This is a genomic window from Butyrivibrio proteoclasticus B316 (assembly GCF_000145035.1).
GTDB lineage: Bacteria > Bacillota > Clostridia > Lachnospirales > Lachnospiraceae > Butyrivibrio > Butyrivibrio proteoclasticus.
The window spans coordinates 2,578,085-2,635,755 of the sequence record NC_014387.1 but is presented as its reverse complement, the minus strand read 5'-3'; the positions used below and the strand labels follow the sequence as shown (position 1 = coordinate 2,635,755).

The window sequence follows — 57,671 nt, the reverse complement described above, 5'->3', positions numbered from 1 at the left end:
CCGGTTGACGAGGACTATTTTACGGATGCTCTTTTTATAGGAGATTCCAGAACAGTCGGCCTTTCAGAGTACTGTGAGCCGCTTGATGAGAGGGCAACTTTCTATGCTCAGGTTTCTCTGACAATCTACAAGGTGATGGATAAGCCTATTGCTAAATCGGGAAACGATAAGATAACTTTAGAGCAGGCGCTTACAGAGAATCAGTTTAATAAGATATACATAATGCTGGGCCTTAATGAGATAGGAACGGGAACAGCTGAGTCTTTTGCTGAGGAATACGCAAACGTGGTTAACAGGATCAGGGAACTTCAGCCTGATGCAATCATATTTATCCAGGGCATTATGCACGTTACTGAGCACAAGAGTTCAAATGACAAGTATTTTACTAATGATAATATCAACAGACGTAACGAGGAGCTTGCCAAGCTTGCAGATAACAAGACTATCTTTTATATGGATATGAATGAAGCTGTAGATGACGAGAATGGCAATCTGATCAAAGAGTTGTCTTTTGACGATGTGCACCTTAAGGCTTCTTCTTATGAAAGATGGTATCAATTCCTGCTGGGGCATGGTATTGTAAAAGAATGAAATTGGATAGAAGGTGATTTAGTTGGCAAGAGAGATGACTTTTAAAATGGAGAGGCCGGGGCTTCTTCATGAAGGAGATAAGATCACAGTTACAGAGGGTGTTCTTCCCAGTAACTATTATTACACGATTGATCCATCGCTTGCGATGTCTGGAAATTTCCCGTTTAGAGACAGAATGCTCGAGAGGGAAGGCGTTGTGACCAAAGTAGAAGAAAATGCAAGAGGCTTCTACGTTACAGCGGTGTTCGGACAAGAACAGAACACTTGACGAAATCTATTATAAATAAAACGCAGGAGGACAACATTATGGAGTACGTATCAACAAGCAAGGCACCGGCAGCAATCGGACCTTATTCACAGGCTATCAAGGCAGGAGATTTTCTTTATGCTTCAGGACAGATACCGATCAATCCTGAGAATGGCGAGATAGAGGCAACTACAATTGCTGATCAGGCAGACAGAGTTTGCAGAAACATTGGGGAAATCTTAAGCGCAGCCGGAACAGACTATGAGCACGTTGTTAAGACAACTTGTTTCCTTGCTGAAATGTCTGATTTTGGTGCATTTAATGCAGTCTATGAGAAGTATTTTGTTGGTAAGCCTGCCAGAAGCTGCGTAGCAGTTAAGCAGCTTCCAAGAGATGTTCTCTGTGAGGTAGAGGTAGTAGCTTATCTGGGAAACTAATAATGTTGGAGTGGGGATGAAGAAAAGAGTTGTTGCCGCTATTATGTGCATAGCTTTTGCCATTTCAGGCTGTGGAAGTCTGGCAGGCAGACATAATATCGATTCTGGATTTGCATATATTGAGAGCCGTGACTATGAAAACGCTCTTTCAAGCTTTGAGGCTGCCAGTGAAAAAGGTGAGGATGAATGCCTGATACACAGGGGAAAAGGCATAATAAATCTGAGGACAGGCAACTATCAGGGCGCTGTAGACGAGCTTTTGGCATCACTTGCCGCTGACGAAGGAATAGTTGATGACATGGACTTTGACACCAACTATTATCTTGCTGAAAGCTATTATCGTCTTGGGGATTATTCCAAGGCAAAAGAGGTGTATGATGCTATTATTGCGCTGCGCAGCAAGGACAGTAATGCATATTACCTGCGCGGAGTCTGCGAGCTTGCGGCATCAGGGCATGACAGCGCGTATTCAGATTTCACCAAGGCCATAACCCTTAATTCAAGGGATTATCAGATGATAATCCTGATCTACAAATCTCTTGCTCACTACGGTTACGAGGAAGAGGCCAGGAACATATTGCAGACAACTATGGAGAACGGCAGCTCTTTTATGACCAACTATGAGAAAGGGCAGATTGCCTATTACCTTGGCAATAATGCGGAAGCTCAAAGTTTCCTTGAGGCCGCCAGAAGTGAACGTGATCAGGAAAAAGAGCCGGTGGTTCTGATGCTCGGACAAACAGGCGAAAAACAAGGCGATTATAACTATGCTATAAGCGTTTATAAAACATATTTGAGTGAGAATCCGGCAAGCGCGATCGTGTTTAACCAGCTTGGAATGTGTCAGATCAAGCAGGGAGATTATGATGGTGCAGTCTCGTCTTTTGAAGCGGGGCTTAATGTCGATGATAAGGGTGTCAATCAGGCCCTTAGGCTCAATGAGATCACAGCCTATGAGTATAAGGGAGAGTTCAGTACAGCCCAGTCACTTATGACTTCTTACCTTCAGGATTATCCTGAAGATTCTGCAGCCATAAGAGAAAATATTTTTCTTTCAACAAGATGAGTAACAAAACCCGCATTTATTGCGGGTTTAATACTATAACGATAAGTATATTATTTGCATTTATAAATATAGTATTTCGGGGGCAGGTATGAAAATAAGTGTATATAATGAGTGGGACCATGTGGATAAAGCATTTTCTGAAGGCGGTGATAATGTGGTCCTTGCTTGGGATGGTGAATATAGAAAGGGCGATATTATTGAGTTTTCCGGCATGACACAGGGAAAGTATTACGTGGTCAAAGTGGATGCAGCTATTGACCCTGCCCTTGTGATGGTAGAACAGGAGTCAGTAATGTTTCCTGTTCCTTTTTATGAGAAAAAGACAAGCTATAATCCACTCGCATTCTGGGGAAACAGACATTATGTGAGCATCAGGAGTGCTGCTGACTACGAGATAAAAGGCTATAGAAATCTTGCGCTTAATCCCTTTGATCAGCATGAAGGAACCGGAGTTTATCCACATGCAAGTGCAAATGTTGAGACCAGGGGAGAAGCAGTTTTTGCTGCAAGAAATGCCATAGATGGATGCATAGCTACCCTTTCTCACGGCGAGTGGCCATATGAATCCTGGGGGATCAACAGGCAGGATGATGCGGAGTTTACTTTGGATTTTGGAACTGAAGTTGATTTTGATAAGATAGTTCTTTATACGAGAGCAGATTTTCCGCATGACAACTGGTGGGTGGAGGCTACATTTTCTTTTTCCGATGGAACAAGTGAGGTTGTCCATATGGACAAAAAAGTGGCCGAGCCTCATGTATTTGAAATTAAGAGAGAAGGGATCAGATGGCTTAAGCTTGGTAAACTTATAAAGGCTGATGATCCAAGCCCTTTCCCTGCACTTACGCAGATTGAAGTGTATGGTAAGAATCATAATTAGGGAGTTCGAGAATAAAGTATTGTTCTTTCATTGGCTAGATTTTTGATGAAGTAGATCAATTTATATATAAGTAAGTTGGTTTATTATGAATGAGTCATTACACTGGGGTGGTGCAAAATGGGAAGAGTAAAGAGAACGCTGACAAGCGATCATTTAGCTAAGACATCGCGCTATTTGGGGTATAACAGATACCCTGATATTTCAGACAGGAAGGCATGGGGGTCACTGTCTGATGAGCTGCAACGAAAACTGATCAAGGCTGGGGAAGAGGCTGTGGAAGAGCCTTGGACGCAGCTTCTTATTTCTGATTTTACTGAGTTTGGGAAATCAGGAAACAGAGTCCGCTTCGAGGACAAATATTTTCCAAGACGAAGAAAACTAAATAACCTTGTAATGGCTGAGTGCGTGGAGAATAAGGGAAGATTTATTGATGACATTTTAGACGGGCTCTACCTTATCCTCGATGAGACAACCTGGTGCCTTCCACCACACACAAGCTACGAAAGAGATGGAGCGCAGGAGAGAGTGCCTGATGTGACCAGGCAGATCATAGATCTTTTTCAGGCAGAGAGCGGGGCTGAGATTGCGTACACTGAATATCTGTTAAGACCTGTGTTTGCTGAAATCAGTCCGCACATTAGTATTTATGTAAATGAAAGGCTTAAAGAGCGCATTTTTGAGCCATATATGAATCAGTTTTTCTGGTGGATGGGTGATGGAATCCAGACTATGTGCAACTGGACCCCATGGATTGTACAGAATGTTCTGATCTGCGCGCTTACAAGGGAGAAAGGGACTTTTTCAGAGGAAGAGATCAAGAATTTTCTTCAAAAAGCTGCGGTTTCCTGTGATTATTTTCTCGATGAATACGGGGACGACGGAGGCTGCAACGAGGGAGCTCAGTACTATACTCATGCAGGCCTATGTCTCTTTGGCTGTCTTGAACTTATAGATGGTGCAACAAAAGAAGATAGTAGCAGATATGCTGAGATTGATGATGATGGACAGGTTATTGTTCATGATCCTGGCAGGAAAACTGCAGATCAGGCATGCTATGAAACCTTTGCAGGGATATATAATGAACCTCTTATACGCAACATTGCAAACTTTATAGTCAAGATGTACGTGGGCGGTGGCTACTACGTAAATTTTGCAGATTGCAGTGCTCTTGCAGGAGGACGGACAGCAAGGGAATTTCTGTTTGGAAAGGCTGTAGGAGATGAGACTCTTGCAAGCTTTGCTGCCGAGGATTTCAGAAGAGAAAGTGATAAAGAGCAGATAATAAGCAGTGAGATAAATCTCTTTTACCATGTGATGCAGGCCTTTGCCTATGATGAGATGATGGCCTATCCGGTATGCAATAATCTGGCGGAAGATTCCTGGTTTGAGAGTATGGGTTTGATGATTGCGAGAGATAAGACCTACACTCTTGCAGCCAAGGCAGGTGATAACGGAGACAGTCACAATCACAATGACGTTGGCTCTTTTACCCTGTATAAAGAGGGAAGGCCCTTTGTAATAGACCTTGGAGTTGGAACCTATACCAAGAAAACTTTTTCAGACAGACGCTACGAGCTGTGGACAATGCAGTCACAGTTCCACAATCTGCCTACATTTATTGATCGCAGTGCAGATGGTGGTGTGGATAAAGCCGGGGATTTATCTGATAGTCAAAGAAATGGCAGACTGGCATTTGAACTAGGCAATGACCCTGCTGCAGATGCGCACAATACTCATATTGTAATGCAAAAAGATGGTAAAAAATATGCGGCAAAGGACGTTCTGTGTTTGCTTGGAAATACAGGAAAAGAGCCTGAAAGCTGGCCGGAGAGAGCTTTACTTGAAATGGAGATTTCAGGGGCATATGCAGAGAAAAAAGTAAAGAGCTATAAGAGGAAAATTGCTTTGAATAAGGGTGATACGGTTTCGCCTGTGGTTATCAAAGACAATTATGAAGGCAGTATTCCCGCTTATATGAGCATCATGACTTATGAAAAGCCTGAAGTTGTAGGAAATGGTAACTCTAATGCGGCGGAAGGTTTAAGTAAAAACAGCTTCCAAAATGCTGATGGGCCATGCGTTATAAGAGTTGGAGATATTGGAACTATAACTGCGGTAAAAGGTGTGAAGAGTGTTCTGATTCGGGAGTTCGCCATTACTGATCAGAGGCTTATGAGTACCTGGAAGCACAGCGTCTACAGGATTTTGTTTGAAATGGATGAGCATGCAGGGGAGTATGAATTGGTGCTTAAGTAACTGGCATGCATACACGGTGTTTGAGTAATATGAGAGGATAAGGGTATGAATATAGCAGAAACAGACAAGAAATGGATAAAGGAAGCTTTGAATAAGTTTGCCTCCAAGATGGAAACTGTAGTAGAGCGCAATCAGGGGAAGATTCCTTATACTACAGATGATGAGGGCAGATTTGATGATCGCTCAGGAGAAAAAGATATCTGCTGGTGGACTAATGGTTTTTGGGGTGGCGAGCTCTGGCAGCTCTATAAGCTTACAGGAAAAGAGATATTCAGGCAGGAAGCCATCTCAACTGAAGATAAAATGGATGCTGCCTTTATGAATTACAACGGAATGGATCATGATGCGGGCTTTAGATGGCTGCCTACATCAGTAGTCAGATATAAGCTTGAAAAAAATGATAAGTCAAAAAACAGAGCTCTTCTTGCAGCGGCAAACCTTGCCGGACGCTTTAACTTAAACGGTAAATTCATCAGAGCATGGAATGACTGGGGAGATGACAGAGATACCACAGGATGGGCAATCATAGACTGCATGATGAATCTGCCTCTTTTGTACTGGGCATCTGAGGAGCTTGGGGATCCAAGATTTAAGGCTATTGCTGTTGCACACGCAGATACAGCCATGAAGAGCTTTATCAGAGAGGATGGATCTGTAAGACATATTGTTGGCTTTGACCCTGCATCAGGAGAGTATCTTAGAGATTACGGCGGACAGGGCTACGGCGAAGGCTCATCCTGGACAAGAGGTCAGAGCTGGGCACTTTATGGATTTGCCCTCAGCTACAAATATACAGGCGATAAAAAATATCTTGATACAGCAAGGAGAGTTGCAGACTACGTTATTTCAGAGCTTGACAGTAAGTTTCCTGAATACCTGGTTCCTGTGGATTACAGGCAGCCAAATGAGCCTTATTATGAGGATTCAACGGCAGCAGCTATTACAGCGGGCGGACTTATTGAGCTTGCAAAGTGCCTTGGTTATGCAGAAAGTACAGATGATCAGAATTCATCAGTAAATTGTAGTGCAGATCGGCAGAACTTATCAGATAAGTGTCAGAGAAATACTGAGTCTGATGACAAGTATCTCACAGCAGCAATTAAGCTTTTAAAGACTCTCCACGAGAAGAGATGTGGCTACAGCCTTGATAAGGACAATGTCCTTGAAAAGTGCACAGCTGCTTATCACGATGAGAAGCATGAGTTTGCAATCATCTACGGAGACTATTATTATCTCGAAGCTTTGATGAAGTTAGAGGGACTTGCATTGACAATATTCTGATCTATGAAAGAAAGTGAACGACCTATCATGACCTTTACACCTACAACTACAGATTTCAACTTAAGCCCATACACAGGTCTTACCAGACAGAGCTGGATTGAGGCAGCAGAGTATTTGCTGGGCGGAGTATTTGGAAATATTAAGAATATAGAAGATCCCGTTGTCATGCCAAGGTATGAAACAGAGGTAACCTATCCTTCTAAGGATGCCCCTGAGTGGCGCATTAAGGCGGAGATATTTGAGGGACTTTGCAGATCTTTTTTCATATCAGCTCCGCTGATACACATTGAGCCTGATCTTGAGCTTAATGGGATAAACGTAAGAGAATACTACAAGAAGCAGGTTCTCTACGCGGTTACAAAAGGTTCAGCCAATTATGTCCTGAACTACTCAGATATGAGAGCTATTGATAAGAGCAATAACCCGACAGCCTGCTATCAGCAGACTGTAGAGACAGCGGCTCTTGTAATATGCCTGTGGCTCTGCCATGAGGAAATCTGGGATACTTATACCAAAGAGGAAAAAGACCGCATAGCAGCCTTTCTGACAGACTTTGCCCATTCCAATACGGTTCCACAGAACTGGCGTCTTTTTAATATGCTGGACATGGCTTTCTTATATATGAACGGGTATCCGATTGATGAGGATATCATGCGTGATCATGCTCAGAATATTCTTCATTATTATGTTGGAAGCGGCTGGTACAGAGACGGACAGTCTTTTGATTACTATTCCTGCTGGGCTTTTAATATGTATACTGCCATCTGGAACAACTGGTATGGTTATGAAAAAGAGCCTTATATTGCCCGCAAATTCGAAGAAAACTCAAATGAACTTATGAAGACATATCCTATGTTTTTTGACAGGGATGGTTTTACAAATATGTGGGGCAGGAGCGGGATTTACAGAAATGCTGCTACAAGCCCCTTTGATGCTAACTTCATGCTCAGGGAAAATACGATGGACCCGGGACTTGCAAGGCGCATATGTTCAGGTTCTCTTCTTCAGTTCCTGCAAAGAGATGATTTCCTTTGGAACGGCGTTCCGACACTGGGCTTCTATGGCCCGTTTATTCCGCTTGTTCAGGGATACTCCTGCGCAGAATCTCCAATGTGGCTTGCAAAAGCTCTTTTATGCCTGCATCTTCCTGAGGATCATCCATTCTGGACCGCAAAAGAAAATAACGGCTTCTGGGAAACTATGTCTCATAACGAGACAAGAGTCACCACTCTTGACGGCCCGGCACTTTGCATGGCAAACCATGAGGCAAACGGGATTACAGAGCTTAGAACCGGCAAGATTGTCAAAGATAAATCGGATATTCATGGAATATGGAATTACGGAAAGCTTGTATTTAATACCAAGTTTCCGTGGGAATCAACACCACAGGGAAAGATTTTTGGCGTTAATTGGGATGCTGGAAATTCAGATAATAATGCAAACGGGCATGCAGATAGAAGTGCGGATATAAGTGTAGATGGAAATACAGCATTTCTTGAGGAAGATCAGTATTCAACAATTCGTCCTGAGTCACAGCAGTATGTTCTTCAGTACCTTGATGAGAATATAGATGCTGTTGCCAGCTTTACTCCTAATGCCACTTTCTGGCATGGAGAAAAAGAAGGCGTTCTCTACCGCAGACAGTTCTGGGAGTATGGGACTGATACGGAAACTCATTGGCGCACAGCTATTGATCTTGCTGACTTCGCCATGCCTTACGGAATAATGAGGGCTGATAAGATCAGACTCTTTAGAAGACCTATTCGCCTTACACTTGGCTCTTTTGGCTTCCCTGATAACGGGACAGATATCCAGATAAGAGAAAAGGACGGTTGCAAGGCTATTATCCTAAAGGGCAAGGATTACACAGGAAAGAATAAGCAGCTTGCGTTTACTATTATGGATGGCTGGAGCGATATTAAGCTTATAAAGAGCACGGACACTAACCCTGACAGTAAGAATTCAATTGTTGTTTATGCTGAGACTACCAGAAACAAACAGTATGGATATGAGCCATATTTCCTTATTTCTCAGACAATCACCAGGGAGGATCTGACTGACTTTTCAGATGAAGATCTTTTCCCGGTAAAAGAGATAGTCTATACAGATAAAGAGAAGTGCGGCGGCTATGGGCCTGTGACCATAAAGCTTAAAAATGGCCAGGTGAAGGTAATAGATTTCTATGGTATTGAAGGAAAACTATTGCTTTGATTGGGAAGTACACTCACAAAATTATTTTGAAAAAAAATAATGTTGTGGTAAAATCTACGGTATATATGCCAAGCTGGAAAAAGCGGTTTGCATATTATAGAAGCATTAGGTAAATAATATGATGTAGATGTCAAAAGTGAATTTTTACATATATATCATAGTATTATAAGAAGTTTTATTTATAAGGAGTACAGTATGTCAGAAGTATATAACCATCACGCAGTGGAACAGAAATGGCAGAAATACTGGAAAGAGAACGAGACCTTTAAGACTGATGTCTGGGATTTCTCCAAGCCCAAGTATTATGCACTTGATATGTTTCCTTATCCTTCAGGCGTAGGTCTTCATGCAGGTCATCCAGAAGGATATACAGCTACAGATATCATGTCACGTATGAAGCGTATGCAGGGATATAATGTCCTTCATCCAATGGGATACGATTCATTCGGACTTCCTGCTGAGCAGTATGCGGTTACAACAGGTAACCATCCTGCAGGATTTACAGAGAAGAATATTGAAACTTTCTCCAAGCAGCTTAGAGAACTTGGCTTTGACTATGACTGGTCCAAGATGATCGCAACAAGTGATCCTAAGTTTTATAAGTGGACACAGTGGATTTTCAAAAAGCTCTATGAGGCTGGCTATGCCAAGCATATTGACATGCCTGTTAACTGGTGTGAGGAGCTTGGAACAGTTCTTTCCAATGATGAGGTTATCGACGGTAAGAGTGAGCGTGGTGGATACCCTGTAGTCAAGAAGATGATGAAACAGTGGGTTATCGATCAGCAGGCTTTTGCTGAGGAACTTCTTGACGGGCTTAATGAAATTGACTGGCCTGAGTCTACCAAAGAGATCCAGCGTAACTGGATCGGCAAGTCTACAGGTGTTGAAGTAGACTTTGATATTGTAGGCGGAGGCAAGTTCTCCATTTTCACAACCTGTATCGAGACTATTTATGGTATTACATTCATGGTACTTGCTCCGGATGGAGAAATAGTTAAGAGCCTCATGGACCGTGTAGAGAATCCTGAGGAAGTACAGGCATATATTGATGAAACACTCAAGAAGAACGATCTTGATCGTACAGATCTGAACAAGACCAAGTCAGGCTGCCCACTTAAGGGAATCTATGCGATCAACCCTGTTAATGGCAAGGAAGTTCCTCTGTTTATGGGTGACTTCGTACTTGCAAGTTACGGAACAGGTGCTGTTATGGCTGTTCCTACACATGACCAGAGAGACTTTGAGTATGCACAGGTTCATAACCTTCCTCTTATTCAGGTTATTAACAACACTGAGGGAACAGTTGATGTTTCCGAGCATGCATTTGAGAAGCAGGATTATCTTGGCAAGGGCTGCATCCTTATGAATTCTGAGGAATTCAATGGCATGACAGTTGAAGAGGCCAAGAAGGGCATTACCAAGAAGCTTGTAGACATGGGTGTTGCAAGAGAGAAGGTCAACTACCACTTCCGTGAGTGGATCTTCGCAAGACAGCGTTACTGGGGTGAGCCTGTTCCTTGTGTTTACAAGGAAGATGGCAGCATTGTATTCCTTGATGACAGCGAGCTTCCTGTAGTTCTTCCTGAACTCGAGGATTATAAGGGACGTAATGGCAAGGCTCCTCTTGAGAATGCAACTGAGTGGAAAGCTTATGACAAGAACGGAATCAAGGGCACAAGAGAGACATCTACTATGCCTGGTTCAGCCGGATCATCCTGGTATTACATGAGATATATTGACCCTGATAACGACAATGAATTTGCTAATCAGGAACTTCTTAAGCATTGGATGCCTGTTGACCTGTACGTTGGCGGACCTGAGCACGCAGTAGGACACCTTCTGTACTCACGTATCTGGAACCGCTTCCTTTACAACAAGGGACTTTCTCCTGTAAAAGAGCCATTCAAGAAACTGGTTCATCAGGGAATGATCCTTGGAGAAAATGGTATCAAGATGGGTAAGCGTTTCCCTGAATTCGTTGTTAACCCAAGTGATATCGTAAGAGATTACGGTGCAGATACACTCCGTCTCTATGAGATGTTCATGGGACCTCTTGAAGTATCCAAGCCTTGGAACTCCAACAACGTAACCGGTGCCAGAAAGTTCATCAACCGTGTATATACATTCTTTACAGAGCCTGGAAATATCACTGATGAGAACAATGGTAACCTCGAGAAGATCTATCACCAGACTGTCAAGAAGGTTACAAACGACTTTGAGGTACTTGGCTTTAACACAGCTATTGCCCAGATGATGATCTTTGTAAATGCAGTTTACAAAGAGGGAAGCTGCCCAAGAGAATATGCAGAGAACTTTATCAAGATGTTGTCTTGCATCTGTCCACATGTTGGAGAGGAAATCTGGCAGATCCTTGGACATGACAACACAATTGCTTATGAGCCATGGCCAACTTATGACGAGTCTAAGTGCGTTGAGGATACAGTAGAAATTGCTGTTCAGATCAACGGTAAGGTTAAGGCTACTCTGAATATTGGCAAGGAAGACCCCAAGGATGAAGTAATTGCCAAGGGTAAAGAGCTAATTGCTGATAAGCTTGAAGGCAAGAATATTGTCAAAGAGATTTATGTACCCGGACGTATCGTAAATATTGTAGTTAAATAATCGCCATATTTTGACTTCTTATACGCAAAGATGAAAAATGTGCTTAAGAATTAATCTATGGATAATAAAAAGAGTGTCTGCTAAGTTAAAGCGGACACTCTTTCTTTATTGCCTTTTTATTCGCTTTCCACCCGTCGGTTAGTCGCTGTAGCTTACATCCATATTGGCGTAAACTGTATAATCCGGATACTTTTCTTTTATCTCTTCCAGAACCTGATTAAAGATAGCAGTTCTGTTAGGAACAAAATCCATTACAAGATCAAATCTGATCTCTTTTCTCTCGAAGTTAACAAAAAATCCGTGCATCTGAAGAACTTCATTGTGAAGTGATGCAATTCTTGATACTTCGGCTCTGAATGCAGCAACCTTGGAATCTTTGGTGTTTATAGAGTAGACACCGACTGAAACTATGGAGATATGATGCTCAACGTATACTTTCTGCGTGATGTCTCTTGTAATGACATCAATCTTGTCAGCGGTGTAAGTGTCAGGAATTTCAATGTGAACAGAAGCCAGCACTCTGTCAGGACCGTAATCACTGAAGAGAAGATCGTAAGCACCCTCGACACCTTCAACAGACAGAATGGTCTTTTTAACTGCCTGAGAAGTATCTGCGCTGATCCTTTCGCCAAGGATCTGGCTTACAGTATCTCTTAACATTTCAAAGCCGGATTTGATCAGCACCAGAGATATAATGGCGGCAAGCCAGGATTCGAGGGATATTCCCGAGAGGATGAAGATGAGAGCTGCAACTAAAGTGGCTACTGAAATAATTGCATCAAATCTTGCCTCTGTTCCTGATGCAACCAGGGATTCGGATGAAACCTTTTTACCGGTATTAATAAAAAACTGGCTGAGAGCGACCTTGAAGATTACGGCAACAGCCACAATAACCAGCATGACAGTACTGTAATCTGCGGGCTCAGGATTGATAATGGCCTTTACAGATTCCTGAAAAGAGGTGATACCTGCATAGAGGACAATGATTGAAATGACAATGGCACTCATGTATTCAATTCTGCCATAGCCAAGAGGATGTTTTTTGTCAGGGGCCTTACCTGCGAGGGCAGTACCGATGATTGTTATAACAGATGAAAGCGCATCACTTAAATTGTTGACTGCATCAAGCATAATGGCAATAGAACCGGATATGATCCCAACAACGAACTTAAAACCTGCCAGAAGTATGTTTACTACAATACCAATTATGCTGGTCCTGATAATGATTCGACCTCTGTCTGCAGCTGAAGCTGTAGCTGTATTTATTGATGAACCTTTTGATTTATCTGACATATTAGTCTCCTTTATAAAGATTTGTACACAATTGTATTTTAACATCACTTGCTCAATAAACATAATTAAAAAAAGATATAACTCAAAAAAATAAATTCAAAAATGAAACAAAATATATTGACAGTTCTTTTTACCTATGTATAATAATAAATATAAAAATGAAACAAAATAATCCGAGCACTGAACAGGGCTCAGATAGAAGGGAGATCAGAATGCTTTCAGAGTACAAACACCCATATGTGACAGTTGATCTTCTACTGTTTTCTGTAATTGATGGTCAGTTGGCAATCAATCTCACAGTAAGAGATGAAGAGCCGTTCAAGGATATGTACGCGTTGCCCGGTTCTTTTATCAGGGAGAATGAATCCGCTGAGGGAGCGGTTGAGAGGCTGTTATCTGACAAACTTGAATTGTCAGGACAGATATATACAGAACAGCTTATGACTTTCTCGGATGTTAACAGGGATCCTAGAGAAAGAGTCATCTCAATAGCTTACATAGGCATCATTCCGGACAAGGCTATGGTGAATGTGCCGTGGATGAAGTGGTTTACAATTCAGAGTTCTAATGTAGGCAGCTACAAACTTTGCCAGGTGGATGGTGATGAGAGCTTTATCTGTACATGTCTTGGATTTGACCATGACAAGATGCTGGAGATAGCGATAGACAGATTGAGGGGCAAGATAGACTATACAGACATTATTTTCAAATTCCTTAAGGACTCCAAGCAGTTCACAGCCGGGACACTCAGGGAGATATATCAGTCAGTGACTGGTCAGGAGATCAACAGAGGAAATTTTACCAAGTATCAGATGAATACTTACATGGAGCATGGACTGATCAAGAAGACAGGATCAATTTCAATAGGTAGGGGAAGACCTGCAGATACATATTCATACATAGGAGGAGACAGATTATGGATAAAATACTAGTTGTTGTAGACATGCAGAATGATTTTGTTACAGGTTCTTTGGGGAGTGCAGAGGCACAGCAGATAGTTCCTGCTGTTGTAGACAAGGTTAGGAATTTTGACGGAACAGTAGTTTTTACAAGGGATACACACCATGAGAATTACATGGAGACCCAGGAGGGCCACAATCTTCCGGTTCCTCACTGCTACGAGGGAACAGAAGGCTGGGAGATAATCCCTGAGCTCAAAGAGCTTTCTCAGGGCAGGAAAATTTTTGATAAGCCTACTTTTGGCAGCATTGAACTTGCAAGTTTTATCAGGGATGAGGCTGATAAGAGAAATGGTCAGCTTGAGGTTGAACTCATCGGCGTGTGCACTGATATCTGTGTTGTCAGCAATGCTCTTATGATCAAGGCATACAACATTGAGGTTCCTGTATCTGTTGATTCTAAGTGCTGCGCAGGAGTTACACCCGCTGCGCACGATGCAGCCCTTGCAACCATGAAGAGTTGTCAGGTCAAGGTTGCTTGATCACCGGATTTATCAGTACCGGTTTTATTAAAAGGTAACATGGAGGCACAAGAGATGCGAACAGGCCTTGTTTTTGGAACTTTCGCGCCGATGCATTTAGGCCATATGGACGTGATTGATATAGCAAAAGAGGAAATGGATAAAGTAATAGTTATCTGCTGCGGTCATGAGGGGGATCGAGGATATCCTACATTTCCTCTTGATAAGAGATATGAGCTTGCGGCAAAAGAATTTACTGATGACGAGAAGGTTTTTGTAACCAAGCTTGTTGATACAGATCCCAAGATCAAAGAGCACTGGGATCAGCAGCAGATTTGGAACTACTGGGTGGACAGGATACTACTCCATCTTTTCCAAAAAGAACTAATAACTGCAAGAGATGAACTGTGTTTTTACACATCAGAGGCAGATTACGCAGAGCTTATAACATCAACCCCTCAGCACATAAGAGTTCATCTGTGCCAGAGAAACAGACCTGTAAGCGGCACAATGATCCGCAGTGATCTTGAAGGAAACCTTGATAAAATAGTCAGCTCTTTTGCCGGGTATATAAGAGAACTTCGGAAATAACGATCATATTAAAGATAGCTACGATCCGCCAATATAGATTACGAACAGAGAATACTAATAATGAAAAGGGGAACATATATTATGGAACGTATTATTACATCACTTCTTGAAACAGACGCTTATAAATTTTCTATGGGACAGGCAATCTACCATCAGTTCAGCGACTATAAGACAACCTGGACATTTAAGTGCAGAAACAAGGATGTACACTTTACTAAAGAGATGGTTGAAGAAATCAAGAGACAGATCAAGGCTTATTGCGAGCTTAGATTTACAGAAGAGGAACTTGAATATCTTGAAAATATTGTCTGGATCAAGGGCTCTTACGTAGATTTCCTGAGACTCTGGCAGGCTAGATTTGATGACTTTACGATTGATGACAACGCTGAGTGCGGTCTTAATATTGAAACAAAGGGTACTTGGCTCAATACTTCAATGTACGAGATCCCGACACTTGCAATTGTCAATGAAGTATATTTCAGAATGCAGTATAACTATGATGAACTCTTTGAGAGCTTCAAGAAAAGACTTGCTCAGAAGGTCGAGAAGGTAAAAGACGGAACCTACAAGCTTGCAGTTTTCAGTGAGTTTGGACTTCGCAGAAGACTCTCAGCTGAGGCTCAGGACCTTGCAGTCAAGACTCTTGCTGAGGCAGATTTAAAGGATTCCAAATTCCTTGGAACATCTAACGTTTACCTTGCCAAGAAGTACAACGTAACTCCGGTTGGAACAATGGCTCACGAGTGGATCATGTGCTCAGGCCAGGGCAATCACAAACACAATCCGGCTTATTCTAACTGGTATGCCCTTGACGCATGGGTTAAGGAGTATGGAATCTTAAACGGAACAGCACTTACAGATACCATCACTACAGATTGCTTCCTCAAGGACTTCCAGCTCACATATGCCACACTCTTTAGCGGTGTTCGCCATGACTCAGGAGATCCTGTTGAATGGGGTGAGAAGATGATAAGACACTATGAGGGCCTTGGAATCGATCCTAAGACCAAGACACTTCTCTTTAGTGACAGTCTTGATTTTGAGAGAGCAGACAAGCTCTTTAGACATTTTAACGGAAAAGCCAGAGTTGGCTTTGGAATAGGTACTTACATTTCAAATGACACAGATGTTGAACCACTTAATATCGTAATGAAGACAACAAGATGTAATGGACAGGACGTAGCCAAGATTTCTGATGTTAAGGGCAAGGGAATGTGCAAGAATCCTGAATATGTTGACTATCTGCAGAGATGTATCGACTGGAGACTTACTCACGAGACCAAAATCTGATTTTTTCTAAAAAAAGGTAAGTTAACGCAGAAGCGTATGTTGCCAAATGACAGTAATATGCTATGAACAAAGAGGTGATGGCTATGGATTATTTACAGAATTTTGATGCAGCCAGGAAGATAGAGGAGATTACAGCCTGGATAAGAGAGTGGTTTGATGAGAACGGACCAAAAGCCAGTGCAGTTGTTGGAATTTCAGGTGGAAAGGACTCTACTATAGTTGCAGCTCTTTTGACAAGAGCTTTGGGAAAAGAGAGAGTTGTAGGAGTCTTAATGCCTGACGGAGAGCAGAAGGATATAGATGACTCCAAAAAGGTGGTAGAACTTCTGGGAATTAAAAATTATGTTGTTAACATTCATCCTGCAGTTGCAGGGCTGTACGAGGCTATTGGAAATGCCAAGGTTACAGACCCATTCTCCAGTGAAGATGAGAAGACCGGTGAGGACTCTAAAAATGCACTGTCCAAGGATTCAATGATCAACACCCCGCCCAGGATCCGCATGGCAACTCTATATGCAATAGCTCAGTCCCTTCCAAACGGAGGAAGAGTTGCAAATACCTGCAACAGATCTGAGGATTATGTTGGATATTCAACCAAATACGGAGACGCTGCGGGCGATTTCAGTCCATGTTCCGATTTTACAGTAACAGAGATGAGGCTGATTGGAGATGCGCTTGGACTTCCTGCAGAACTTATCCACAAGACACCATCGGATGGACTTTCAGGCATGTCGGATGAAGACAAGCTTGGATTTACCTACGATGAGCTGGATAGGTACATATTTACAGGCGTACTTGAGGATGAGGATAAGAAAAAGAAAATAGACCATCTTCATGCTATAAATCTTCATAAGCTCAGACTTATGCCGATGTATAAGAATAATTTAATATAAATATAATAAAATAGCCAAAGCTGTCATCGCGATAAATGGTATATAATATATAATAGTGATGGAATACCGTTACTTAGGAGCGATGAAATGTATGTATTTTCGGATGATCTGAGAAAAGCATATGAAGCTTTGGCTATTCCTATTATATTCATGGGAATAAAGGATGGGGAAATTGTGCCCATTTTGGTTTCTGATGGATTTCTAAAATTTCATTGTATTACCCGCGAGATGTTAGGTTCGGAATTTGAGGGCAATATTAATGGAAGTCTTTTTGAAAAGGTTCATCCCGATGAAGCTTCCAAGCTTAAAGCGATAAGTGATGATTTTGTTACCAAGCATCTGGACTATGATATTACCTTCAGGGCAAGGCGTGATGATGGATATCATATGCTTCATGCCGTGGGCTACTGGCAGACTATGCCGGATGGCAGTGAAATGGCTGTTATTGCCTATTCCGATATGCAACATTATGAAGACGTTGTAGGAAAAATAGCGCGTGACTATCAGCTGTACCAGAAGGATGATTTCTATACTGATGCTCTTACCAGTCTTCCAAATATCAATTATCTGAATAAATATGGTAGAGATAGGGCCAAGGAGTATTTTACAAATAAAAGCGTCCCAGCAGTTATCTATTTTGACGTGGATTCGATGCAGTCATATAACAACAGGTATGGCTTTGACAGAGGAGATGACTTGCTTAAGCTTGTGGCCAATGTTATTTCTAATGAGTTTGAGCATGGACTTGTTGTCAGAGGAGCCGATGATCATTTCATAGTTCTATGTAAATATACGGGTAAAAAAGATATAATTAACAAAATAGCAAAGATAAATGCTAGAATTAAGATGGAAGCTTATGGTACAACCACAGGTATTCATGCTGGCATTTATGTATGCAAGAGGGATATTAATACAGCAACAGCACTTGATCATGCCAAAAGAGCCAACAAGCTTCTTGGGGCTGATCTAAACATTAGCTACAGGTTTTATACATCAGAGGATGACAGACTATATAACTACCAGCGCTATATAATTGAGAATTTCTATAAGGCCATGAACCGTGGCTGGATAAAGGTATATTATCAATGTTTTCTAAGGCTTGAAAATGATAGCGGAGCTGGATTTGAAGCTTTGGCCAGATGGGATGACCCTCAGGATGGAATTATCGATCCCGCTGACTTTTTGCCTGCACTTGAGAAATACCATCTCATGCATGAGCTTGACCTATATATGTTTGAAAGAGTCTGCAGTGAGGTTAAGCCTCGCTTTGAAGCAGGCCTTCCGCTTTTGCCTGTTTCTATAAACTTTTCGAGGCAGGATTTTGATTACGTAGATGTAGTAAGTGAGATAAACAGGCTATTTGATAAATATCAGCTGGAACAATATGGTATTGATCGCAGCTACTTTATTATAGAAATAACTGAGCAGGATATGGCTACTGCCACCGAGGAATTTCATCATCAGTTGCAGCGAATAAGGGAAAGTGGCTATAAACTCTGGGTTGATGATTTTGGAAGTGGTTATTCTTCTCTTAATGTCTTTAGTAGTTTTGATATAGATCTTATCAAGTTTGATATGGATCTTTTGATGAATCTTGACAGACATGATGGCGCCAACAGAGTGGTATTAAAGGCCATGGTCAATGTTGCGCATAAGCTTGGGATCCACACTCTTTGTGAGGGCATGGAGACGGAAGAGCAAAAAGAGTTCCTAAAAGACATAGGGTGCGAGCTTGCTCAGGGCTTTTTGTATCACAGACCGGAAGGCCTGGATACAATCTTTGACAGACTTAATATAGGAATACCGATTCCTAAATGGGAGAGCAGTGAAGAGAGAATTGCCTTAGAAAAAAAATGGGCATATACAGACATCGAAGAGTTATAGGATACCGAATTTCATCAGAAATACGGCATCCTATAGCATTACACATGGGGGATGGGGAATGGCTTTTGATGTATCTAAGATCGCAACTGCGGTAAATAAGTATTTATATTCAATTTCAGATGTAAACAAGCTTACGTCGGAGGGCACAGGCTCTGATCTGCCGGGTATCTCCGGTATTTTCCCAAAGTACTTAAACGGTGCATTAAACAACATTGATGCAAGTAAACTTGATACAGAGTCGAGACAGGCTATTATTGATGCCATGAAAGTATCAGATAGCATGTCTCTTTATGGCATGAATGGTTCAAAAGATGATAACTCAGCATTAGATGCTCTTGGCTCTCTCAGCGATCTTAGCAGTCTTGGAAATATCAGCTCACTTAATCAATTAGGGACACTTGGAGAACTTGGTGTACTTAGTGAACTTCTGAAAGCGGGACTTACGGATTCTGAGGCAAAAGAATCACTTGATAAGGCTGCTTCTGAGGTAAAAGCTTCAGAGAATCAGAATACTTCAGGCTCATCTGATGTAGATCAGGCTTTCAAGGAAGTTAGTGCTGCGCATAGCAGAAATCTTAATCTTGAAGATGAGATAAAGGGAGCTTTTGCAGGGATGGATAACCTTGCAGAACAGATACAGGCAAGGATTGCCAATAGGGATATAACCGGAGAAGTAAATAAAAGCGTTGCAAATCTGGATATAAAGGGGGATATTATAAGGAGTATAGCAAATCACGATAGAAGTGATGAGATAAGCGAGTACAATAACTATAATGCATCAAGGATTGCTTCATATAAAAATGGTACGTCGAATACAAGCGTCTTTGGGGATTTTAAATTGTGAATAATGCTTTTGGGGAGATTTTATGACTGGAACAGTGCCGATATTATCAATTGTATTCATGGGGATATCAGGGATTTTATCTTTTATAATTCCGATAGGACTACTTCTTTATTTTCGCAAAAAGGGTGCAGAGATACTTCCTTTCTTTATTGGATGTGCAGTGTTTTTTATTTTTGCCCTTGTTCTTGAGCAGATATTTCATCAGATCGTTTTACTGTCACCAATAGGAAACAGTATTCAAAATAATATTTTGATATATGCAGTATATGGCGGGATTGCAGCCGGATTATTTGAGGAAACAGGTAGATTATTAGCCTTCAAGACTATAATGAAGCGCTATAGAGAAAAAGATGTAAACTCACTTATGTATGGAGCGGGACATGGCGGCTTTGAGGCAATTGCCATTCTTGGATATACCATGATAAATAATATCGTGATTTCTATCATGATCAATTCAGGTGCTTCAGTTCAGCTATTGACCAATATGCCGGCAGAAGCTGCAGAAACTCTTAGAATGCAGCTTGATTCTCTGACTACTGCGGCTTCGTGGCTGTTTCTTATCGGAATAATCGAGAGAATTCTGGCCATGATATCACATATAGTCTTTTCAGCTATAGTCTGGTTTGCCGTAAAGAATAATAAGATAGTTCTTTTCCTTCTTGCAATTCTAATGCATGCACTACTTGATGCTGTTACAGTCCTGGTTGCAAGGTCAGGTATTAATGGTGCTGAATATTTAGCTGAAGCAGTTGTTGCTATATTAGTGGCCGTATTTGTATTTGTGGCAAGGATCATATGGAAAAAAGAGACAAAATAATTAGAATAATAGAAATAAATGAAGACAACCACCGGCTGAGATTGGCCGGTGGTTGTTTTTATATCACTTCCTTTCTTTGACAGATAAGTGTCATAAAGATTTAATTATTTTTATGACTTGAATCGTGCTATAGTAGATACGTGATAAGACGTATTTGCGAATGGCTGTTCAAGCAGCAAGGAAATATATCACAAAATTAAATAGTATGCAATATAAATTTTAAAATGTGTTTTCGTTCCTTATAACAGTAAAAAAAATAGTTGAAAAATCGAAAGTGATAGTTTAAAATATAACAGTTGTTTGATGTGAAGTAATTTAGGAGGATTTTTTATGATTTCTGCAAGTGATTTCAGAAATGGTGTAACCATCGAAATCGATGGAAACGTATGTCAGATTATTGAATTTCAGCATGTTAAGCCTGGTAAGGGCGCTGCTTTCGTAAGAACTAAGCTCAAGGATATCATCAATGGCGGTGTTAAGGAGACAACATTCCGTCCTACTGAGAAGTTCCCAGCAGCTCGTATTGATAAGAAGGATATGCAGTATCTCTATCAGGATGGAGATATTTACAACTTTATGGATTCAGAGACTTATGAGCAGATCGGTCTTACATCAGATCAGATCGGCGATTCTCTCAAGTTTGTCAAGGAGAACGAGGTATGTAAGGTAATGTCTTACAACGGTAACGTATTTGCAGTTGAGCCACCTATGTTCGTTGAACTTGCAATTACAGAGACTGAGCCTGGATTCAAGGGCGACACAGCTACAGGCGCTACTAAGCCTGCAACAGTTGAGACTGGTGCTAATGTATCAGTTCCTCTCTTCGTTAACGAAGGAGATGTTATCAAGATTGATACTAGAACAGGTGAGTATCTTTCAAGAGTTTAATTGACTACGTAACCATATCTGACACGTATATTTAGTCATAATTTTTATAGAAAACTTAGTAAGGCAATAGAGAATCTTATTTTTGAAAAAGATTATCTATTGCCTTTTTTGTTGCACAAGAAAAATAAAAAATTAAAGGAAATATGTGTATGGGTATGAAAATAGAGGATTTGGGTAAATTATTAGTTGAGAAAATTAGTTTATTTTTAGGTTCAGAGTATAGTATTGAGTACAAAGAGGTTAGTAAGAATAACGGCGTGTTATATCACGCACTTATTATCAGAAAGGAAGGAGAAAGTGTTGCTCCTACTATTTATATTGATGGTTATTACGAATCCTATACTCATGGCAAGGAAGTACAAGATATTGCCATGAACGTTATAGATTTGTACAAGGAGAGTATGCCAAAGGAGAAATTTGATGCCGGATTTTTTACAGATTTTTCAAATGTTTGTGAGCATCTTACTTTTAAGGTGACTAATTATGATAAGAACAAAGATAATCTTACAGATGTTCCTTTCAGGAAAATGGCAGATTTAGCACTTGTGCCGATCTGTCTTGTTTCAAACCGTTTTATGGGAGAAGGAAGTATTACTATCAGAAACAGTCACTTAAACAGTTGGGAAGTGTCTTTTGACGAACTATGGGAAAATGTGTGGGAGAATGCTGAGAAAGCTCTGCCTGCGAGGATCAGGACAATGTCAGAAACGCTTGAACATATGGGCAATTCCTGCGAGGAATACATGTTTCTCCCTGACAATATATTTGTGGTTTCTAATGCTAAGAGTATGTTTGGCGCAGCGGCAGTTTTTTATCCGGGAGTAATGGAGAAGCTGGCCGAGAAGGTTGGAGGTAATCTTGTAGTTCTGCCTTCATCTGTGCATGAAGCAATTGTTATGCAAATGCCGGAAGAAGAAAAGGCACTTTTTACACTTGTGAATATAGTTAAAGAGGTAAATAGAACTGTAATTAGCAGTGAAGACTATCTTAGCGACAATGCTTATCTTTATTCCGTGGATGAGGGAGAAATCAGAGCTATTAATGCTTGATGTTCACAGGAGGCGTTGTGAGACTTTGCGTCTGCAGATTAACCAGGGAACAATTACTGCTTAGGGGCAGCAAGGAGCGAACTTTGGAAGCACTAGAAGCGGCGTGATATTGGACTTTCAGGGAGAATTATGTTATCATGGCTTGGTACGTTTATGCACCCGTAGTCTAACGGATAGAACGTAGGCCTCCGACGCCTTTGATGCAGGTTCGAATTCCTGTCGGGTGCATACTTTTATTGCATTTTTTGAGTTATATTTTCATAGATAGAGGTTTTTGATGAAAAAGAAGAATTATTCATTTAGAAATGATAGGAAGAATATTTTTGCCTTGCTAGGAGACAATAAGAAATATCTGATGCCAATATTGTTTGTTTTGGCTGTTATTCTCACTGTAGTTATTGCGCTGAATGCCAATAAGAGGACCAAGGAAATAGCCGCTTCAGTTGCAGATGCAAGTCTTGAATCAACGCTTGAGATAACTGAAGTTATCCCTATGGCAGAAAACGCATATGAAGATGTTAATTATCTGATCAATGAATATTATACGGCTTTAGCTAATGGCGATTCAGATACTATCAAATCAATATATAAGGGACTTGAGGATACACAGCTTCTCAAGGCTGTAGCAGCGTCTGACTACATAGAAGAGTTCAGAGTTGTTACTGTGTATACCAAACCCGGGCCTGTTGCAGGAAGCTATGTTGCATATGTTTACAATGAAGTTAAGCTTTTTGATTATGATAAGGCTGTTCCTGGACTTGAGTCATTATATATTTGCACAGATGATAATGGAAATCTCTATATAAATGGCGATATTGCCAATGCCAATGAAATCGAGTACCTCAAGCAGGTTAATTTACAGGAAGACGTTATAGATCTTAATAACAAGGTCGCTACGGAATACAACGAGATGGTTAATTCAGATGAGGCACTTGCTGAATTCCTTACCAAGATGAGAGCAGGACTTCAGGTATCAGTTGGTGAGGCACTTGCTTCTTCTGAGGCCAGCAGCGATTCTGCTACTGAAGAGACAAGCTCAGATGATTCAGCAAGTGAAGCTACTTCTGAAGCAGCTGTAGCTACAGTTACAACACATACTATCAGGGCTACTGACGTTATCAATATTCGAAGCTCTGACAGTGAGACAGCAGATGTCATTTCCAAGACTGCCAAGGGCGAAGAGTTCAAGCAGCTTGAGGCTCTTGCAAATGGCTGGAGCAAGATTGAGTATAAGGGCGGAATAGCTTACGTCAAGACAGAGTTCTTTGAGGTTGTAGGTGAGGAAACTACAGAAGTTGACAATTCAGAGAATGAGGATGGTGACCAGAATACTCAGTCGGCAGATGCATCACAGACTACGGTTAAATCTTCAGACACCGGTAAGATGCAGGTTAGCGATACAGTAAGACTTCGTAAGAGCCAGAGCACAGAGTCAGAGGTTCTTGAAATGATCTATTCAGGCAGTACTGTTAACGTTGTAGAACAGTATGCAAGCGGATGGGCCAAGGTAGAGTATAACAAGAAGACAGGATATATTAAGTCAGAGTTCCTGACCAAGGAATAACTATCAGTCATTCGGTGAAGTAAACTTTGCATTACCGATTTGCAGCATTCTTGAATCTTGCGTTCAAGAAGTTATAATAGAAATAAGAAGAAATTAGTAGCCAGCATTTTTTTGCTGGCTACTTGTGTAATATGAGAAGTTTACGTAGTAAATTAGCGGCTTTCGAATATTTGTAGAATTGCTGGGATTTTGCAGAAATGAAGAGGTTTTTACATCATATTATTACAAAATGGAGGTAACCATATATGTTTGGAAGGGTAAAAGTTGCTATCATGGGTGCCGGTAACATAGCAGGTGTAATGGCAGATACACTTAAGGCTACCAAGGGTGTCGAATGCTATGCAGTAGGATCCAGAAGCCTTGAGAAAGCACAGAAATTTGCCTCAGAGCATGGCGTCAAAAAGGCATACGGTTCATATGCTGAACTTGTAAGTGACCCTAAGGTTGAACTAGTTTATGTAGCCACACCACATTCTGAGCATTTCGAGAATGTTAAGCTTGCATTATCTGCCGGTAAAAATGTTATATGCGAGAAAGCATTTATGCTAAATAGAGCTCAGGCAGAAGAAGTGTTTAGAATTGCGGAGGAGAAGAAACTTTTGCTGACCGAAGCAATTTGGCCAAGATACATGCCTCTTAGAAGTAAGCTTGCAGAGGTTATTGCTAGCAATGTAATTGGTCAGCCTTATATGCTGACTGCAAATCTTGGATACAACATCGCAGGTGTAGATAGGATAAATCTTCCTGAACTTGGTGGCGGTGCACTTCTGGACCTTGGAGTATATGTGCTTAACTTTGCTTCTATGGCCTTTGGAAATGATGTCAGCGATATAGCTTCTATCTGTACTTTTAATAACCATGGAATGGATATGCAGGATAGTATCACACTCAGATACAAGGATGGCAGAATGGCAGTACTGAATGCTACTGCACTTGGAATCAGTGATAGAAGCGGCGTTATCTATGGACCAAAGGGCTACATAGTTGTGGATAACATTAATAATTTTGAAGCTATTCATGTTTATGATTCTTCATACAAGAAGACAGCCAGCTACAAGAGGCCAAAGCAGATTTCCGGGTATGAATATGAAATTGAATCCTGCGTGAAGGCTATGAAGGAAGGATGGCTTGAGTGCCCTGAAATGCCACATTCCGAAACTCTGAAAATGCTCGATATGATGGATTTTATTCGTAAGACCAACGGAATCAGATTTCCGGGAGAGGAAGATGCCGCTACTCAGTTTGAGAAAACATCAGCCCACAATGAGAGTTCTTACCAGGTGGAAAGATCTGACGAACAGAGTGCTGCTGACATAAGCCCGCGGGTTGAAACAGAACAGAAGCCTGAAGTAAATTCCCAGAGCGAAGAAAGCCAGGAATCTTAAAATAAAAAAACTCTTGCACTTTAACTTATTAAAGTTTATAATATCCAACAGGCAGTGATGTCTGCGCAATGGGGCGTATAGACCGTAGGTTTCTTACGCCCTTTTTGTATAACGTAAATTGCTCTGCATATTCTTTTACATGAAGACTTAGTTATGGATGCGCTGCTTTTAAATATTTGATTTAATTATAAGTTTTGCTGTGTACCAATGGTACGGGAAGGAGAAAAAATGTCATACGTTGACGAGATTTACGATTATGTTGTTGAGAAAAACCCAGCTCAGCCGGAATTCCATCAGGCAGTAAAAGAGGTACTTGAGTCACTCAGAGTTGTTATTGAGGCCAATGAAGATGAATATCGCAGAGATGCTCTTCTTGAGAGACTTGTTACTCCAGAGAGACAGATCCTTTTCAGAGTACCTTGGGTAGATGATAAGGGACAGGTTCAGGTTAACAATGGTTTCCGCGTACAGTTCAATTCAGCTATCGGACCATACAAGGGAGGACTTCGTTTCCATCCATCAGTAAACCTTGGAATCATCAAGTTCCTTGGATTTGAGCAGATTTTCAAGAATTCACTTACAAGCCTTCCAATCGGTGGTGGTAAGGGTGGTTCTGATTTTGACCCTAAGGGCAAATCAGACAGAGAGGTTATGGCATTCTGCCAGAGCTTCATGACAGAGCTTTACAGACACATTGGGGCAGATACAGACGTTCCAGCCGGTGATATTGGTGTTGGCGGACGTGAGATTGGTTATATGTATGGTCAGTACAAGAGGATCAGAGACGTATATGAAGGCGTTCTTACAGGTAAGGGCCTTACATACGGCGGATCACTTGCTCGTACACAGGCTACAGGTTATGGACTTTTGTACCTGACAGAAGAGCTTCTTAAGTGTAATGGCCATGACATCAAGGGTAAGACAGTCGTTGTTTCAGGTGCTGGTAATGTTGCTATCTATGCTATCGAAAAGGCTCAGCAGCTCGGCGCTAAGGTTGTTACATGTTCAGATTCTACAGGCTGGATTTATGATCCTGAAGGAATCGATGTTGCACTCCTCAAGGAAGTTAAAGAGGTTAAGAGAGCACGTCTTACAGAGTATGCTGCAGCCAGAAAGTCAGCTGAATACCATGAGGGCAGAGGCGTTTGGTCTATCAAGTGTGATGTTGCACTTCCTTGCGCTACACAGAATGAGCTCCTCATTGATGATGCCAAGCAGCTTGTTGCTAACGGCGTAACTGCTGTTTGCGAGGGCGCTAACATGCCTACAACAATCGAAGCTACTGAGTACCTTCAGAAGAATGGTGTCCTCTTCGTATGTGGTAAGGCTTCAAATGCAGGTGGTGTTGCTACATCAGCTCTTGAGATGAGTCAGAACAGCGAGAGACTTTCATGGACCTTTGAAGAGGTTGATGCTAAGCTCAAGCAGATCATGGTTAACATCTACCACAACATTGATGATGCTGCCAAGAAGTACGGAATGGAAGGCAACTACGTTGCCGGTGCTAACATTGCTGGCTTCCTTAAGGTTGCAGAAGCTATGAAGGCTCAGGGAATTGTATAATACATTTCAGTGGTTTTGAAATAATAAGCAGCAAGTGCAATCTTCTCCGTAAGAGATAAGGCATTTGCTGCTTTTTTTAGTGATCAATCTGCGTACTTTTTTCTTATTTCTTCTATTTCATCGTATCTGTCGATAAAATTATCTACAACTTTAGGCGAGAATTGATGACCTTTTTGGCGGATTATTTCTATTCTTGCTTCCAGTGGATCCCAGGGCTCTTTGTAAGAGCGCTTGCTAGTGAGTGCATCATAAACGTCAGCTACAGAAACAATCTGCGCATATATAGAGATTGAATCTCCTTTTAAACCTCTTGGGTATCCATGACCATCCCATCTCTCGTGGTGCTCATAGGCTATGGTCCTTGCTATGGTCATGATCTCGCCTTCGCTGTGAGATAGAAGGCTATCTCCAAATTCAGAGTGAGTCTTAACAGTCTCGTACTCTTCCGGAGAAAGTTTACCGGGCTTTTCAATGATTTCATTAGGAATCATCAGTTTTCCGATATCGTGCATCATGGAAGCAACCTTTATGTACATAATATCTGTTGAGTCTTTTATTATGCCTCTGGCTAGTATTGCGGTATATTCGGACACACGCCTGATGTGCTGACCTGTTTCCCCTGATTTTGCTTCAGAAATTGTCGCAAAGTCTCTGATGATATCAGTCTGATTCTCCTGAAACTTGCGCATATATCTGATTTTTTTCTCATTCTCTTTTGACACTATAACATTTAATTTGGAAAAAGCTGCTCCGGAAAAGGCGGCAAGGATAACAACTGTTGCAAGCCATATGGTCTGTATGTTTGGTGTATCTGAATCAAGAGCAGGGAAAATATAGTCTGCTCCATAGCAGATATCCATCAGAACATATAGAGCCAGATAATAGAAAAATACAGGTTTCCAGTTGATGAAGTCGTTATGATTGGAAATATATTCCAGGTCTTTTTTGTGGATAAGACCCAGAATTACCAGATCGATAATGTAAATGAAAAAGTATGAAAGGGCAGAAAAAGAGATAACTTGAGCAAATCTGTCCTGTAAAAGAAACTCAACATAAATAGTACCTGCAATGATGAGTCTTTCACCGAGTACTTTGTGGTAGATATAAATTGGGAGAATGAAGGTTAGTAAGTCAATTACAAGTAAAAAAATAGAATATACTGCCCTCGAGGTTTCAAAATCAAGTTTAAATAAAGGAATAAGATGTATTGCTATAGAATTTGAAATAAAGATTTCCACTATTATAGAGACTACTGGGCAAGAAATAAAGAAAAGGATAAGACAACTAATGAGCATATCTATACCCTGTTTTTTTCTGCTTATCATAAATGCAGAAGCGCCTACAAACAGTAATGCGACAAGTATTCTTGGCCAATAATATTGTAAGATTGGGATGAACATGATTTATATAAACCTCATTTAACAAAAGTCTATTCTATGAACAGATTATAAACGATTATTATCGGTTTGACGCTAATTAAATAATTCTTTATTAGATTTTATAGAAATTTAATTTGATGCAAAGATTGATAAATTGGAATTCGTAGAGCCTGTCTGAAATAATATAAAAACGGTCAGCAACAAGAAATTTCTTGCCTGAAGAGGAAAGTGATATAATTTAAAAGAAACGTAAAAACAAAGATTTTTATATACTATATGCGCATAAGAAAAATTAAAAGGACAACTAAATATACACTGCTTATCATAACACTTATGATACTGTTTAATTTGGCTTTTGGCGTGATCCTTTCTAAGGCTGCGCTGAAAGCTATGAGAGCGCAAATTGATGAGCGAATGCTTGATATCTCTAATACAGCAGCTGCCATGATAAATGGTGATGATCTGGCTAAAATGACAGCTGATGATCAGGGGTCTCCGGAGTATCAGAGAGTTATGGAGAATCTGACATATTTTCAGGATAATATTGAGCTTTCGTACATATATTGCATAATGCAGGTAGGTGAAAGAGAGTTTGTTTTCGGAGTTGATCCCACAATAGAGAATCCGGGAGAGTTCGGCTCGCCTATTGTTTATACTGATGCACTTTATAATGCCAGTAAGGGTAAGGCAGATGTTGATGATGAGCCTTATGAGGATGATTGGGGCAAGTTTTACAGTGCCTATTCTCCTGTATATGATTCAAACGGAGATGTGGCCGGAATTGTGGCTGTTGACTTTGAGGCCAGGTGGTATCAGAACAGAATTAAACAGCTTGGAACTATAACAATCGGCTTTACAGTATTAGCTTTTGTATTCAGCCTTGGGCTATCTGTTATAATTGCTACTCGCTTTAGAAAGAGCTTTATGCATTTATACAAAAAGATGAATGATCTGTCTGTTGGAATAGAGACTTTGGTCCATGAGGTGGCGCCTGAGTCAGAAACTGAGGATTATACTTCACTTGCAAGCATTGAGAGTAAAAATGGCTTTGGCGATGCTGTGGATCTTTTGGGCGACAAGATCAATGTCATGCAGGCAAGACTTGCCAAGCAGATAGAGGTTATCCGATCCCGTGCTTATGTTGATAGCCTTACAGGACTTAACAACAGAACTTCCTATGAAGAATATGTAAATCGTTTGGAAAAGAAATTGATAGATGGCCTCAGGATATCTTTTTCTGTAGTTGTTTTTGACATTAATCAGTTGAAAGCTGTGAACGATACTTTTGGCCATGAATATGGCGATATGGTCATTGTTTCTGTGGCAAAGGACATCAGCAGATTTTTTGAAGGACATAGAATATACCGTATCGGCGGCGATGAATTTGTTTGTATTCTGGAAGATGTTGATCCATCTGTAAACATTGAAAGAATCAGAGAAGAGGTTGATAAGAAAAATCTGGAATCACCGATATTGCATGATTCAAGCTTTGAAATCGGGGTTTCAATCGGGTGTGCAACATATGATCCGGCAGTAGATTATGGTTATATGGAGGTGTTTAATAGGGCAGATACAGCAATGTACGCTGACAAACGTGCTTTTTATCAGACGCATCAGGATAGGAGAAATAAAGAGTCTGAGCATAAATAGTATAAGATATAGAAAAAACTATACAGTTAGAAATAACAATCCCTTGTCATTCTGATAATGTAATGGCAAGGGAATTATTACTGTTCAGACAGAAATGTGCATTAAGCTGCACATTTTTTTGAGGGGTTGATACACTGGGGGTGTTTAATGCCGCATGGTTACTTGATTTGCATTGATAATGGAGGGTGTATGTGATAGGATAAATTCGTGTTTGTTATGACGTTTTAGGCGGAGAGAAATATGAAAAAAGACTTTGACAGCGATGATTTTGACTTTGAAGAAAAGGGAGGAATTGGTCCTATTGCTATTGGTGGCGCAGTAATACTGCTGGTATTAGTTATAGGCATCATAGTATTACTGATCCAAAAGCCGACTAAGCCTCGGGAAGAAAATGACAATTTGTTTGAAGAAGTAGAGTCAGGGATAGAAATCAGCACAGAGTTAGCTTCTGATGAGGGAACAGCTCTTTTGACTAGTGATGAGCCTACAGATAATAGTAGCCAGAGCGATAGCATTCATAATACAGAAGAAGCAGGAAGTGCTTCAAGTGTTGATGATAGCGATGGTGATCTGCAGGAATCTGTTAAGGCAGCTACAGGTGCTGAGATTGATATAACTCAGATTGTAAGCGCCAGTAGCGTTTCTGAGAATTCCAATATTACTAATGGAATAGATGTTTCCAGATTTCAGGGAACAATTGACTGGGGACAGGTTGCAGGAAGCGGCATTGATTTTGCAATGGTAAGAGTGGGCTACAGGGATTCCAAGACGGGCGAGATAAAGGCTGATACAAATGCCAAATTCAATATGCAGGAAGCGGAAAAAAATGGAATAAAAGTCGGAGCATACTTTTTTTCCACTGCTGTCAGTAATGCTGAGGCCATAGAGGAAGCTAACTGGGTGACCAATTATATAGCCAAATATTCTATAACATATCCTGTTGGCTATAACTGCGAAGGTTTTGAAAATGCAGCAAGCAGGCAGGTTAACCTGACACAGGATGAGAGGAGTGCTATCGCGCTGACTTTTTTGGATACCATATATAATGCGGGCTATACTCCAATCTTTTACGCTTCAAGAAGTGAACTTGCGGGCGACGCCAAATGGAACACCTCACAGATTCAGCAAAAATACAAGATATGGATGGCCTGGTATGATCAGGATACCCAAAATCTGGCAAAGGGTCCATCTTATGACGGACAGTGCGCTATGTGGCAGTATACCAGTATGGGCACAGTTCCCGGTATAAATGGTAAGGTTGATATAGATGTTGCTTATTTTGGCTACAATGGAACAGAAACTGCCAAAGACACATCTGAGAGGGAAACAGCTTCTGCAGATGTTGAGGCACTTATGAATTTCGATGCAGTCGATGAGACAGTAACTGCCAAGAATAGTACTAATCTTAGAAATAAGCCAAGCCAGGGAAGTGACAGTACTGTAATGGTGACTTTGGAAAATGGCCAGACAGCTCAGAGAACTGGTGTTAGTGCAAGCGGCTGGAGCAGAGTGATTTATGAAGGAAATACCTATTATGCTGTTTCAAGTTTCCTGACAACAGACTTAAGTGCGCCTAAGCAGGAGTCAGCTCCAGCAGTGCAGGAAACTTCAGGATTTAAGACTAAATTCACTGATTGTAGTGAGACAGTCACAGCCAAGGATGTAGTTAATCTGCGTAACAAACCAAGTGTAACAGATGAAGATTCTCAGGTCATTGCAAGCTTGTCATCCGGAGAGACTGCGCTTAGAACAGGCATAAATAACGAATATGGGTGGTCACGTGTTGAGTATAATGGACAGACATTATACTGCGTAAGCAGCTATTTGAGAGTAGTGGAATAGATAGGGCATTAGTAGATTATCTACATAAATATATGGATTTGAGGGAAGTTTTATTAAAATGGATAAAAAAGTTAGAAATTCAAATTTTGAGCTCTTAAGGATTCTTGCAATTGTTTTGATAGTTCTTTTCCACATTCAGTTGCATGGGCCTCAGACGAGAATAAATGATGGTGCTTTTGCTGATCCGGTATTTTTCAAGCAGCTCTTTCTCCTGGATGCCGGTAATACCTTCGGAATGATTGGAAATGCATTATTTATAATGATTTCCGGATACTTTTTGGTTGAAAATTTAGGTGTTGATCTTGGGAAGATTTCCGGGAAGCTTTTATTAGAGGTGGGCTTTGCAACAGTTCTTTTGACAATAGTATCAACAGTTATTGCTGGTAGAAGCAGTGACCTTTCAGCTCGTAATCTGGTTGGCTTCTACATTTTTAACGACGAATGGTGGTTCACCGGATATTACATCCTGGTTGTTGTGATTGGAAAAGTTTTTTTGAATAAGTTTTTATCAAGACTTGAAGCTAAGGAATATGCAGGCTTTTTGCTTGCTTTGTTCGCGATAGATCAGTTCCATTGGTCTTCCTACATTTTTGAGGGAATAGCAAACGGAATCAGAACTTTGATGATAGGTGTTTTCTTTTATGCACTTGGCGGATATATCAAGAAATATAATCCCTTTAGTCACATTCGACTTTACGTCTTGTTCCTTGTGATTGCTGTTACATACCTTCTTAGGTACATTTCCAATTACAATGTTACTTCAATGAATATTGCACAGTATCTTTCAAACGAAGAACAGTATGGCTTTATGCAGACAACTCCTCAATTTGCTAATCACGACATCACCGTTGTGATAGTCACTGTATGCTTATTTGAATTATTTAGGCGAATTCATATGCCAAATAGTAAAGTTATCAACTATCTGGGTAAATCAACGCTGATGATTTATTTCATGCATGAAAACGATCTTTTCATCAGCTTTTACAAGATGGATTCCTGGATTGGAACTCTGTCAGAGCATGTTGATCAGTTTGTTCTCAAGTGGTTTTGGTGGGCTCTTGTTGGTATAGTGATCGGTGTTTTGACCTATACATCGTATGTACTTTTGGGGATCACCTGCAAGAAGTGCAGATTTTTGGTGGTAAAAGAATAATAACTATCTTCCGAATTGTTGATTGGAATGTGATGGTCAGGTGGCAGTTTTATAACTGCCACTTTTTTTGGCTCTGAACATGTACCCGAAATTAAAGATTTTTGAAATTGCGGGCAATCAAACAATCAAAAGCAATAATTTATTTCGATTGTTTATAAAATGTTTACTGTAAAAACAAAAACAAATAAACGATAATATAGATAGGCGTTTGATGTAAAAGGGGATTTTGTGCCCAAAAATAGATAAAGATTCATGATTGTTCATTATAGTGGAATGAAAGGAGAATCAGCATGGAAGGCATGAGTACTCAGGATTTATTAAATGGACAGGATTTATCAACTGCGAATGTAGATGACCTCTTAGCTGCTATGAAGCAGGAAGAGCCAGTTGCAGAGCCTGCTCAGGCACCTGAAGAGGCACCTAAGCCTAAGAGAGGGCGCCCTAAAAAAGCTGAGGCAGAGCCTATAGCTGATTTACCTGATCTTGAGCAGATAAAGGCTGAAACAGTGTCTGATGAAGCTGTTATAGCGCCTGAACCTACTCCGGAGCCAGTTGCTGAACCTGCACCAGTAGATCCGGAAGCTATGCTTGCAGCGATGGCTTCAGCTGAAACGGCAGAAGATGTAGATGCAGCGATGGCAGCAATGGCAGCAGGAGAAGGAGCCCCGGCGGCAGAGACTCCGGTAGAGATACCTGTGGAAGCCCCAGCAGAGGCTGCAGTAGAAGCCCCGGTAGAAGCTCCAGTTGAAGTTCCTGTAGAGATGCCTGCAGATATACCAGTAGCAGAAGTAGCGCCAGCAGAGGAGGCGCCAGTAGATATGGAAGCGATGATGGCAGCAATGACAGCAGGAGAAGGAGCCCCAGTAGAGGCTGCAGTAGAAGCCCCGGTTGAAGTTCCTGTAGAGATGCCTGCAGATATACCAGTAGCAGAAGCAGCCCCAGCAGAGGAAGCCCCAGTAGATATGGAAGCGATGATGGCAGCAATGGCAGCAGGAGAGGCAGCACCGGCAGCAGAAACTACAGTAGAGATACCTGTGGAAGCCCCAGCGGCAGAAACTCCAGCAGAGATGCCTGTGGAAACGCCAGTAGAGGCAGCAGCAGAAATGCCTGTAGATATACCAGTAGAGGAAGTTCCTGTAGAAATGCCTGCAGATATACCAGTAGCAGAAGCAACTCCAGCAGAGGAGGCGCCGGTAGATATGGAAGCGATGATGGCAGCAATGACTGCAGGAGAAGGAGCTCCGGCGGCAGAAACTCCGGTAGAGATGCCTGCAGATATACCAGTAGCAGAAGCAACTCCAGCAGAGGAGGCGCCGGTAGATATGGAAGCGATGATGGCAGCAATGACTGCAGAAGAGGCAGCCCCAGCAGAGGAAATACCAGTAGTAGAACCTGCTCCTACAATACCGGCAGATGAGCAGGAGATTCTTGTTGTGATGCCTACGGAAGATGTGGCAGCTACGGAAGTACCAGCTGATGCAGATATCGATCCTGTGATGGCAGCCATGATAGCAGCAGGAGATGTACCTATGCCTGAAAATGCAGCGGGAGAAGCTTTACCAGAAGCGGAAGCATCTACAGAAGCACCTGCTGAAAGTCTTGATGAAATCCTCAGCGCAGAGGTTGATGCATTAAATGAATCAGTGCCGGTAGCAGAGGAAATCTCTGCAGAAGAGCCAGCAGACGTTGAACCAATTCCTGAAGATATGCTCGTATTAGAGGAGCCTTTGGTTACAGAGGATGCAATTACTGTAGAAGAGTCACCTACACCCGAGGACATTGCTCTCACGGAAGAACCTGTAATTTCAGAGGAACCGGTAATCCTCGAGGAACCATCAGCATCTGAGGATATTGTTCTCACAGAAGAGCCTGTAATCGCAGAAGAGCCTGCAGTTGCAGAAGAATCTGTAATCGCAGAAGAGCCTGCAGTTGCAGAAGAATCTGTAATGCTTGAAGAGCCAAAAGCAAGCGAACTTGAGGACCTTGCACTTACAGAAGAACCTGTAATCACAGAAGAACCTGTAATTGCAGAAGAGCCTGCTGCAATTTCAGAAACATCTATGATGGAAGAGATTCCGGCAATGGAAGAAACTGAGCAGATTCCGGTAGAACTGGATCTTTCACAGGCAGCAGATGCTTTGACAGGAGCAGTTGCAGATATCGAGGCATTCCTTGATGGCGAAGATTATGAGTACACCGATATTAAGACAGGGCAGAAGACTCTTGTTCTTATAAAGACGGCAGATGGAAATGCTATGGCAATAGTTTATGAGGATGATGAGTTTGAATCACTTGAATCTGCCTATGATAAGGATGGCAAGACAAGCTATGCTGATATTATGAATTGTTTTGTAAAAGAAGTAATTCAAACAGGTGAAAACATTGACATCAAGCGCCATAAAGGAACTAAAGTAGTTGCGCGATAAGAGCTTGACCAGACTAACATAATGTTTCATGAAAACTAATAATACAAACACAAGGAGAGTATGAATGCAATTATATTTTGGGGAAGGAATAAATATAATAGCGTTTCTTATGACAACGATCGGCTACTTGCTGATTTTTGGAAAGTGCGGGGTAAAAAGGTACTGGGCTCTCATTCCGGTTGCAAGAGAATACCATTTGGGAGTATGCGCTGACAAAGAAGAAGAGGGAAAACAATACTCAATTCTGGTAGCGATCATGGATGTGATCAGTATTGCGTATCTTTGGCTCGATGACACGGACATAAGGGCTATCGTGATACTGCTCGTATTCTTGTTTGCTTTTGCAATAGCCAAATACATATATCTTGCAAGAATTTACAATGGACTTGCAGGTGTTTTTGGAAAATCAAAAAAATGGGTTGCGCCACTAGTTTTTTTTGAGGCAATAATGATCTTGTATTGGGGAATTTCTCCAAAATTTATGCCAAAGAAAAAAGTTGACGACTTAACCCTTGCTAAACAGGCCAAAACTCTTGGAACGGATATTGAGAGCATTAAGGATGGACTTACCGTCAACATTACTGAGCGGGCAGTTATAGATTTTTTTAAAAAGAAAGTGCTTCTTAAGGACATTCATATGTGCATCCCCAAAGGACATATGGTCCTGTTACTTGGTGGATCCGGTGCCGGGAAGACCACATATCTGAATGCCATTACAGGTTACGAGAAGGCAGATGCTTCAATTAAGCTTGGAGACAACGATATTTATGAGGATTATGCCGGCATGATGTATGATATTGGCTTTGTTCCTCAGCAGGACCTTATGCGCGGCAATGATACCGTAGCCCTTACACTTTCTGACGCAGCCACATTGAGGTTGCCTGCAAGTGTTCCTTTTGCAGAAAGAAATAAACGAATTAACGAAGTGTTAGAGCAGTTCGGCTTGACAGCAGTTAAGAATAATCTTGTCGAAAAACTCTCCGGAGGACAGCGGAAAAGACTTTCAATCGCCATGGAGTTTATATCTGATCCATCTCTTTTCATACTTGATGAGCCGGATTCCGGCCTCGATGGAGTAGTGGCAAGAAGTCTTTTTGAGAAGCTTCGGGCAATCGCAGATGAAGGAAAGATTGTAGTTGTTATCACGCATACTCCTGACAGAGTCATAGATCTTTTTGATGATGTTATTGTCCTTGCCAAGGATAGCGCCAGAACCGGACGCCTTGCTTATTATGGTCAGGTAAAAGAGGCATATGAGTTCTTCGGAAAGTCGTCAATGGAGGAGATTCTTCTCTCAATCAATCAAAAAGAAGAAGGCGGCGAAGGCAGGGCTGACGAATTTGTTGAAAAATATGCCGATTATCTAAGAGAAATGGTGGGGTGACAGGGGATGAAAACAAACGAGAAAAGGCATAGAGGACGTATTTCGCAGACCTTTATCTATCTTGGTAAGCTATTTAGAATGTTTCTTTTCCAGAATGACTGGAAAGTTTTGCCAATGTCAGCGGTAATTGCAGGGCTTGTGGCCTTTGCGGTTGGAAGTAACATTTATAAGACAATGGAAGGAACGCTGACTGGGACCTTCGCTCTTACCTGCGTGTGCATTTGGAATGGCTTTTTTAATTCAATTCAGGTAATCTGCAGGGAAAGAGCTATTGTTAAAAGAGAACACAGATCTGGGCTGCATATAAGCTCATATATTTCTGCACACATGATATATCAGGCTATCCTGTGTATTTTGCAGGTTGTGATAATGATCTTTGTGTGCATGAACCTTGGCGTTGTCATGCCGGGAAAGAGTCTTGTTACCCCGTGGCCTATTGTAGATGTTGGAATTACGCTGTTTTTGGTTACTTATTGCGCAGATATGCTCGCACTTTTGGTATCAGCTTTTGCGAGGACAACCACTGCAGCTATGACTATCATGCCATTTCTTTTGATAGTTCAGCTCTTGTTTTCCGGTGGATTTTTTAACCTGCCCAAAGAGGCAATGCCTTTTACAAACCTTACGGCAACTAAATGGGGGCTTACAGCTCTTTGCGTTCAGGGAGATTATAATTCGCTTCCAATGGTCACCATTTGGAATAGCGCTGTTAAGATGAAGAATATTGAGGTAGAGGGCGAAAAACCGCTCCTTGAGGTGCTGCAGTACATAGAAAACAACGATATGCGCGATGATATCTTAATGGAGACAGCCAAGCAGAACCAGAAGCCTGAGTACAACTTTGATATAGATATTTTGACAAGATGCTGGACGTGGCTGATCACCTGGACTATCCTTTATCTTGTGGTAACGATAATTGCGCTGGAGCGCATAGACAAAGACAAGAGATAGTTTGGGAGAATGATTATGAAAAAGAGATTGTTGCCGGTGCTTGTTGCACTGGTTCTACTGACAGGTTGTGGAAATGATGGGAACATTGCAGATCAGGCAGTTTCAAACATGGCGCAATCTGCCGAGGTGGTAGCAGAGGCCAGTTTAGATACCGGTAAAAATTTAGAAACGGATAATGCGAATAAAAACTTAAGTTCAGAGGCGGATAAGCAAATTGAATCTGATCATGCCAATACCGGTAAAACTACAGATAAAAAAGTAGTTTCAGATAGTAATTCAGATAAAGACAGTAACTTAAATTCAGATAATAAAGTGAACAAGTCATCTAAAGATAGCAGTGCAGATGCATCTGAGCAGAGCCTTCAGTTAGAGCCACAGCAGGCTACTTCTCAGGCTACTTCTCAGGCTACTTCTCAGGATACTCCTCAGGTTGTTCCTCAAAAGCCTGACTACGGCAGGATTATTTTTACAGGTGACTCAAGAACAGTAGATATGTTCTATTCTGACAGGAATGAAATATGGGGTGAATCCTTTGATGGAATTCCTGTATATTGCAGGGATGCGTGTCAGAGTGACTACATGATAAATGCAGTTAATTCCTATGGAATGGACAATTTTGACACCCTTGTGACCTGGATGGGGTGCAATGATTACGGCAATTTTAGCCCCTATGAATCTTTTTACAATAACCTCCTTCAGCAGGGTAAAAATATAGTGGTTTGTACAGTAGGACCAACAGATAATAATACTCTTGCAAACGATTTCGACAGGGAGTATTACACGAATGAAAGGCAGATTGCCTATAACTCTTCGCTGATCAGTTGGGCAAACAGTAACAATGTTAAGATCATAGATCTTTATACATACATCTCGGGAAACGCCAATCTTTATATTAATACTGAGGACGGAATTCATTATATGCCGCAGCCTACAACGGATATTTGGAACTATATCCTCGCTCAGATCAGATGATCATAAGGGAGAATCTATGGGAGATAGGCTAACAATTATAAGAAGACAGCTCAAACGAGCCGGAGCAAGGGCTATTATTATCCTGATAGTAGTGCCTTTGCTTTTCTGCGTCATTGCAGCCATTATACTCAGGAATTTCCTTAATGATTATTATGAGATGATACACTATGAAGATACTATCAAAGCTTCAGATCTTGCGGAGGACTTTAATCCATATCTTAATGCCGTGAGCATTCTGGTTGAATCGGCAGCAGAAGGCGCCGAATACTTAGTTGCTAAAAGAGCTGATTATGATGAAATACATAAGTATCTGGAAGATATTTCATCAAGAAGATCAAGCACTATATTTAATGATACTGACGGTATTTATGGAAGCATAAATGGCGTTTATAACGATGGCTATAACTGGACACCGTATGAAGGATATGATCCCCGTGAACGAATCTGGTATCAGGAGGCTATAGAGGCTGGCGGACGGTCAGTAATGGTAGAGCCTTATGTTGATGCCAGAACAGGAGACATTATAGTAACTGTTGCCAAGGCTCTTTCTGATGGCAAGGATGTTGTTGCAGCAGATATCAATCTGGGTAACTTCCAGGCACTGACAGAGAAACTTGCAGATGAATACAACAACCATGAAGTCATGGTAATGGATAAAGAGGGATATGTTATTACAAGTTCATTTGCCGATGAGCTTGGAGAGAATTACGCTATAGCGTCATCAGCCGATAGAGTGAGCTTTTACAACAACTGGAATAATAGCAATGGAAAATCATTTGTAACCAATTGGGAAGACAAAAAATATCTTGTTTCATATCAGCCAATCGAGTTTGGATGGACAGCTTTTACCATTGCTGATGTAGATAGTCTGTACAGAACTTTGGAAAATTTCACATATATTTGCATCATAGTAATTATAGTGATCGCCTTTGCTATTATAGTCATTATTTTTGAGATGACCAGCAGAAGAGTGAGAGCTGATAATGACCTGGAGAGCCTTAAAGCTATTGCAAATATCTATACTTCACTTCATAAGATCAATTTTGATGAAGATACTTTCGAGCAGATAATGTGTCATAACTATATGGCTAATGCTGCTATTGGGGATGTCAGATCTGAACCGCAAAAGATGGGATTCAAGATAGCCAGTCTTGTTACTGAGCAAAGATCACTTGATGATATGATGGAATTCGTGGATTTTAGCACGCTTAATACAAGATTGGAAGGAAAAGATACTATAGCAATAGAATTTCTGGGATATGAGCACTTGTGGCACAGGGCCAGATTCATAGTTGTGGACAGACACCCGGACAGAACAATTAAGACAGCTCTTTTTGCGGTAGAGCTTATTGATGATGAAAAGAGATACAGAGATGAGCTTCAGTACCTTGCTGAGACAGATCAGTTGACTGGTATCACCAACAGAGGAAGCGGAGAAAAGAAGATCAAGAAGATCATGCGCCTTGGCAAGGGTGGAATGTTCGTTTTGTTTGATGTGGATAAGTTTAAGAGTATTAATGATACCTTTGGACATGAAACAGGCGACCTGGTTTTGATTGCTATTGCGGATAAGATGAAGCATTCATTCAGAGAAAAAGACATTATCATGAGACTTGGCGGTGATGAATTTGCAGCCTTTGTTCCGGGAATCTGCAACAGAGACGAGGGAGAGCCTGTAGTTTCCAGATTTATAGAAGCTATTGAGAGTATTAATATTCCTGAGACAGAAGGCAGAAAGATTAATGTCAGTGTCGGTGTTGCCTTCTATCAGGTCGATGATACCTACGGCTTTGATGAGCTTTATAAAAGAGCAGATGGCTGTTCTTATGAGAGTAAGAAAACTCAGGGCTGTACTGTGACATTCTATACTAAGTGGTTTGAAGAACAATAGACAAAGATTTAATATTTATAGACAAAATGAAGATGCGAATGTAAGATTAATGTGTTTGGAAAACGCTTTCCAAACACATTACTATGTTAAGCACAAAATTCTATAAATGAGAGGGTAAAATGGTTTCTATTAAAGATGTAGCCAGAGAAGCAGGGGTAGCAATATCCACTGTTTCCAAGGTTTTAAATAATTATCCTAATGTGAGCGAGGCTACCAGACAGAAGGTCAATGAGGTTGTTGACAGACTTGGATTTGTGCCAAATACAGTGGCAGCAAGCCTTTCATCCAAGAAGACCGGAAGAGTAGCTCTTTTACTAAAGCTCAATCTTGATACATCAGCCAGCGATGAGATAAACATGCAGTATATATCAGGTGCCATTCACAAGGCCAAAGAGCTTCAGATGGATGTGATAACCGTGTTTACGTCTATGATAGAGGATATGAATGTAGATGAGGTTACAAACTACTTTGAATCGCAGGGGATCAGGGGAATCATAATATACGGAATAACAACCAAAGACAAGGTCCTTCATAAGCTCATTGATAGTGGAAGATTTAAGATTGTAGTAGTAGATGCACCTATGGTCAATGAGAGCACTTCCTGTGTGGGCGTAGATAACCAAAAAGCTCAGTATGATATTGCCAAAAAGACAATAACAGAAAACAAATGTAAGAAAATCCTGTATTTATCAGGTGAAGATAATGGTTATGTCACAGCACAGAGGCTCGAGGGAATAAAACAGTTGTGCGCAGAAAAAAAGCTTAAGCTGACTGTCAGATGCGGAAATTTCTCAGAACTAAGAGCAAGAGAGCTGACAATGCGCTTTTCCAAGAATAATGACTGCGTAGTATGCGCTTCAGATCTTATGGCTATCGGTGCCATGAAGGCCCTTATAGATATGGATATTTTCAGACCTGTATGCGGCTTTGACGGAATAATCCTTATGGGATACGTTGGCAAGCAGATGAATACAGTTAAGCAGGACTTTGTACAGATATCAGAAAGAGCCATCGAGGAGCTCAACAGGCTATTATCCGGTGAGAGCGGACGCAGGGTCATAATGCCACATACGCTTGTCAGGATGAAGTATGAAGACATTATAAGGTAAAAGAAAAATAACACTTGCGGAAAACGTTTTCCTGTGTTAAAGTAAAACCATCGATTACAGAAAACGTTTTCCGAAAACATAAAAGAGATAAAAGGAAACCCGTATTTTTAAAGCGTAGATGAATCTTTTTGATCATCTGCGAGAACGAGAGGAGAAACAAACATGTCCAAGCACACAAACATGCAACGCGACGTACTGGTACTTAACCTTGAGGAACAGCTCGAAGGAATTGCTGAGGAGAAGTATGGCAAATCACTTAAGGAATGCACTGACCGTGAAACATATTTTGTACTTCTTGATATGACTACACGTCTCATGAACGTAGCAGAAGTATATAACGGGGAGAAGAAGGTTTATTATATTTCAATGGAATTCCTTATTGGTAAGCTTCTTTCCAACAATCTTATCAATTTGAGAGTATATGACAGAGTAAAGGCTATTCTTGAGAAGAACGGCAAGGATCTTGCAGTTATAGAAGAGTGCGAGCCGGAGCCATCTCTTGGTAACGGTGGTCTTGGAAGACTTGCAGCATGCTTCCTTGATTCAATAGCAACACTTGGCCTTGCAGGTGAAGGAATCGGTCTTAATTATCACTTTGGTCTTTTTAAGCAGGTGTTCAAGGATCATCTTCAGAATGCTGAGAAGAATGACTGGATCGAGGAACAGTCCTGGCTTGAGAAGACAGATACAACCTTCGAAGTATCTTTTGGTGACAAGAAGGTAGTATCACGTCTCTACAACATGGACGTTGTGGGCTATGATACAGGAGTTAATAAGCTTCGTCTTTTTGATATTGAATCAATTGATGAGAGCCTTGTTAAGAAGGGCATCGATTTTGACAAAACCAAAATTGACAAGAATCTTACTCTTTTCCTCTATCCGGATGACTCAGATGAGGCAGGAAATCTTCTTAGAATTTATCAGGAGTACTTCCTTGTATCCAATGCGGCACAGCTCATCTTGAGAGAACAGAAAGAGCGTCAGTATGACCTTCACGAACTCAATAACCATGCAGTTATTCAGATCAACGATACACATCCTACAATGATCATTCCTGAGCTTATCAGGATCCTTGTTGAGGAGAAGGCATTTAGCATGGACGATGCCATTGATGTAGTCAGCAAGACATGTGCTTATACTAACCACACAATCCTTGCTGAGGCTCTTGAGACATGGCCTCTTAAGTATCTTGAGAAGGTTGTTCCTCAGCTTGTTCCATATATCAAGGAGCTTGATAAGAGAGTTCGTGCTAAATACAAGAACCCTAAGGTTCAGATCATTGACAAGGACAAGAAGGTGCACATGGCATTTATTGATATCCACTACGGATTCTCAATAAATGGTGTCGCAGCTATTCATACAGATATTCTCAAGGATAGTGAGCTTAATGATTTCTACAAGATCTATCCAGAGAAGTTCAATAATAAGACTAATGGTATAACATTCCGTAGATGGCTTTTGTCCTGCAACCATCCACTTGCTGATTTCCTTTCACAGACAATCGGTGATGGATTTAAGAAGGATGCGAACAAGCTTGAGAAGCTTCTTGATCACATTAACGATGAGGAAGTTCTTGACCAGCTTGAGGCTATCAAGATGGGCAAGAAAAAAGAGCTTGTAGATTATCTCAAGAAGCATGAGAATGTAGAGGTTGATCCTGATTCTATTTTTGATATTCAGGTTAAGAGACTTCATGAGTACAAGAGACAGCAGATGAATGCTCTTTATATCATTCACAAGTATCTGGAGATAAAGGGCGGCAAGAAGCCTTCAAGACCTCTTACATTTATCTTTGGAGCCAAGGCTGCCCCTGCTTATGTTATTGCCAAGGATATCATTCATCTTCTCCTTGTTCTTCAGGAAATCGTTAATAATGATCCTGATGTTAACAAGTATATGAAGGTTATCATGGTTGAGAACTACAACGTAAGCTATGCTGAGAAGCTTATCCCTGCATGTGACGTATCTGAGCAGATTTCACTTGCATCCAAGGAAGCATCAGGAACAAGTAACATGAAGTTCATGTTAAACGGCGCTGTTACTCTTGGTACAGATGATGGTGCTAATGTTGAGATCCATGAGCTTGTAGGTGATGACAATATCTACATCTTTGGTGTTAAGGCTGATGAAGTTATTGAGCATTACAAGAAGGCTGACTATGTATCCAAGGATTACTACAAGAAGAGCAAGGTTATCAAGGAAGCAGTAGATTTCATCGTCAGCAAGGAGTGCCTCAAGGTTGGTCACAAGGAGAACCTTGAAAGACTGTACAATGAGCTTCTTAATAAGGACTGGTTCATGACTCTTATCGACCTTGAGAGCTACATTGCCAAGAAGGATGAGATCTTTGCAGATTATGAGAAGCGCGATAAGTGGAAGAAGATGATGCTCACTAACATTGCCAAGGCTGGATATTTCTCATCAGACCGTACTATTGCTGAATACAATCGTGATATCTGGCACTTGAATTGATATAATTATTCTTAAAAAATAGTGAAATAATACGAAATTATGATTATTATTCACGGTATAATGATATAATTATTGCACATTGGAAGAGTTTTTACTTCTCCAATGTGCAATTTTTGTGCGAAAATGCACCTTTATCATTCCCGGAGGGTAGAAATGAATAATAATGGATCAGCAAAAGGAAAAGAATCTGTTGTACGAAAAAAGAACAAGAAGATCAGTTCCAAGCTCTTAATGTACATCTTACCTGTTGTCATTATAACAGTGCTTATTCTTGTGAATATAGCTGCTACTTTATCCAAGAACAGAATGTCAGAGATGGCTACTGAGACTTTGGAATCTTCTATTTCCAACCAGTCTGATAATATTGAATCCTGGCTTGATGAGAACCTGCGCTATTTTAATACGGTCAAGCATACTTTGGAAAGCCAGAAAATAGAAGAGGCAGATTATGAGTCTTTCCTTGATTCATATTATGGTTATAACTCAAACTCTCCCAAAGGCTTTTATATTGGAACTGCAAGTGGCAGATTCTATAAGGCCAAGGATGCTGACATAGATGAAAAAGATGTTCTTGGAAGCACATGGTATAAGCAGGGTATTTCAAGGGTTCAGATGGCCTATGGAACAGCCTATACAAATGCTGAAGGCGAGACGGTTATAAGTGCAACAGGTATCATCGATGATGGTTCCGATGAGATTAAGGTAATAGGTGCTGACGTTTCCCTTAACAAGATCAGTATCATTGTTAACTCCGGTGTTAAGATGAACAAGGCAAGCTCCTTCCTTGTTGATACTAATGATTACAAGATCCTTGCACACAGAGATTTTAATATAGTTAATACCACTCTTTCAGAGAGTACTTCAGATACTCTTTTGGCAGGCGCAGCTAAATCTATTTCAAGCGGTGATCTTACAAGTAAAGAAATAGGTGATTACGTTGTTGCTTTTGACGAGGTACAGGGAACTGATTGGGTTCTTGTATCCTATATTCCGACTAACGTTATCATGAGTACAGTATCGCAGATTGGAATGCTCCTCTTTGTGGTTGGTGGAGTAGCAATAATTCTCATCACAATTCTGATCCTGTTTGTTGTTAAAAAGGTTATTGCACCTCTTTCAAATATCTCTAACAATATTTCTGCCATGTCTGAAGGCGACTTTACGATCGAAGTTGATTCATCAAGTGATGATGAGATTGGTGTAATGGGAAGCAAAGTATCAGACTTTGTAAACAGCATGAGAAAGATGCTTGCAAGTATCAGCGAAGAATCAGATAAGCTCCAGTCCGAATCTGATAATTCTGACATGGTATCAAGAACAATGTTTGAAGCATCACAATCTCAGGCAGAAGCAATGCAGCAGCTGAACGAGACGGTAGATCAGCTTGCAACAGCTGTCAATGATATTGCCCAGAACGCTACAGTCCTTGCTCAGGTAGTTGCTGATACCAGAGATAACAGTGAAAAAGCTGATGAGAGCATGAAGGAAACTGTTGGAATATCCCAGAAGGGCAGAGATGACATGGAGAAACTAAATGTTGCCATGGAAGGTATCGCCCAGTCCAATGAAAAGCTTGTTGAGTCAATCAATAAGGTTGGTACTGCATCAGAAGAAATCACTAATATTGTTGGCATGATCGGTGAAATTGCAGAAGAGACAAATCTCTTATCACTTAATGCAAGCATAGAGGCAGCAAGAGCCGGCGAAGCAGGTAAGGGCTTTGCTGTTGTTGCCACACAGATTGGTAAGCTGGCACAGACGTCAGCTGAAAGTGCCCAGAATATTTCTAATCTTATCGAGGAAGTGCATAAACTGATTGAAGACGCGGTTGAGCAGGCTCACGAAAGCGCTGACAATATCAAGGAAAACAGCGAACTTATAGGTGTAGCGGTAGATACTTTTGACCGCATTTATAACAATATTCAGGAGTCTAATGGCCTGATCGAAGCCATGATAACTGATATAGAAAAGGTTGACGACGTAGCAACAAATGTTGCCGCTATTTCCGAGGAACAGGCAGCAAGTGCTGATGAAATCCTTGCTACATCAGAGAATATGGTTGAAATGGCTAACAATATCACAAAGAGCAGCCAGGATGTGGCTGATAATTCCCACGAACTTGCGGGAACTTCTCAGACACTTACATCCTATGTACAGAAGTTCAAGATCTAAGAAGCGTATTTGATTTGGACTATTTATGGAAACATAGTTACCGTGACACGATGCAAGCAGGAGCAACTACGTGTCATGTCCATTAACTCAGGAGGTTAGGTAATGGGTAATAACCATATGATCAGGAAAATAACTACATGTCTTTTAACTGCTGTATTAGTAGGGAGCAGTATAATAGGATGTTCATCAAATACAGCTTCATCCGGAGGCGGTGGATCAGCCGGCAGTTCCAAGATACTTTTTATGATGACAGATGTAGATGACAACTACAGAGCAACGCTTACAGATGCCATCATGGCTGCTGCAAAGAGCCAGGGAGTTGCAATTGATTATGTAGAAACTGGCGGAAATGCGGAAACTGAGGCAAATCTTATTACAAGTGCCAAAGCTTCGGGATATACAGCCATTATCCTAAGACCCGGAGATGCCAGTACTGCACTTCAGATGAATGTTGCTTCCAATGATCTGCCAATTGTATATGTCAACAATCAGCCTTCGGATTCGCACCTTGAAGGCGGCAAGTATATATTTGTTGGTTCCGATGAGTATCAGGCCGGGCAGTATCAGGCAGAATATGTCCTCAAACAACTCGGAAATCCCAAGACACTTGACGTTATTATTTTTGAGGGAGAAATCGGACATTCAGGAACTATTGGAAGAACCAAATCGGTAAAAGAGACACTTAGAGCAAATGGTTGTGCAGCTAATTATGTATTCGTGGATACGGCTAACTGGTCTGATGTAGAGGCCAGAAGCAAGTTCGCTATATTCATGAAAACCGGCCAGAATGTTGATGCTATCTTCTGTAATAATGATACTATGGCTCTGGGAGCAGTTCAGGGGCTTAAGGATTTTGGACTGGATTACAGCAAGATCCCTGTAGCCGGAGTTGATGCTACAGCAGATGGATGTGCTTCTATCCTGGCAGGAGAAATGGCTTTCACAGTTCTTCAGGATGCCAAGGGACAGGGAGCAGCAGCGGTTGAAGCAGCCAAGGTCCTTGGAAGCGGCGGAGACCTCAGCAGCGTGGAAGGTGCATCTGAAGATAAAAAATATGTATGGGTTCCATTTTCACCTGTTGATAAATCAAATGCAGCATCTATAAATTAAATATTTCTCAAAAAAGCTCTAGTGGATAAATTCCATTAGAGCTTTTTTTTATGCTCCAAAAAGCCATAAATTCCTTTAGAAAAAATAAAGATTATAAACTGAACATTAATTATCATGAAACGGATATAAATTAACAATATAAAAGTGAAATGTGATTTAAAATATGATTTTCAAAAAAATATAATTCATATAACTAAAAAAATATTATCAAAATGCGAACCACGAAACAAGAAACTTAGATCAGCAGACAGTTTTTGATTGATATCACAAGGAGATAAAAGTTGAAACTAACGATTTGCGGAATAAGAGGATCCTATCCAGTATTCGGAAAAGAATATGAGAAATACGGCGGTTCTACATCTTGTTATCTTATAGAGACTTCTACTCAGGCGGTTATTGTAGATGCCGGTACTGGGATCATAAACGTTCCCGAAATGAAACAACAGAATATCCCTATTCTTATGACTCATTCACATGTTGATCATCTTATAGGACTCATGGCCTTTAATGGGCTTAAGGATGCGCATAGGAATATAGATATTTACCTTGCCAAAAGAGATGGCTTATCTCCCAAAAAGCAGATAGAAAGGCTGATTTCAAACCCGCTCTGGCCCTGCAAAATAGATGATTATCCCGCCAAAGTTTCTATCAAAGAATTAAAGGTAGCGGAAGAGAAAATAGAATTTGGCGATATAAAGGTCTTTTCCATGGATGCTAATCATCCGGGAGGCTCAACAATCTTTAGAGTAGAAAGTAATGGTAAAAGGATAGTTATCATAACTGATCACGACCACGCTGATGAAGTAAAAACTGAAGAAATCGCAGAGTTTTCAAAAGAGGCAGATCTTATCCTGTACGATGCTCAGTATACAGAAGAAGAGTATGAAGAGCACAGGGGATATGGACATTCAACTCCGGAAGCCGGAATTAGATTAAAAGATAAAGCAAAGGCCAAAAAGCTTGTATTCATCCATCATTCTCCGGCCCACAATGATAGCTTTATAAAGGCTCAGGAAGAAAGAATAAGAGAAAGTTCTGGCTCAGATATATCCTTCGGATACGAAGGGGAGGTTATTACTATATGAAGGAATTTAAGACAGATCACCTGATACAGATAGCAATAGCATTATCTGCTGAAAAAAATATTGATAAGCTTTTGGACATGATTCTCAAGGAAGCAATAACTATCAGTAATTGTGATGCAGGAACTGTGTACGTAAGGCAGGACGATCAGCTCTTTTTCCACAATACATATACAGGAGCAGCCGGTTTTCCAGATGATGTTTCGAGTAAAAAAAAGTCAATGCCGCCACTTAAGCTTAGCCGTGAATATGTAAGTGCATGTGCGGTACTGGATAAAAAGAAAATCAATATAGCTGACGTATATGAGTCAGATGAGTATGATTTCTCGGGAGCCAAAAAGTATGACGCTATGAATGGATACAGAACAAAATCCATGCTGGTAATTCCCCTTGAAGATGATAAGAGCGAAGTGCTTGGAGTTCTGCAGCTGATAAATGCTCAGGATAAAGACAAAGAAGTGATTCCTTTTCCGGTTGAAGTAGAAGATATCATTTCAGCACTTGCTTCTCTTGCAGCAGTTAGCCTCACTAACAGAAGGCTTGCCCAGCAGGTTCTCGATACTCTCCATTCCTTCGTGGAAGTTATGGTAGAAGCAATTGATACCAGAAGTTCCTACAACGCTAATCACACTAAGAGCATGGTCAGCTATGCAAGGAAGTTTCTGGATTATATTGGGAAGGCACATGATCAAAGAGCGCTGACAGAGGAAGAAAAAGATTCATTCCTCATGAGTGTCTGGCTTCACGATATTGGCAAGCTGGTAATTCCGCTTGAAGTAATGGATAAGGCCACAAGGCTTGGTGATAAGAAAATGGCAGTTAAAAACAGAGTTACAGTGGCCTGCCTTATGGAAGAACTGGAAGGATATAAGAATCCGGCGCAGCTTGATAAGCACCAGGACAAGATTAAGGAGATCAAAAGAGCTTATGAACTCATTGAAGAATGTGATACCAAGGGATTTCTTCCGGATGATGTTCTGGAGAACCTAAGGAATGCAGCCAAGATAATGGTACTTGATGAGGAAGGAAAAGAGATAGCTCTTTTAACAGGGGAGGAAGAAACAGCAATAACAGTAAGAAAGGGAACGCTGACGGATGAAGAGAGAAATGTGATGCAGTCACATGTAGTTTACACAGGAAAGATGCTGGACAAGATGGATTTCAGAGGACCATATTCAAATGTTCCGGATTGGGCAGCATCGCACCACGAACTGCTTGATGGCTCTGGATATCCAAATCACAAGACAGCAGAAGATATTCCGGTGCAGGTCAGATTCCTTACCATCATCGATGTGTATGATGCGCTGACAGCAGAGGATAGGCCATACAAGCCGCCAATGCCATCAGAAAAAGCATTTGGCATATTGGATAGCATGGCTAATGAGGGAAAGATAGACAAAAACATTCTTGATCTATTTAAAGAAAGTAAAGCTTGGGAGAAGGAGTGAGTAACTTTATTTTTGGCTAATCGCCTCGGACCTATGGGCTCTGGTCCGGAAAGGAGTGACCATGAAAAAGACCTTTAGTATTAAGAAAATTGCGGTAATAGTTGCAATTCTCATGGCCTCTGTAGCAGGGATCGTTATATTTATCTATGCACAAAGGCTGACTGCTACAACTATGAGGCTCCTCAAGATGCAGGGAATAGTTAAGTTATTCGACAAAGAAAAAGAGAAGACTATCATAGATAACATTCGCCTTGCAAATGGAAATGCGATAAAGACCGAGAGTGCTTCCCTTGCTGCAATTGCTCTTGATGATTCCAAAGTTGTAACAATCAATGATGAGAGTAGAGCGCAGTTCGAACAAAAGGGAAAAAAGCTTAATATCAAGCTTACGGACGGAAGCCTTTTCTTTGAAGTAAGCAAGAAGCTTGCTGCAGATGAGACCTTTGATATCAGAACATCATCAATGGTAGTTGGTATCAGAGGAACATCAGGATATGTGGCAGTGGATGAAGAAGGATATGAAACTCTCTATATTACAGATGGAGAGGTTGAAGTTATAGGTACTAACCCGGTGACCGGCGAGAAGAAGACCATCAGGGTAAAAGCAGGCCAGAGGATCAGGGTATATCTGTATAATGACAGGCCCAAGGACAGCATCATGTTTGCTCTTGAAGACGTATCAGAAGATGATCTTAAGCAGGCCATCAAAGACAGACTTATAGAAAACGATAATCTTTTAGCTAAAGTATGCAATGCTACTGGATGGGATAAGGATAAGATCCTTGGTATTGAAGAGATTCCTGAGGACGTAATTCCTGCTAATGCTGGTGATGAAATAGAAACAGAACCTGAAAAAGAAGAAGTTGCAAGCGCAGCAGAGAGTTCGTCCGCAGAAGAAATAATAGAAGAACCTGCTACAGAAGTAGTCACAGAAGAAGCAGAAGAACCGCAGCAGGTAGCAGAGGAAAAACCTGAAGCCGTTTTACCAGATACATCGGATTTTGACCCAGTTTACTACGCATCACAGAATCCGGATGTTGTAGAGCATTATGGAGATGATCCGGGAGCTCTTTATCAGCACTACCTGGAACATGGAGAGGAAGAAGGAAGAGCAGCAACAGAAGCTGAGGCCCAGCAGCAGATTAGTTCGCAGGAAGAAGCATATCTGAAGTTCCAGCAGGATCTTGCAAGAGCTCAGGAAGAACAGGCTGAGCAGGAAAGACTGCAGCAACAGGCAATGCTTGACCAGCAGGCAATGCAGAATGCACTTAATCAGTCAAATAATATAAATCAGGATGATAGTAATTATGTAGATGATAACAGTAGTCAGGCAAATAATACTGGGAAGACAGACGAAGGCTATTATAATCCTTATGCTGACCCTAACAGCGAATTGTTTGATCCTGATAATACCAATCCAGATAATCCAAATTACATAGACCCGGATAATCCAGACGGTACTAATAACCCATAATTGAAAATTGGCAATAATTCAGGGAGCTGATGATAACCAATGAGTAAGAAGATAATCAGGAGTTATTTAAAAAGACCTAAATACAGAAATTTAGCCATTCTTTTCTTTATTCTGACGGTTCTATATACCTTAGCTGTTTATTTCAAAGTGGTGAACCGCGCAGATAAGTGGATACAGGATGCTCTTTTCCAGAAGCCGCAGGCTGTTTCTGGTGACGTGGTTATAATAAGTATTGATGATGAGACTCTGGAGCATATTGGTGCTTATAACACCTGGGATAGGAACGTTATGGCCAGTGCTCTGGAGGCTCTGGGGGCAGATCCCCGGAACAAACCTGCAGTTGTGGCAATTGATACACTCTACATTGGAGAAACTGACCCTGAAGCTGACGAAAGACTTGCAAATGCAGCAGAAAAGCTTGGAAATGTAGTTACTGCTTCTGCGGGAGTATTTGGTTCAGGTTTTATTGAAGATGAAAATGGCAAGTTCCAGATGCACGGCCATCTTATCTATAACTACGAGGAACCTTATAAGAGGTTAAAAGATGTTACTACTCAGGGACATATAAATGCCATGTATGACATGGATGGCGTCCTTAGGCATTCTCTTTTGTATTTTGATCATCAAAGTGGAGCTGAAACAACTGACCGCATCTATTCAATGGCTCATGAAGCAGCTCGTCTTTATTGCCTGCAAAATGGAAGGTCCTTGTCAGATCCTATGGTGGATGAACGAGGTCATTTCTATCTTTCCTACACTGTAAGGCCGGGAACTTACAATGATGGCATGAATCTGTACAAGCTTATTAACGGGGAAGTGCCGGCTGATTATTATGCTGGCAAAATAGTTCTAATAGGGCCATACGCTGCAGGACTACAGGATGAATACTTTACTCCTATCGATAGAGCCCAGAAGATGTATGGAGTTGAGTACCAGGCCAATGTAATTGAAGCACTCCTTAGAGGCGATTATAAAAAGGAAATGTCTGATGTCCTGCAGGCAGGCCTGTTATTCATAGCAGTTTTAGTTGGAATAACAGTATTCCTTATTACTTCAGTCAAGTTTGCGACTATTTTTATGGTAGTCCTGATGATCTTGTCGCTTGGAGTTTCTTATCTTCTATATAGCAATGGCTGGATAGTTCATGTAATATGGTTGCCGCTTGGAATCGTGATCATGTATGTTGCATCCCTTGCGGTCCACTATTTGAGGGCAGCCCTTGAGAAGAGAAGAGTGACCAAGACCTTTGAAAGATATGTTGCACCTGAGATTGTCAAAGAGATCATGAAAGAGGGAATGGAGAATCTCTCACTTGGAGGTAAAACCTGCGACATAGCAGTTTTGTTCGTTGATGTAAGAGGCTTTACGACAATGTCAGAAAGACTAGCTCCTGAGAAGGTTGTCTTTATACTAAACAAGTATCTGACTATGGCAAGTGACTGTGTTGAAAAGAACAAGGGAACATTGGATAAATTTGTTGGAGATGCAATGATGGCATTTTGGGGAGCTCCACTTCCACAGGATGATGCTATATATAATGCAGTCAGAACTGCAATGGATATAATTGAGGGAGCCAAAAGAGTTTCCGACGAGCTCAAGGAAGAAATTGGTGAGGAGCTAAGAGTCGGAGTTGGAGTTAACTATGGACCTGCAGTTGTAGGAAACATGGGCGCAGAAAAGCACATGGATTATACTGCAATCGGAGATACAGTTAATACGGCTGCAAGGCTTGAAGCCAATGCTCCTGGCGGAACAGTATATATTAGCCGAGTTGTAGCAGATGCACTCAAGGACAGGATAAAAGTTACATCACTTGGAGGAACTATCAAGCTAAAAGGAAAAGCAGAAGGCTTTGAAGTTCTAAAGGTTGATGAACTTGACTGATCACATTTTGAACTGTTTGATTATGCTGCGAACAGTCTGCTCAAGATAGGGCTTTAAGTCCTTGAGGTTTACAGGGTCATTGTACATGATAGAGCTATAACCCGTAGAACCTACAAGTTCAATTATCATAAATAACATGATTTCAGCATCGGAGAATTTGAGGCCTGACTCCTCAACCATCTTGCGATAGATTTCACCAAAATCAACGTCCTCACTGCTCATTGGAGTGGTGAGGGCTTTTTTAAATACTGCCCAGGACAAATCCTTATATATAAATGCCAGTAGCCCTTTGTTGGCTTCCAGTTCATCGAGGACATAGTCCATTATAAAGATAAGTCTTCCCTCGAAATCTCTTATTTTGGTCTCTTGAAGGGCATTATAAGCCTGCATGAACAACTGACTTGATTTGTGGGCGATAAGTCTGTTTCTGATATCATATTTGTCTTTGAAATAAAGGTAGAAGGTGCCCTTGGCAACTCCTGCCTTGTTAACTATGTCCTGAATGGAAGTCTTGTTGATACCCTGTGAAGTGAACAGCTCAAAGGATGTGTTCAGAAGATTTTCCATTTTTAATTTCTTATTTTGATCTGCTTTTCCCATTTTTATTTCCTCTTTTCAGGGGCATATTTCTTTTTCATATTCATTGTAACATATGCAATCAAATGTCGTCTAAACAGCATATTTATTGTTTTTTTGGACTGCCCCTGAACCTATATTATAAAAATTTAATTTTTGAATTATTGACCAACGGTCATTTATGTGTTATACCATACTATAGAAAATGACCATTGGTCAATAATAAATTTCACATTTTTGTTGGTTGGTGGATAAATAATTTCAGAGGAGGAAAAGTTATGAATAAGCTTTCACATTTAATTGTAAAGCTAAGGTATGTAATTCTGATTGTTGCCTTTGCGCTTCTGATACCGTCAGCAATCGGATATTTCAACACCAGGGTTAATTACGATATCCTGACATATTTGCCGGGAGATATTGAGACCATGAAAGGTCAGGATATTCTGCTGGATCAGTTTGGAACCGGTGCTTTTGTTTTGTATGTAGCAGAAGGCATGGATGAGAAGGATGTTTCAAATCTGAAGGCAGAAATAGAAAAAGTCGATCATGTATCAGATGTTATCTGGTATGACTCAGTTATGGATATTTCAGTTCCTATGGAAATGCTCCCTGACAGGGTATATGAAGCCTTTAATAGTGATGATGCCACAATGATGTTTATCATCTTCGACGAGGGAACTTCAGCAGATGGAACAATGCAGGCTATTGAGGATATCAGGAAGGTATCAAACAAGCAGTGCTTTATGAGCGGCATGAGTGCCATAGTTACAGATACCAAGAATATGGCAGAGAAAGAGACACCTATTTATGTAGGTATTGCAGTTCTCCTGGCAGTCATAGTTCTTTCACTAACAATGGATTCTTATCTTATTCCTTTGTTCTTCCTTCTTAGTATAGGAATGGCAATTGTTTACAACATGGGAACGAATGTATTTAAGGGAGAGATTTCTTTTATCACCCAGTCGCTTAGTGCGGTACTACAGCTTGGAGTAACACTTGACTACTCTATTTTCCTCTGGCACAGCTACCAGGAGGAACTTGCAGAAAACAGTGATAAAAAGGATGCGATGGCAAAGGCTATTTCAGCAACCTTTACATCAGTAATCGGTAGTTCAATAACTACAATTGCCGGATTTATAGCACTTTGCTTTATGAGCTTTACACTTGGACTTGACCTTGGCGTTGTAATGGCTAAGGGCGTTGTATTCGGAGTTATAGGCTGTGTAACAATCCTTCCGAGCATGATCCTTGTTTTTGACAATCTAATAGAGAAGACCAAGCATAAGCCTCTTATGCCCGAATTCGTCAAGATACCACAGTTTGTATCCAAACACTATCTGGCATTCTTCTTTGTGTTCCTGGCTCTTTTAGCGCCTGCTATTTATGGTAACAACCACGCAAGTGTTTACTATGACCTTACGCAGACACTTCCTGATTCACTTGAGAGTGTACAGGGTGCCAACAAGGTTGATGAAGAGTTTGATATGAACTCAGCATACATGCTGCTCGTTGACAAGAACCTTGATACAGCACAGATGAATATGATGATCCATGAGCTCAAGAATACAGATGGTATTCTCTCAGTTCTGGGAACGGATTCACTGATGGGACCTTCTTTCCCAAGAGAGTTTATTCCGGAAGATCTTTTATCAGATCTTGAATCTGATCAGTGGAAGATGGTTCTGCTCACAACTGATTACAAGATCGCATCTGATGAGATCAATAACCAGATTGCTACAGTTGACAAGATAGTAAAGAGTTATGATCCACATGCAATGGTTGTAGGTGAGGCACCATGTACCAAGGATCTTATAAATATTACAAACCATGATTTCCAGGTAGTTAATACAGTTTCAATCGGGCTTGTTTTCCTGATCATTGCATTTGTACTTAAATCAGTATCGCTTCCATTCATACTGGTGGCAGTTATCGAGTTTGCTATTTTCGTGAACATGGGACTTCCATATTACACACAGACAACTATTCCTTTCATTTCATCTGTTGTAATCGGAACAATCCAGCTGGGAGCTACAGTTGACTATGCAATCCTCATGACAACAAGATACCTCAATGAGAGAAAGTCCGGACATGACAAGAAAGAAGCTACACTCATAGCTCTTTCAACCAGCATGAAGTCAGTAATTGTAAGTGCGCTTTCATTCTTCGCAGCCACATTCGGTGTAGGACTTATCTCAAGTATTGATATGATTGGCTCTCTCTGTAACCTTATGGCAAGAGGCGCGATCATCAGTATGTTCACTGTAATACTTGTACTTCCTGCAATGTATATGATCTTTGATGGTCTTATCATGAGAACGACTTTTGGTATGAAGGCTGATGAACCAAGGCCTCACAATGGCGGTCATCACTTCCACATACATAAGGTTGCGTAACAGTTAAGTTGGGATGATCACCTGCGAATGATCGCAGAAGAGAATAAATGCACATTGGTAGTGCGGAAAAGAGGAGAGATATGATTAAGAAAAATCTTTTAAGATCAATTTCAGTAATTATGGCATGCATGATGGCTGTTATGACAGTGGCATGCGGTTCTAATACAGTAGCAACAGAAGATACAGCTTCTGCCGTTGAAACAAGGCAGGAGCAGCAGCTTGAGAAGAGCATTGTTGCCGGAGCTCAGGCAGCAGGCTCTCTTGGAGAAGCCGGCAAGGTAGAGACAGTTTATGTTACAGCAGATGCAAGTGGCTCAGTTAACGATGTAATTGTCAGCGAGTGGCTCAAGAATGCGACAGCTTCCTCAGAGCTTACAGATACTACAGAGCTTAAGGATATCGTTAACGTCAAGGGTGATGAGAGCTTCACTGAGAATGGTGATGGAACAGTTACCTGGAATGCAGATGGTTCAGATATCTATTATCAGGGAACTACAGATAAGGAACTTCCTGTAGATATGAAGATCACTTATACTCTTGATGGAAAAGAGATTTCTCCTGCAGATCTTGCAGGAAAGAGCGGAAAGGTAACAATCCGTTTTGAGTATGAGAACAAGGCTAAACAGACAGTTGATGTTGATGGCAAGAATATTGATGTTTACACACCATTTGCTATGGTTTCAGGCATGATGCTTGATTCAGACAAGTTCAGCAATGTTGAGATTTCAAATGGTAAGATCATCTCTGATGGCGGCAACTACATTGTTATGGGTGTAGCTCTTCCAGGGTTAAAAGAGAGTCTTGATATCTCTGATGATAAGTGGGACGAACTTGACGATTCCAAGGAACTACAGGATAAGCTTTCAAATTCTTTCGAAATTACAGCAGATACAACAGATTTTGAACTTGGAATGACAATCACTATGGCAAGTTCTGATATTCTCTCAGACTTTGGAGTATCTGATCTGACAGATTCTGACAAGATTGATGACCTCAAGGATGACATGAATGAGCTTAATGATGGTTCTGACAAGCTTGTGGATGGAGCAGGAGAACTCAAGGACGGAACAGGTAAGCTCTACGATGGAACACAGGAACTCGTAGACGGAACTGGTAAGCTCTATGATGGAACCAAGGATCTTAAGGACGGCACAGGTAAACTTAAGGATGGAACAGGCAAGCTCAAAGATGGTACTGGCAAACTTAAAGACGGCACAACTAAGCTTGC

The 57,671-nt window shown here is 41.0% G+C and carries 43 protein-coding genes and 1 tRNA gene (2 of these 44 running past the window's edge); 41 read left to right on the top strand and 3 right to left on the bottom strand.

Going from position 1 to position 57,671, the window contains the following annotated elements; all coding sequences use genetic code 11:
• From BPR_RS10890 to leuS, 9 genes are all read left to right on the top strand, one after another.
• On the top strand, window positions 1–591 hold the 3' portion of the coding sequence (locus tag BPR_RS10890) for a GDSL-type esterase/lipase family protein (protein ID WP_013281538.1). It extends 420 nt beyond the left edge of the window; 591 of the gene's 1,011 nt are visible here — the last part of the coding sequence; its start codon lies beyond the left edge, outside the window; its stop codon occupies window positions 589–591.
• A 22-nt stretch (window positions 592–613) separates the two neighbouring features.
• Window positions 614–859 (top strand): hypothetical protein, encoded by a 246-nt coding sequence (locus BPR_RS10885; RefSeq protein WP_013281537.1) that lies wholly within the window; start codon window positions 614–616, stop codon window positions 857–859.
• A gap of 38 nt (window positions 860–897) precedes the next feature.
• Entirely contained in the window at window positions 898–1,275 is a 378-nt protein-coding gene (locus BPR_RS10880) for a RidA family protein (protein ID WP_013281536.1), read from the top strand.
• A 16-nt stretch (window positions 1,276–1,291) separates the two neighbouring features.
• The gene (locus BPR_RS10875) at window positions 1,292–2,341 is read left to right on the top strand and encodes a tetratricopeptide repeat protein (RefSeq protein WP_042256953.1); all 1,050 of its coding nucleotides are present in this window, start codon (window positions 1,292–1,294) and stop codon (window positions 2,339–2,341) included.
• A gap of 88 nt (window positions 2,342–2,429) precedes the next feature.
• A complete protein-coding gene (locus BPR_RS10870) occupies window positions 2,430–3,221 on the top strand; it encodes a carbohydrate-binding protein (RefSeq protein ID WP_013281534.1) in 792 nt (263 codons plus the stop codon).
• 117 nt (window positions 3,222–3,338) lie between these two features.
• Window positions 3,339–5,477 (top strand): heparinase II/III domain-containing protein, encoded by a 2,139-nt coding sequence (locus tag BPR_RS10865; protein ID WP_013281533.1) that lies wholly within the window; start codon window positions 3,339–3,341, stop codon window positions 5,475–5,477.
• Between the two features lie 45 nt (window positions 5,478–5,522).
• Window positions 5,523–6,758 (top strand): glycoside hydrolase family 88 protein, encoded by a 1,236-nt coding sequence (locus BPR_RS10860; protein WP_013281532.1) that lies wholly within the window; start codon window positions 5,523–5,525, stop codon window positions 6,756–6,758.
• Between the two features lie 3 nt (window positions 6,759–6,761).
• Window positions 6,762–8,969: a DUF2264 domain-containing protein gene (locus BPR_RS10855; protein WP_013281531.1), complete on the top strand. Its 2,208-nt coding sequence runs from the start codon at window positions 6,762–6,764 to the stop codon at window positions 8,967–8,969.
• Between the two features lie 195 nt (window positions 8,970–9,164).
• The gene (gene leuS, locus BPR_RS10850) at window positions 9,165–11,594 is read left to right on the top strand and encodes a leucine--tRNA ligase (protein WP_013281530.1); all 2,430 of its coding nucleotides are present in this window, start codon (window positions 9,165–9,167) and stop codon (window positions 11,592–11,594) included.
• A gap of 138 nt (window positions 11,595–11,732) precedes the next feature.
• Here the strand turns inward: leuS and BPR_RS10845 are convergent, their stop codons facing one another.
• Window positions 11,733–12,887 carry a cation diffusion facilitator family transporter gene (locus BPR_RS10845; RefSeq protein WP_042256951.1) on the bottom strand — a complete coding sequence of 385 codons (1,155 nt, stop codon included), beginning with the start codon at window positions 12,885–12,887 and terminating at the stop codon, window positions 11,733–11,735.
• A 158-nt stretch (window positions 12,888–13,045) separates the two neighbouring features.
• On the opposite strand from BPR_RS10845, the gene BPR_RS10840 reads away from it, so the two are divergent.
• The 14 genes from BPR_RS10840 (at window position 13,046) to gdhA (ending at window position 27,075) form a co-directional block, all read left to right on the top strand.
• Window positions 13,046–13,819, top strand: a complete 774-nt coding sequence (locus tag BPR_RS10840; RefSeq protein WP_013281528.1) for an NUDIX hydrolase — start codon at window positions 13,046–13,048, stop codon at window positions 13,817–13,819.
• On the top strand, window positions 13,804–14,328 hold the full coding sequence (locus BPR_RS10835) for a cysteine hydrolase family protein (protein WP_013281527.1): 525 nt from the start codon (window positions 13,804–13,806) through the stop codon (window positions 14,326–14,328). The genes BPR_RS10840 and BPR_RS10835 overlap by 16 nt, the downstream gene beginning before the upstream one ends.
• 54 nt (window positions 14,329–14,382) lie before the next feature.
• The gene (locus tag BPR_RS10830; protein WP_013281526.1) at window positions 14,383–14,898 is read left to right on the top strand and encodes an adenylyltransferase/cytidyltransferase family protein; all 516 of its coding nucleotides are present in this window, start codon (window positions 14,383–14,385) and stop codon (window positions 14,896–14,898) included.
• 81 nt (window positions 14,899–14,979) lie between these two features.
• Complete coding sequence (pncB, locus tag BPR_RS10825; RefSeq protein ID WP_174261969.1) at window positions 14,980–16,188, top strand: nicotinate phosphoribosyltransferase; 1,209 nt, start codon at window positions 14,980–14,982, stop codon at window positions 16,186–16,188.
• 83 nt (window positions 16,189–16,271) lie between these two features.
• Window positions 16,272–17,081 carry an NAD(+) synthase gene (nadE, locus tag BPR_RS10820; protein ID WP_013281524.1) on the top strand — a complete coding sequence of 270 codons (810 nt, stop codon included), beginning with the start codon at window positions 16,272–16,274 and terminating at the stop codon, window positions 17,079–17,081.
• Window positions 17,082–17,168: 87 nt separating this feature from the next.
• The gene (locus tag BPR_RS19880) at window positions 17,169–18,965 is read left to right on the top strand and encodes a bifunctional diguanylate cyclase/phosphodiesterase (protein ID WP_013281523.1); all 1,797 of its coding nucleotides are present in this window, start codon (window positions 17,169–17,171) and stop codon (window positions 18,963–18,965) included.
• A 58-nt stretch (window positions 18,966–19,023) separates the two neighbouring features.
• The gene (locus tag BPR_RS10810; protein WP_013281522.1) at window positions 19,024–19,809 is read left to right on the top strand and encodes a hypothetical protein; all 786 of its coding nucleotides are present in this window, start codon (window positions 19,024–19,026) and stop codon (window positions 19,807–19,809) included.
• A 22-nt stretch (window positions 19,810–19,831) separates the two neighbouring features.
• Complete coding sequence (locus tag BPR_RS10805; protein WP_013281521.1) at window positions 19,832–20,626, top strand: YhfC family intramembrane metalloprotease; 795 nt, start codon at window positions 19,832–19,834, stop codon at window positions 20,624–20,626.
• 330 nt (window positions 20,627–20,956) lie between these two features.
• Window positions 20,957–21,514: an elongation factor P gene (gene efp, locus BPR_RS10800; RefSeq protein ID WP_013281520.1), complete on the top strand. Its 558-nt coding sequence runs from the start codon at window positions 20,957–20,959 to the stop codon at window positions 21,512–21,514.
• Window positions 21,515–21,663: 149 nt separating this feature from the next.
• Window positions 21,664–22,563, top strand: coding sequence for a DUF5688 family protein (locus BPR_RS10795; protein ID WP_013281519.1), 900 nt, complete (start codon window positions 21,664–21,666; stop codon window positions 22,561–22,563).
• Between the two features lie 155 nt (window positions 22,564–22,718).
• Window positions 22,719–22,791, top strand: a tRNA-Arg gene (locus tag BPR_RS10790).
• A 49-nt stretch (window positions 22,792–22,840) separates the two neighbouring features.
• Window positions 22,841–24,127: an SH3 domain-containing protein gene (locus BPR_RS10785; RefSeq protein ID WP_013281518.1), complete on the top strand. Its 1,287-nt coding sequence runs from the start codon at window positions 22,841–22,843 to the stop codon at window positions 24,125–24,127.
• 245 nt (window positions 24,128–24,372) lie between these two features.
• The gene (locus tag BPR_RS10780) at window positions 24,373–25,512 is read left to right on the top strand and encodes a Gfo/Idh/MocA family protein (protein ID WP_013281517.1); all 1,140 of its coding nucleotides are present in this window, start codon (window positions 24,373–24,375) and stop codon (window positions 25,510–25,512) included.
• 228 nt (window positions 25,513–25,740) lie between these two features.
• A complete protein-coding gene (gdhA, locus tag BPR_RS10775) occupies window positions 25,741–27,075 on the top strand; it encodes an NADP-specific glutamate dehydrogenase (RefSeq protein ID WP_013281516.1) in 1,335 nt (444 codons plus the stop codon).
• Between the two features lie 83 nt (window positions 27,076–27,158).
• Here the strand turns inward: gdhA and BPR_RS19875 are convergent, their stop codons facing one another.
• Window positions 27,159–28,400 carry an HD-GYP domain-containing protein gene (locus tag BPR_RS19875; protein WP_167531165.1) on the bottom strand — a complete coding sequence of 414 codons (1,242 nt, stop codon included), beginning with the start codon at window positions 28,398–28,400 and terminating at the stop codon, window positions 27,159–27,161.
• A 330-nt stretch (window positions 28,401–28,730) separates the two neighbouring features.
• Between BPR_RS19875 and BPR_RS19870 the strand changes: the two genes are divergently transcribed.
• From BPR_RS19870 to BPR_RS10690, 16 genes are all read left to right on the top strand, one after another.
• Window positions 28,731–30,104 (top strand): GGDEF domain-containing protein, encoded by a 1,374-nt coding sequence (locus tag BPR_RS19870; protein ID WP_013281514.1) that lies wholly within the window; start codon window positions 28,731–28,733, stop codon window positions 30,102–30,104.
• A 240-nt stretch (window positions 30,105–30,344) separates the two neighbouring features.
• A complete protein-coding gene (locus BPR_RS10760) occupies window positions 30,345–31,946 on the top strand; it encodes a glycoside hydrolase family 25 protein (RefSeq protein ID WP_013281513.1) in 1,602 nt (533 codons plus the stop codon).
• Between the two features lie 58 nt (window positions 31,947–32,004).
• Complete coding sequence (locus BPR_RS10755) at window positions 32,005–33,099, top strand: acyltransferase family protein (RefSeq protein WP_013281512.1); 1,095 nt, start codon at window positions 32,005–32,007, stop codon at window positions 33,097–33,099.
• A 290-nt stretch (window positions 33,100–33,389) separates the two neighbouring features.
• Complete coding sequence (locus BPR_RS19865) at window positions 33,390–35,525, top strand: hypothetical protein (protein WP_013281511.1); 2,136 nt, start codon at window positions 33,390–33,392, stop codon at window positions 35,523–35,525.
• Window positions 35,526–35,589: 64 nt separating this feature from the next.
• On the top strand, window positions 35,590–36,909 hold the full coding sequence (locus BPR_RS10745; RefSeq protein WP_013281510.1) for an ATP-binding cassette domain-containing protein: 1,320 nt from the start codon (window positions 35,590–35,592) through the stop codon (window positions 36,907–36,909).
• A gap of 6 nt (window positions 36,910–36,915) precedes the next feature.
• Window positions 36,916–37,860, top strand: a complete 945-nt coding sequence (locus tag BPR_RS10740) for an ABC transporter permease (protein WP_013281509.1) — start codon at window positions 36,916–36,918, stop codon at window positions 37,858–37,860.
• Window positions 37,861–37,875: 15 nt separating this feature from the next.
• A complete protein-coding gene (locus BPR_RS10735; RefSeq protein WP_013281508.1) occupies window positions 37,876–38,832 on the top strand; it encodes an SGNH/GDSL hydrolase family protein in 957 nt (318 codons plus the stop codon).
• 16 nt (window positions 38,833–38,848) lie between these two features.
• Window positions 38,849–40,723, top strand: coding sequence for a sensor domain-containing diguanylate cyclase (locus BPR_RS19860; protein WP_013281507.1), 1,875 nt, complete (start codon window positions 38,849–38,851; stop codon window positions 40,721–40,723).
• Between the two features lie 119 nt (window positions 40,724–40,842).
• Entirely contained in the window at window positions 40,843–41,832 is a 990-nt protein-coding gene (locus tag BPR_RS10725) for a LacI family DNA-binding transcriptional regulator (protein ID WP_013281506.1), read from the top strand.
• A 162-nt stretch (window positions 41,833–41,994) separates the two neighbouring features.
• Window positions 41,995–44,304: a glycogen/starch/alpha-glucan phosphorylase gene (locus BPR_RS10720; RefSeq protein ID WP_013281505.1), complete on the top strand. Its 2,310-nt coding sequence runs from the start codon at window positions 41,995–41,997 to the stop codon at window positions 44,302–44,304.
• 153 nt (window positions 44,305–44,457) lie between these two features.
• The gene (locus tag BPR_RS10715) at window positions 44,458–46,476 is read left to right on the top strand and encodes a methyl-accepting chemotaxis protein (RefSeq protein WP_013281504.1); all 2,019 of its coding nucleotides are present in this window, start codon (window positions 44,458–44,460) and stop codon (window positions 46,474–46,476) included.
• A 102-nt stretch (window positions 46,477–46,578) separates the two neighbouring features.
• The gene (locus tag BPR_RS10710) at window positions 46,579–47,586 is read left to right on the top strand and encodes a substrate-binding domain-containing protein (protein WP_013281503.1); all 1,008 of its coding nucleotides are present in this window, start codon (window positions 46,579–46,581) and stop codon (window positions 47,584–47,586) included.
• Between the two features lie 281 nt (window positions 47,587–47,867).
• Window positions 47,868–48,671, top strand: a complete 804-nt coding sequence (locus BPR_RS10705) for an MBL fold metallo-hydrolase (protein WP_013281502.1) — start codon at window positions 47,868–47,870, stop codon at window positions 48,669–48,671.
• Entirely contained in the window at window positions 48,668–50,116 is a 1,449-nt protein-coding gene (locus BPR_RS10700) for an HD domain-containing phosphohydrolase (protein WP_013281501.1), read from the top strand. Before BPR_RS10705 ends, BPR_RS10700 begins: the two co-directional genes overlap by 4 nt.
• Window positions 50,117–50,177: 61 nt before the next feature.
• Window positions 50,178–51,590, top strand: coding sequence for a FecR family protein (locus tag BPR_RS10695; protein ID WP_013281500.1), 1,413 nt, complete (start codon window positions 50,178–50,180; stop codon window positions 51,588–51,590).
• 39 nt (window positions 51,591–51,629) lie between these two features.
• A complete protein-coding gene (locus BPR_RS10690) occupies window positions 51,630–53,474 on the top strand; it encodes a CHASE2 domain-containing protein (RefSeq protein WP_013281499.1) in 1,845 nt (614 codons plus the stop codon).
• Here the strand turns inward: BPR_RS10690 and BPR_RS10685 are convergent, their stop codons facing one another.
• Entirely contained in the window at window positions 53,475–54,074 is a 600-nt protein-coding gene (locus BPR_RS10685; RefSeq protein ID WP_013281498.1) for a TetR/AcrR family transcriptional regulator, read from the bottom strand.
• A 254-nt stretch (window positions 54,075–54,328) separates the two neighbouring features.
• Between BPR_RS10685 and BPR_RS10680 the strand changes: the two genes are divergently transcribed.
• Both BPR_RS10680 and BPR_RS19855 read left to right on the top strand, forming a co-directional pair.
• The gene (locus tag BPR_RS10680) at window positions 54,329–56,443 is read left to right on the top strand and encodes an efflux RND transporter permease subunit (RefSeq protein ID WP_042256944.1); all 2,115 of its coding nucleotides are present in this window, start codon (window positions 54,329–54,331) and stop codon (window positions 56,441–56,443) included.
• Between the two features lie 80 nt (window positions 56,444–56,523).
• Window positions 56,524–57,671, top strand: the 5' end (the start) of a protein-coding gene (locus BPR_RS19855; protein WP_167531163.1) for a hypothetical protein. It continues 1,798 nt past the right edge of the window; 1,148 of the gene's 2,946 nt are visible here — the first part of the coding sequence; it begins with the start codon at window positions 56,524–56,526; its stop codon lies off the right edge, out of view.

Bases quoted from the DNA above. Each gene is read 5' to 3' on its own strand.
- BPR_RS10880 (WP_013281536.1), top strand. From the start codon at position 898: ATGGAGTACGTATCAACAAGCAAGGCACCGGCAGCAATCGGACCTTAT.
- BPR_RS10875 (WP_042256953.1), top strand. From the start codon at position 1,292: ATGAAGAAAAGAGTTGTTGCCGCTATTATGTGCATAGCTTTTGCCATT.
- BPR_RS10870 (WP_013281534.1), top strand. From the start codon at position 2,430: ATGAAAATAAGTGTATATAATGAGTGGGACCATGTGGATAAAGCATTT.
- BPR_RS10865 (WP_013281533.1), top strand. From the start codon at position 3,339: ATGGGAAGAGTAAAGAGAACGCTGACAAGCGATCATTTAGCTAAGACA.
- BPR_RS10860 (WP_013281532.1), top strand. From the start codon at position 5,523: ATGAATATAGCAGAAACAGACAAGAAATGGATAAAGGAAGCTTTGAAT.
- BPR_RS10855 (WP_013281531.1), top strand. From the start codon at position 6,762: ATGAAAGAAAGTGAACGACCTATCATGACCTTTACACCTACAACTACA.
- leuS (WP_013281530.1), top strand. From the start codon at position 9,165: ATGTCAGAAGTATATAACCATCACGCAGTGGAACAGAAATGGCAGAAA.
- BPR_RS10845 (WP_042256951.1), bottom strand. From the start codon at position 12,887: ATGTCAGATAAATCAAAAGGTTCATCAATAAATACAGCTACAGCTTCA.
- BPR_RS10840 (WP_013281528.1), top strand. From the start codon at position 13,046: ATGAAACAAAATAATCCGAGCACTGAACAGGGCTCAGATAGAAGGGAG.
- BPR_RS10835 (WP_013281527.1), top strand. From the start codon at position 13,804: ATGGATAAAATACTAGTTGTTGTAGACATGCAGAATGATTTTGTTACA.
- BPR_RS10830 (WP_013281526.1), top strand. From the start codon at position 14,383: ATGCGAACAGGCCTTGTTTTTGGAACTTTCGCGCCGATGCATTTAGGC.
- pncB (WP_174261969.1), top strand. From the start codon at position 14,980: ATGGAACGTATTATTACATCACTTCTTGAAACAGACGCTTATAAATTT.
- nadE (WP_013281524.1), top strand. From the start codon at position 16,272: ATGGATTATTTACAGAATTTTGATGCAGCCAGGAAGATAGAGGAGATT.
- BPR_RS19880 (WP_013281523.1), top strand. From the start codon at position 17,169: ATGTATGTATTTTCGGATGATCTGAGAAAAGCATATGAAGCTTTGGCT.
- BPR_RS10810 (WP_013281522.1), top strand. From the start codon at position 19,024: ATGGCTTTTGATGTATCTAAGATCGCAACTGCGGTAAATAAGTATTTA.
- BPR_RS10805 (WP_013281521.1), top strand. From the start codon at position 19,832: ATGACTGGAACAGTGCCGATATTATCAATTGTATTCATGGGGATATCA.
- efp (WP_013281520.1), top strand. From the start codon at position 20,957: ATGATTTCTGCAAGTGATTTCAGAAATGGTGTAACCATCGAAATCGAT.
- BPR_RS10795 (WP_013281519.1), top strand. From the start codon at position 21,664: ATGGGTATGAAAATAGAGGATTTGGGTAAATTATTAGTTGAGAAAATT.
- BPR_RS10785 (WP_013281518.1), top strand. From the start codon at position 22,841: ATGAAAAAGAAGAATTATTCATTTAGAAATGATAGGAAGAATATTTTT.
- BPR_RS10780 (WP_013281517.1), top strand. From the start codon at position 24,373: ATGTTTGGAAGGGTAAAAGTTGCTATCATGGGTGCCGGTAACATAGCA.
- gdhA (WP_013281516.1), top strand. From the start codon at position 25,741: ATGTCATACGTTGACGAGATTTACGATTATGTTGTTGAGAAAAACCCA.
- BPR_RS19875 (WP_167531165.1), bottom strand. From the start codon at position 28,400: ATGATAAGCAGAAAAAAACAGGGTATAGATATGCTCATTAGTTGTCTT.
- BPR_RS19870 (WP_013281514.1), top strand. From the start codon at position 28,731: ATGCGCATAAGAAAAATTAAAAGGACAACTAAATATACACTGCTTATC.
- BPR_RS10760 (WP_013281513.1), top strand. From the start codon at position 30,345: ATGAAAAAAGACTTTGACAGCGATGATTTTGACTTTGAAGAAAAGGGA.
- BPR_RS10755 (WP_013281512.1), top strand. From the start codon at position 32,005: ATGGATAAAAAAGTTAGAAATTCAAATTTTGAGCTCTTAAGGATTCTT.
- BPR_RS19865 (WP_013281511.1), top strand. From the start codon at position 33,390: ATGGAAGGCATGAGTACTCAGGATTTATTAAATGGACAGGATTTATCA.
- BPR_RS10745 (WP_013281510.1), top strand. From the start codon at position 35,590: ATGCAATTATATTTTGGGGAAGGAATAAATATAATAGCGTTTCTTATG.
- BPR_RS10740 (WP_013281509.1), top strand. From the start codon at position 36,916: ATGAAAACAAACGAGAAAAGGCATAGAGGACGTATTTCGCAGACCTTT.
- BPR_RS10735 (WP_013281508.1), top strand. From the start codon at position 37,876: ATGAAAAAGAGATTGTTGCCGGTGCTTGTTGCACTGGTTCTACTGACA.
- BPR_RS19860 (WP_013281507.1), top strand. From the start codon at position 38,849: ATGGGAGATAGGCTAACAATTATAAGAAGACAGCTCAAACGAGCCGGA.
- BPR_RS10725 (WP_013281506.1), top strand. From the start codon at position 40,843: ATGGTTTCTATTAAAGATGTAGCCAGAGAAGCAGGGGTAGCAATATCC.
- BPR_RS10720 (WP_013281505.1), top strand. From the start codon at position 41,995: ATGTCCAAGCACACAAACATGCAACGCGACGTACTGGTACTTAACCTT.
- BPR_RS10715 (WP_013281504.1), top strand. From the start codon at position 44,458: ATGAATAATAATGGATCAGCAAAAGGAAAAGAATCTGTTGTACGAAAA.
- BPR_RS10710 (WP_013281503.1), top strand. From the start codon at position 46,579: ATGGGTAATAACCATATGATCAGGAAAATAACTACATGTCTTTTAACT.
- BPR_RS10700 (WP_013281501.1), top strand. From the start codon at position 48,668: ATGAAGGAATTTAAGACAGATCACCTGATACAGATAGCAATAGCATTA.
- BPR_RS10695 (WP_013281500.1), top strand. From the start codon at position 50,178: ATGAAAAAGACCTTTAGTATTAAGAAAATTGCGGTAATAGTTGCAATT.
- BPR_RS10690 (WP_013281499.1), top strand. From the start codon at position 51,630: ATGAGTAAGAAGATAATCAGGAGTTATTTAAAAAGACCTAAATACAGA.
- BPR_RS10685 (WP_013281498.1), bottom strand. From the start codon at position 54,074: ATGGGAAAAGCAGATCAAAATAAGAAATTAAAAATGGAAAATCTTCTG.
- BPR_RS10680 (WP_042256944.1), top strand. From the start codon at position 54,329: ATGAATAAGCTTTCACATTTAATTGTAAAGCTAAGGTATGTAATTCTG.